This window comes from Noviherbaspirillum aerium (genome assembly GCF_008929045.1).
GTDB classification, from domain to species: Bacteria; Pseudomonadota; Gammaproteobacteria; order Burkholderiales; family Burkholderiaceae_D; genus Noviherbaspirillum; species Noviherbaspirillum aerium.
Genome location: NZ_VFAH01000024.1, coordinates 1 through 57,671, shown reverse-complemented (window position 1 = coordinate 57,671; position 57,671 = coordinate 1). Strand labels below are relative to the sequence as shown.

Below are 57,671 nucleotides of genomic sequence, written 5' to 3'. Positions count from 1 at the left end.
TTGCCGCCTTGGCGGCGACGATAGGCGGGCTCCGGAAGACAATCCTTTTATCCGAACTTTCAAGGAGACATGATGAAACCAGGTTTCAAGCCCCTATTCGCCGCGATGCTGGCTACTTTTGCCGCAGGAGTTGTGCATGCCGAGATCACCATCGGTGTGAGCCTGCCGCTGACGGGGCCCGCGTCCGGACTCGGCATTCCCACCAAGAATGGCATTTCCCTTTGGCCCGATACGATTGGCGGGGAAAAGGTCAAGCTAGTCATGCTCGATGATGCGTCCGACACGACACAATCGGCAAAGAATGGAAGACGGCTGATCACCGAGGACAAGGTTGATGTCATCGTCGGTTCCACCGCAACGCCGGCATCGGTGGCGCTTGCCGATATCGCCGCCGAAGGCAATACCGTGCAGATTTCCACTTCCCCCGTCGATTTGCCCGAGGGCAAGGGCGCATGGACTTTCCGCGTTGCGCAATCCACTCCGCTGATGGCAAGCGCGATCATCGAACATATGAAAAAGTCCGGAGTCAAGACCTATGCTTATCTTGGATATTCGGATGCCTATGGCGAAACCTGGTTGCGTTCGTTTACGGCGCTCGCCGAAAAGGCGGGCCTGAAGTCGGTGGCGACGGAACGCTTTGCGCGGGCGGATACCAGTGTTACTGCCCAGGCGCTCAAGCTCGTCTCGGCCAAGCCGGATGCCATTCTTCTCGGGGCCTCCGGCAGCGGTGCCGCAATGCCGCACAAGGCCGTGGTCGAGCGCGGCTACAAGGGAAAAGTCTACCAAACGCATGGTGCGGCATCACGCGACCTGATCCGGTTGGGCGGCAAGGATGTCGAGGGCGCTTTCGTCGTCGCCGGACTGGCGGTGATGCCAGAGGGATTGCCCGACAATCATCCGTCAAAGAAATTGGCGACAGAATTTGTCGAGCGTTACGAAAAACAGTTCGGCGCCGGCAGCCGCAACCAGTTCGCGGCTCACGGCTATGACGCTCATCTGCTGCTGCAATCCATCGTCCCCCAGGCATTGAAAAAGGCGAAACCCGGTACACCGGAATTTCGTGCCGCCTTGAAAGAGGCGCTGGAATCGACAAAGGGCATACCCATTACTCAAGGCGTCATCCGTTATACGGCCAAGGATCATTTCGGCCTGGAAGATAACGCGCGCGTGATGCTTACCGTCGAGAACGGCAACTGGAAACTGAATCCTTGAATTTCCGGCAGTCCATGCTGAAGGCGGCACGTACGTCTTCAGCATGGACTGCCGATGAGTTCAGACCTGCTGCTTTTTGCCGCTTCTCGCATCCTCCTATTGCTCATTGCCGATGATCGGCCTTTGGTAGACTTGGCCGCATTGCCAATTACCGAATGACAAGTCATGCCTGACGAATTGCAGATACGCCGGGGAGAAATGCGCGATGCCGAAGCCATCGCCGCATTCAACGCCGCAATGGCGTTCGAAACCGAGGGAAAGGAATTGCTGCCGGAAGTGATCGCTGCCGGCGTGAAGGGATTGATCGGCAATCCCGGCCTCGGGTTTTATCTCGTTGCCGAGAGCCGTGGTCGTGTCGTCGCCTCATTGATGATTACAACTGAATGGAGCGACTGGCGCAATGGCGTTTTCTGGTGGATACAGAGCGTGTATGTGCTACCCGTGTGGCGCCGCAAGGGTGTCTACTCCCGTCTCTACGACGCGGTCAAAAATGCCGCCGCCAATGATGCAGGCATCTGCGGGTTCCGCCTTTACGTCGAGAAGGAAAACCGAAGCGCACAGAAGACCTACCATGCACTTGGCATGAGGGAAACCGACTACCAGCTATATGAAGAAATGAAGCCGGGCATCCGCTATTGCCGTTAGACGGCACATCCGCAACCAGGAAAAAGCCCGGCATCAGGCCGTATCTGAAAAACGTCGCGATCGGTCCGAAAGTTGAGTGGCGTTGAGGAGCGAAGGCGCATGCGTACGGAGTACGCCGAGCGCCATAGGCGTGAATCCGGACCGCACAGCAGCTCGGCGAGCACAGCCCGGAATCCGGGGGTGGATCCCGCAGTCCGTATGCTGCATGCCTAGGCCGCTGCCGTCAGGCATCTCCGACGGTAACAATGACGATTCCGCTACCGCCACAGTTCGAACACATGGCCTTGTCAGCCGTACGCCCGCTTCCGTTGCAGACGGGGCAGGTATTTTCGCCGGTCTGCTCTGATCCTGGCGCCGCTTCGTCGCCCGGGTTTTTCGTTGTAGCTGCCGGCATGTCGGGAGAGGAGGGTTTGCTCATGAAATCTCCTGGTTCTATTGATTGAAATGCCGTGTGCCACAGTGCCACAGTGCCACAGTCGGCATGGATTTTATGGAATTTCGAATTGGATTGCATCGCCGGTCCGAGGTTCTGCTTATTCAAGGTCAGCCTGCCGGCAGGACAGGGACACCTCGCCGATTTGTCTTGCAATATAAGCAAGCGGGCTTCCTGCAAGCACAATTACACCTCATACTGCGCGGATTATGGCTATACTTTCGGGCGGAAAACCGCCGGGTAGCCTCGCCTTGGAATTGATGTTTATTCATTTTTCGGCTCTTTCGTTCTGGAGCGCAGGAGATGGTGAACCCCGGCGAATCGGCAAAATACTGTTTTCAGGGGCCTATGAACATTTTCACCCGATCCCGACGACTTGCTTTTACATCGATTGCCCTATCCTGCCTTGGCCTGTCAGCCTGTTCTACAGTGACCTCAATGCAGCCGCAGCAATCGGTTGCCGCCCAGCCTGAGGAATTCCTGTCTTCCGCAGCCTATACCCAGAGTTTCCCGGGCACGGAACGTCAGACGTGCGAAGCGGCTAGGCGGGCCTTGCTGAGTCAAGGCTATGTGATCGGGGAAGCAGGGGAGTCATCCGTCAGAGGACGCAAGTACTTTCAGCCGGAAGCGGATGTGCATGTGCAGATCGAGTTTCATGTCACATGCGCGCCGAATAACCAGGGAAGCAACAGCACGACCGCCTTTGCGAATGCAGTGCGGGACCGTTATACATTGAGGAAGAGCAGCAATTCTGCCAGTCTGGGTGTCGGGGCGCTGGGTTCGATTTCGCTGCCCTTCGGAAGCTCGGACGACGCACTGGTGAAGGTGGCGAGTGAAACAATTCCGAGCAAGCAGTTCTACGGCCAGTTTTTCGACCTGCTGGAACGCTATCTTGATCCCACGGCGACGGCCGTGCAAGTCGAGACGGAAAAAGCGCATTAATCCGTTATCCTGCCGGAACCCAAAGCAGGTGTTTGTATCCAAGACCTTCCCGGACGCAAGTCTTGGTAATGATTAACTTTTGTAGGAGTTCGGATGGCCGACGAAGCAGATGTAGCAAGCGAAAATGAACAAAAAATGCTTGAAGCAATTATTGCCAAAGGCCGGCAAGGCGCAGGAACGCAGATTGCGGCACGTGCTGACGGCGGCTGTTTCAATGATTGCGGCGATCCCGCCATGTCCGGCGCTGCATTTTGCAGCAAGGAGTGCGCGGAAGATGTCGAAAAGCGCATGAAACTGGCCGGACTGGTTGGATCGTTTTCCAGAGCCACCGAGCAGGCCACATGATTTTCGTGGCAGTGAGCCTCGGCACGCTTCTGGCCTGACGATCCCGAAAGCGCGGAAGCGCTCTAGGAGGTTTCCATCCCTCGATGAATCGGCCTTGACAGGGCGAGCTGCCCAAAAAGCCAACCGCAAAGCCGGTTGGCTTTTTGTTTGGACATCGTCATTCCAGGACTGTGGTTGACCTCATTTTGTTGATGTGTCTTGCCCCGAGCTTGCAGCCTGTCCTGGTCCGGCAGCTCCGGATCCGCTTGCCGATTCTCCCGACGCGGTACCCCGGTTTGGGGCGGGCCGCGGATCTGGCGTTCGTCGCGTTTCCGCCGCGCCGGTCCTTTCATGCTGCGCTCGCCGCAGGATCTCGTCGCGCAGACTTGCAAACTGTTCCCGAGTACGCCCTGCAATGAGATTTGGGCCGATGCCCGGTGGTACCCATGTGTTGGGCGTGGACTCGCTATGGTAGAAGATGCGAGTCGTTGCGCCTTCAGGCACCAGCCGGGTAATTGCCTCTCCATGCTTGATGGTGCCTCCCACCGCCTTGGAGTGAACCCTGGAATAAGGCGTCAGCACGATCTCGCGAATGGATTCGAATGGGAAGGACAAGGGACCATAGGCAAGCTTGCCGGTCTGTTCAATGCGCAGCTTGTTGCCTTGCTGCTCAACCACCCTGCTCGATTCCAGGTTCGGAAAGAATTCCGCCATGTGATCATAGTCGGTCAGTACTTCCCAGGCGCTGCGCAGACTGGCCTTGACCGGCATGCCGACATCCACAATGACGGTAGCGCCGACCTTGCTTACTGAAACCTCGATATCATCGGCCTGAGGTTGTTCCTGCTCGGCCCGTGCCGCAGGCATGGAGAAAAGCGCTGCAAGAAGCACGGGCATGAAAGGCATTGCTTTGATTCGTCGTTGCATTGGAATAAGTCCCACGGCGTATCCATGGCGGCACGCGTCGCGGATAGAAATAACGATGTCCGGTTGGACATCTCAATGCCAGGAATATTCCCGGGCATGATCCGGTGCGCTTCATGCCGGCATGCATGCGATCCTTTACCGGGTTAGCATTCGCCGTTGTTCATGCCTGCAAATATCAAATACGGCTATCTGAAGGAAAAGCGCAATGAAAGTTGAAATGGATCTGGAGCGAATCGATGAAATGCTCGACATGTGGAAAAAATCAGTCGATCTTCAGCTGCCGATGATGGACGATTTCAAGATCCGCATGATGCAGAACCGGCGCCCGATACTGGAGAATCTGGTGCAGACGGGCACCGGCTGGACATTGATGCTCAGCTGCATGCAGCCGCTTGATGACGATGAGGACCTCGCGGCACTCAAGCAACGTGTAAAACAATTCGTCGCCTGGGCCGCCGCGGAAATCGACGCGCTCGATGCGATCCGTTAGAGCACATCAAAGCGCGTTGACAAGGCGTTGACAAGGCGTTCATGAGGCGTTCGGTGCGTTCGGTGCGTTCGGTGCGTTCGGTGCATTCGCATGCGCCGACAGCGCCTCATGTTGCAGCAGTGCCCGCTGTACTTATTCGATCCAGCTAAATCCTTCACGCGCCAGCAAGGCAGCCGAGGCATCCGGTCCCCAGCTGCCCGCGGTATAGGGAAGAGGGCGCTCGCCGAGCTCCTTCCAGCCCTCGAGTATGGGGTCGGCCCAGGACCAGGCTGCCTCGAGTTCGTCCCGGCGCATGAAGTGCGTCAGTCTTCCCCGCACGACGTCGATCAGCAGACGTTCATACGCCTCGGCGCGGCGCTGGGAAAATGCGGATTGCAGATCGAGATTCAGGCTGACCGGAAGCATCTGCATGCCGCTACCAGGCTGCTTGGCCATGAGCTGCAGCTGGATCGATTCCTCCGGCTGCAGATGAATGACCAGCCGGTTGGCGGTCGTGCGCGGCGCGTCCGGAAAAATCGAAAATGGCGGGTTGGCGAATTCAATCACGATCTGCGACAGGCGTTTCTGCATGCGTTTGCCCGTGCGCAGAAAGAAGGGCACGTTGGCCCAGCGCCAAGTGTCGACGTAGGTACGCAGCGCGACAAAGGTTTCCGTGCGGCTGTCGTCCGGGACATCGGCTTCATCACGATATGCCTTCACGGCTTCGCCGTTGACGGCGCCGGTGGAGTACTGTCCGCGTACGGTATCGCGGGCGATATCGCCGAGGCGCATGCGGCGCAGAGAGCGCAGCACTTTCAGCTTTTCATCGCGCACCGCGTCGGGATCGAGCGATACGGGCGGCTCCATCGCGATGATGCACAACAGTTGAAGCAGGTGGTTCTGCACCATGTCGCGCAAGGCGCCGGTGCCGTCATAGAATCCTGCCCGGCTGCCGACGCCCACGGTTTCCGCAACCGTGATCTGCACGCTGCGAATGTTCGGGGCGCGCCACAGGGGCTCAAGGATGCCGTTGCCGAAACGCAGCACCATCAGGTTCTGCACCGTTTCCTTGCCGAGATAATGGTCGATGCGGTAGATCTGCGATTCGTCGAAATACTTGCCTACCGCAAGATTGATCTCGCGGGCCGACTCCAGATCATGGCCGAGCGGTTTTTCCAGTACCACGCGGCTGTGCCGGTCAACGAGGCCGCTGGCTGCGAGGTTCTCGCAGATGTTCATGAATATCGTGGGCGCCGTCGCGAGATAAAACACGCGCTCCACTCCAGGGCGCGACGCGCGGGCCAGATCCGCATAGGTGGCGCCGTTGGTGGCATCCAGCGCAACGTAATGGAGCAGGCCGAGAAATTCCTGCCAGGCCTTGGCTTCGAGATTCTTTGCTTCAATGAACGACTGCGAGCGCTCCTGGACGAATTCGATGTAGCTGTCCCGGTCGTAGGCATGCCTGCCGACGGCGATGATGCGTGTGGATGCAGGAAGATTGCCATGAAGATGCGCCATGTAGAGCGCCGGCAGCAGCTTGCGCACGGCGAGATCGCCGCCTCCGCCGAAAATGATCATGTCCAGTGGTTGCATCGGTTCTGTCGTTGAGGTTGGTATTGCCATGATGTGAAATTGATCCGTTGTGCGGTTATACGGCCGGTGCACGCATGCGGTGCAGACATATTCTGAAAATTGCTTGCAAGTTTCAAGCCCCTGATCGTGATGCCAATTCGTCCGTGCAGTTCACGACCTTATCAGTCGGGATCCCTATTGCGCCAAGACAGCTTCAAATCCCCGCTGTTTTCCCAGGTTTACAGGAACCACCTCGTTGAAGATTTCTCTATATCCCTGGGGTGCCATCGAGGCGCTATCGAGGCGCCATTGTAAAAAGGCTTGAAACACTGTCTGCCATAGGCAAAAGCCAGGATTGTATAAAAAGAATTGAATTTTATACAAGGAATACGGCATTAAATCAGAATGAATCTCCTTCAAGGAAGTGCATGAAAGGAAAATCATGAGCAGCGAGCGTCCGACACTGACCACCCGCCAGGGTCATCCGGTCAGCGATAACCAGTCTCTGCGTTCCGTCGGCGAGCGCGGGCCGGCAACGCTGGAAAATTACCAGTTCATCGAAAAGATCACCCATTTCGACCGCGAACGCATCCCCGAGCGCGTCGTTCATGCCCGCGGCACGGGCGCGCACGGCTATTTCGAGGCCTACGGCACAATCGGCAACGAGCCCGCACAGAAGTACACCCGCGCCAAGGTCTTGAACCAGACCGGCGTGCGTACTCCCGTTTTCGTACGTTTTTCCACGGTCATCGGCGGCAAGGATTCCCCCGAGACCGCCCGCGATCCCCGCGGATTTGCCGTGAAGCTCAAAACCGTGGACGGCAACTGGGATCTGGTCGGCAACAACTTGAAGATTTTCTTCATCCGCGATGCCATCAAGTTTCCCGACATGATCCATGCCTTCAAGCCGGATCCGGTGACCAATCGGCAGGAGCCCTGGCGCTTCTATGATTTTGTTTCCCAGTCCCCGGAAACGCTGCATATGGTTACCTGGGTCAAGAGCCCCTGGGGTATACCGGCCAACTATCGCGAGATGGAAGGCGCCGGCGTCAATACCTACAAGCTGGTCAATGATGAAGGCGTGGCCCATCTCGTGAAGTTTCACTGGCAGCCGAAGCAGGGCGTGCGCAATCTCACTGCGGCGCAGGCGGCGGAAATTCAGGCGCAGGACGTGGGCCATGCCACCAAGGACCTGTACGAGGCGATAGAGCGCAAGGATTTTCCGGAGTGGGAGTTCTGTGTGCAGATCATGTCCGACGGCGAGCATCCGGAGCTCGACTTTGACCCGCTCGACGACACCAAGCGCTGGCCTGAAGACAAGTTTCCCCTGCTCCCGGTCGGGCGCATGGTCCTCGATCGCAATCCGGACAATGTATTTGCCGAGACCGAGCAATCGGCGTTCGGTACCGGCGTGCTGGTGGACGGCGTCGACTTTTCGGATGACAAGATGCTGCAGGGCCGTACCCTGTCCTATTCGGATACGCAGCGTTACCGGGTCGGGCCCAACTACCTGCAGCTGCCGATCAATGCGCCGCAGGAAAAAGCCCGCTCCAGGACCAACCAGCGCGATGCGCAAATGGCGTATTACGTCGACGACGGCGGCGCCAACAAGCACATCAATTACGAGCCGAGTTCGCTTGGCGGCCTGCAGGAGGCGCCGAAGCCGGCAAAGGAATATCACCAGTGGGTGGAAGGCCCTCTCGGCCGCTTTCAGACAACCCGCACTTCCGACGATTACAGGCAGGCCGGCGATCGCTACAGGACCTTCGAGGACTGGGAGCGCGATGAGCTGGTGTCCAACATCGGAGGTGATCTGAAACAGTGTCCGGAGCCGATCCAGCTGCGCATGGTATGGCATCTCTGGCATTGCGACGAAGACTATGGACGCCGGGTTGCGGAGGTCGCCGGAGTCGATCTGGAAAGGGCGAAAGCGCTCCCGCCGCTGCCTGGCAAACCGGCTCCGCATGAGCGGCGTTCCGGTCCCACCTTTACGAGTGGGAAGAAGGAGGCGTCTGCACGGGTGCAGGAGACCGCTCCGGCGAAATAGGGTCTTGTCCGGGACGCAAATGACAGCGCAGGCCGCCGCCCCGCGCCAACGCGCTGGCATGCTTCACAATGGAGCGGCCGTACCGGTTCAATGCTGGCAATGCTGGCAATGCTGGCCATGTGCTGGCCTTGAAAGGAAAATCCATGCAGGAAAACGCAGGCGGCGTCCAGCGCGGCGCACCGGAAGGAATGGATCGCGAAACGCTGGAGTTTGCCCAGCAAGTCTTTGAACTTGTGCGCAGCGGTTATGCCGACCGGCTCAAGCCGCTGCTGGAAAGGGGACTGCCTGCCAATCTGCGCAATCAGCGCGGTGACAGCCTTCTCATGCTGGCCAGCTACCACGGCCATTTCGATGTGGCCAAGGCTTTGCTGCGCCACGGCGGCGACACCGAGCTGCGCAACGATATGGGACAAACACCGATCGCGGGCGCGGCATACAAGGGCGATGTTCCCATGGTGCAGCTGCTTCTCGCGCATGGCGCGAACGTGGAGGGTGCGGCTCCGGATGGAAAGACAGCGCTGATGATGGCTGCCATGTTCAATCGCACGGAGGTGGTAAAGCTGCTGCTGGCGCATGGCGCCGATGCGAGTGCGCAGGATGCGAAAGGCATGACGGCACTGACGGCTGCACGAGCCATGGGTGCCCCCGATACATCGGCGTTGCTTGAAGACCTGAGCCTACAGGCCGGAGGTGTGGCGCCACCTGTTGAAAACCATCCCGCCAGAGAATATTCGCTGGCGAAGATAGCTGGCCAAACAATGTCATGACATTACCATTTCATATATCTCCTATCACGAATCAAAAGCAGACCGGCAAGATTCCTGGTAGTAGTATGCGCGGGTCTCCTCCAACTCTTCTTGAATTGGATTTGCCCGCAGCCTTTCGGCTGTCGGGCGTTTTTAGCGGTATTACCGCGTCACCCCGCCGGTCAACCCGGCTACGCAACCGCGGGTAAGTCCCGCACCGGCGCAGGCTTGCGCAGGCAGAGAGGCGTCCTTGAATATTTACTGCAGCATGGCGGATTCAGTTGGAGCCATCATCAGCACGGAAATATTTTATCGTCGGAGGGCAGGACGCCTTGAATATCTGCCTGTGCATCCTCAATTTGTCGGCTACAGTTTTTAACGGATGCAGCTATGAGCAGTGATATTTGCGAGAAAGTGGATGTATCACGAATTTTTATCCATCGTCTGAGCGGACTGGCTTCGGAAGCGCGCGTCTCTTCCGTCGAGGCGGCCAACACGGTGCTGGAAGGTTGGGCTGCCGAATCCTTGCAGAACGAAGAGGATCAGTGCGAATTCAAGATCGTGTTTGAAGACGGCTTCTGGTACCACGGAAAGATGCCGCTGACGCCGTCGGGCAAGAGGGTATCCCTTGCACGCTATGTCAGAAAGCAGCTTGCCGCTTTGGCGGGCACCGAAGGCAAAAAACGCTCCTTGCCTAAGGATGATAGTCCCGAGCTGGCACCTCTTGGCGCAGACGTCGCCGAGTCCGCCAAGATGGCGCTCGATTACTACAACATCTGAGCGACGTTCCGATGCCTTGCCGCAGGTGTCTGCGGCAAGGCCTCCTCTTGTGTGACTGTGCCATTGTGTGATCGGACATCCGCCCAGGTAAGGCAGCAAGGAAGGATGCCGGTTGCATGAGCAGATGCTTGATGGCGCACCGTCGTCTATCCGCTCAGGATATGGCGCCTTCCTCCCGCAGCCAATGGACGAGTTGTTGCAAGCCATGCTGGCTGATCCCGATCGAACTCGACGTTGAACTGCTTCCCTCCGTGTTCTGCCTGATCTGAATCTGTACTGGCGCCTTGTTGTCCGGCTGCAGGGTGATGATCAGCTGCTCATTGCCGATATCCGTCGAATTCTGAAGTACTGCTTTTCCCAGTTCCAACTCATGGAATGTTGATTTCATATCGTCCTCTATGGCGATGCGCCAGCCCTTCAATGAAAGCGGCGCGGTGGCTCTTGAAAAAATGTCTCGACCGGTATTGAACCGTCTTCACAGTTTGTTTTGATTTCGTCGAATTTCAAGCATCGATTTGGGTCATCGGCTTTTCGGTAAAAACCCTTTTCCACGGTAAAGATCAAAGCGGCATTTCGCATTTCTGGTATTTATGACAATAGCTCATCAGGAGATTGCGCAGTGGCTCAACAGTGGATCAAAGGAAACAAGTTCACCTTGCTGGAGAACGGAGAGGAATTTTTCCCGCGCGTGTTCGAAGTAATTGCCAGTGCGCGCAAGGAAGTCGTGCTTGAAACGTTCATCCTCTACGAAGACAAGGTCGGACTGGCCCTGCGAGATGCGTTGCTTGCTGCCGCGCGCCGCGGTGCGCGGATTGACATGACCATCGACGGCTTTGGTTCACCTGACCTGTCGGATGAATACATTTCCAGCCTGACCAATGCGGGCGTGCGCGTTCATGTCTTCGATCCCGGCATGCGCCTGTTCGGCCAGCGCACCAATGTATTCCGGCGGATGCACCGCAAGATCGTCGTGGTCGACTGCGAGCGCGCATTCATTGGGGGCATCAATTATTCCGCCGATCATTTGCTCGATTTTGGCCCGGAAGCGAAACAGGATTATGCGGTGGAGATCGAGGGGCCGATCGTTGCCTACATCCGGCGCTTCGCTCATGCGGCGATGACTGTTGGAAAGACAGGCTGGCGCTGGTCTCGTCCATGGAAGACATCGCCGCCCGAAAAACTTCCCGTCGCCGGCACGGCGGAAGCGCTCTTCGTGTGGCGCGACAATCACCGGCACCGCAGCGATATTGAACGCCAGTATCGCCTCGGCATCCGGCTTGCGAAAAAGCGGGTGATCATCGCCAATGCCTATTTCTTTCCCGGCTACCGGCTGCTCAAGGAGTTGCGCAAGGCGGCCCGGCGCGGCGTCGAAGTGGTGCTGATCCTGCAGGGAATGCCGGACATGGCCATCGTCAAATTCGGGGCCAGCATGCTTTACTCGCACCTGCTGCGCGCAGGCGTACGCATCTATGAGTATTGCGACCGGCCGCTGCATGGCAAGGTCGCGCTGGTCGATGACGAGTGGGCGACCGTGGGGTCGAGCAATCTCGATCCGCTCAGCCTCGCTCTCAATCTTGAGGCCAACGTATTCATCCATGATCGCGACTTCAATCATCAGCTCCATGAAAAACTGCGGTTCCTGATGCAGCACAGCTGCAAGCAGATACAGGCCGAGGAATTGCAGGAGTCGAGCTGGTGGCGACGCGTGCGCGGCTTCTTCCTTTACCACATCCTGCGTCGCTATCCCGACTGGGCCGGCTGGCTTCCGGCCCATGCGCCCAAACTCACCATGCTGTCATCTTCCGGCGCCAGTCCGGCTGCGCAGCACAAGGATACCGACCGCGTTACCGAAACGGCACGCTCATGAGGCAGGAACAAGGTTTTCAAGGCAAGCCCGCCGGCAGCGGGACGGCTTCGCCTGAAGCGGGTCCGCCTGCCGCAGGTCTTGCCGGCAAGGCTTGGTGGCAATGGCTAAAACGCATTGCGAAGATTGCCTTCTTTGCCGCGGTCGGCTATCTGCTTTTCACGCAGGCGCGCTCCATCGAATGGGACAAGGTGTTCGCGGCCCTGCAGCAGCGTCCGTTGCAGGGCTTGCTGCTGGCGGCATTGCTCGCCGCGCTCAGCCATCTGCTTTACAGCTGCTTCGACCTGTTCGGGCGGCAAGCCACCGGTCATGGCCTGCCGATTCCCAAGGTCATGACGGTGAACTTCATCAGTTATGCATTCAACCTCAACTTCGGCTCGCTGATCGGCGGCGTGGCGTTCCGCTATCGCCTCTACTCGCGGCTGGGCCTGGATGCCGAGGTGATCACCCGTGTGCTGTTCATGAGCATGATCACCAATTGGCTGGGATACCTTCTGCTGGCCGGCTTGTCGTTCTGGCTGAGTCCGATCGACGTGCCGCAGAACTGGAAGATAGACCAGCAGGCCTTGCGCGTGCTTGGCTTCGTCCTGTTCCTGGTAGCTGTGGCCTATGTGGCGCTCTGCGCTTTCTCAAAGCGCCGCAGCTGGACAGTGCGGGGCAGGGAGATCACCTTGCCCGCGCTTCGCGTGGCGCTGCTGCAGCTCGGTCTCTCTTCGCTGAACTGGATGTTGATAGGTGGGATCATTTATTTTCTGCTTGAGCAGAAAATAGCGTATCCGGCGGTGCTTGCGGTTCTTCTCGTCGCGGCGGTTGCCGGCGTGATTACTCATGTGCCGGCTGGTCTCGGAGTACTGGAGGCCGTCTTCATCGCCCTGCTGGCCGACGATCTTTCACGCAATACCATGCTGGCGGGGCTTCTGGCCTACCGCGCCATTTACTATCTGGTGCCGCTGACGGTCGCGATCGTGCTCTATCTGGTAACGGAAGCGCGGGCGAAGAAAGCCGCACTCGACAAGACGGCGTAGGGCCTGATCACACTGCGTTCGGGAGTGCGAAGGCACCGTAGGCGTTGCATGGCTGGCAAAGGCGGTCAGCCTTTGCGTAGCCACGCTCCACCGCCAATACGCGTTTTGATGCGAACGGATCTCCCGAACGAAGTGGGAACAGGCCCTAGAGCGATTCCGCGGAAAAATTCCGAGTCTTCACTCGTTCTTCTCGCTGCGGTTCGGAATCGCGTCGGTCCAGCTCTCCGCATCCTGGACCGTCATCGTGCCGGGCGGCAGGAGGCGGGCGTCCCGATAGCCCCAGCGCTCGATATCGGGAAGATATTGCTCACGCGAGAGCAAGGTGCCCTGGCACACATGGTCCGCCGCCGGCGCCGATTCCATTTCCGCACGCAGCCTGTCCATCAGCGTATTCATCAACCAGTGCGGAACCAGGTTGTGATGATCGGGATAGACAAAGCCGAACAGCACGAGATGGCTGAACAGCAGGCGCCAGTGCGGATCGAATCTTTCCAGCAGGCGCTTCCAGTCCATGTCTGCGCCGCTGGTACGTATCAGGTGCGCGATGTCTGCCCCGTCAAACCGCTCCCTTTCCATGATGAAAGCCTTCGACCAGATGGTTTCCTCAACCGGGCAAATCAGAACCGGCTCCCCGAGCACCTCGTCCGATACCGCATGCTGGAACCACGCGCCGTCCACCTCTGCAATTCCATTGCCGGAACTGAAGATGAGATCGACGAAGTGTTCGCCGCTATAAATCTTGCCGAGCCAGTGCGGATACGTCAGCTCCGTTGCGTATCCATAAGGTTTGAGCGATTCGGTCAGGTGATCGAAATCGTTACGCAGGATAAAGAGGTCAAGGTCTTTGGTGGGTCTAGTAATGCCTGTGAAATGCGAGAACGCGTAAGCCCCGCCCACCATGAACGGAATTTTCGCCTTGGCAAGGCTCTGCAGCACATCCCGATAGAAAGCAGCAGCATTGTCCTTTTCATCCGCGGCGTTTTGAAGAAGTGTCTGCATATTCGGAGTGAGAGCAGTTAAATGATGAATATCCAGCAAAACTTATGCCATGGATTTGCGGTCACTCCGCTACGGATGGTGCGTCCCGGATGGCCATTTTCCGGGAACGACTGCTGAGCATAGGTATCGATCCACATGAGCAACCATGAAATGAGGGGTGATATGAATTCATCGGGAACAATCCGGTTGGCGGCCGTCGGCGACTTGCATTGCACAAAGGATTCTGGCGGCACATTGCGCAATTTCTTTTCGCAGGTATCCGAAGCGGCGGACGTGCTGCTGCTATGCGGCGACCTGACTGATTACGGCTTGCCGGAGGAAACACATATCCTCGTGGAGGAACTTTCCTACGCAAAGCTGCCTATCGTTGCCGTGCTCGGCAACCATGATTTCGAGTCAGGCCAGCAAGATCAGGTGCAGCGCATCCTGTCCGACGGCGGCGTCAAGGTGCTCGACGGAGATGCCTGCGAGGTGCATGGCATCGGGATCGCCGGTACCAAGGGTTTTGCCGGCGGCTATGGCAGAGGCGCTCTTGGCCCATGGGGGGAAGGCGTCATCAAGGCTTTCGTCAACGAGGCTCTGCAGGAGGCGCTGAAACTGGAAACAGCCTTGGCGAAGCTGCGGACAAAGCACCGGATCGCCATGCTGCATTACTCGCCGATTGAAGCCACCGTACGCGGCGAACCGGTGGAAATCTATCCTTTCCTGGGAACAAGCCGTCTGGAAGATCCGCTGATTCATTACCCGGTCCACGCAGTCGTGCATGGCCATGCACATCGCGGCACGCCCGAGGGCAGTACGGTCAATGGCATCCCGGTGTACAACGTTGCCCGTCCCCTGCTGCAGCGTGCCTACCCCGACCAGCCGCCATTCCGCCTGATCGAAATTGCAAAAGAGGAGCAGGTGACAGTGTAAATACGACCAGGCGGTGCAAGAACTGTCTGCCGAGGGGAGCGCCGCGTCTTACGGATTCAGGCGCAGTCGGCGGACGCAATTTCGACACGATTCCGGCCAGCGTGCTTGGCGCGGTAAAGCGCCTGGTCCGCGGCAACGAATAACTGCGCCACGCTGGCCGGACCGCTCTGACCGCCGAACTGGGCCAGCCCCACCGAAAACGTAGCGCTGAATTCGCTCTTGTCGGTCTTGTGCCGGATGGCTTGAAACGCTGCACGAATCTCGTCGAGCACGCCGGCAGCAGCTTTGGTGTCGGTGGCCGGCAGGAGAACGGCAAACTCTTCGCCGCCGTAACGGCCGACGACATCGGCATTGCGCAGCCGTCGCTGGAGAAGACGCGCGGCGGCCCGCAATACCTGGTCGCCAACCGGGTGACCGTAAGTGTCGTTGATGCGCTTAAAGTCATCAAGATCGATCATCGCCAGCGTCAGTTGTTCGCCGCGCCGCATGCTTCGCGTCAATTCACGTTCAGCCTGTTCCCGCAACGCGGCGTGGTTGTAGAGTCCGGTCAGGCCGTCGCGCATGATCAGGGTCTGCAAGGCCCGGTAACGTTCGATGCGCAGCGATACCGCTTGAATCAGCTCTCCAATCGCCATCGAACGCGGGAAGAGATCATCGGCCCCGCAACGAATCGCATCCCGCCACGCCTGCTGGGATGCCTGCGAACTCAGCAGCACGATGGGAAGTTCCAGGAAGGTCTTGCTTTGCCTGATCAGCGCCGTCAGGTCCACGCCCCCGCACCCCGATGTTTCCACATCCATCATCACCAGTTCCGGCCGGCTGTCGCCAAGCGCGCCGAACATGTCCAGCGGCTTGAGCAGCATCGACACTTCCATGCCGGCGGCATGAAACGCGTCGGCATAGGTCCCGGATCGTTGCCGGTCGTTGCCGATCAGGAGCAGCCGGTAAGGGGCTTGTTCCTGGGCCGGACACAGCGTATCGAGGTAATCGACCAACGCCTGAATATCCAGCGGTTTGATGAAGAAAGCGTCGATACCGGCATGTGCGGCTTTCAATCGTAATTCCATGTTCGCATGGGCAGACAGCAGCAGCATCGGAATCCTGCTCTGACAGAGCTCGCGGATTCGTCCGATCTCGCTGAGCGTCCACTCATCGACGCCGTGACTGGCAACGTCGACCAGAATAGGATTGATCGGAACGGCAGGCAGATGCTCCGCGAGATGCGCCATGCTGTCGAAGGCGATGACGCGATAACCGTAGGCTCCGAGTTTCAGTGCGATATCCTTGGCAAGCAGGGCATTGCTGTTGACCAGGTAAACCAATCTGGCGGAATTCTCTATCAGGATCGTTGACGGCTGTGCTCCGGGATCTTCAACAAATGAACAGTCGGCGGTGTAGTCGGAGTCGCCCAGTGCTACAGCATAAGTATGTTGTTGGTTCATTCTTTTTCTGTCCGGATGCCCCCATCAACTTCGGTAACACCTGTCAGACCTCCAAATTCGATATGGGTAATACCTGCGATCCCGTTCCGCGGAAGCGGGACCGGACTGCGGAAGCCAAGACATGCGTTTTGACTGTAATGCACGCCGCCTTTACCCGATCTTCCAGCATCCTGAAAAGGCAATCGCTACATCCATATGTGGCATGCCATGTAAAAAGTTCCAGTTGCCTTGGTGCAGTCCTACAAATACTGTCCGCAGGGTTCCGTTTCGCATAACGAGAACTGATGAAAAAAATAAGAATTTGCGATTGGTCTTATCACGCTCCAATCTTTATAGTCAGGCCCGTTTTAAGGAATTTCGGAAAGAGCATACAAATCCGCCGACCGAAAAGAGGTCATCGATGGAACAGGGGGCCTGCCATTGCTACTCACCTGTAATGGTCCGGTACAAAATGCCGGATTGCCACGCTCATCGCGCGGAACGATATCAAGCGGGTTTGCCGGAAGGGAAAAGGGGTAGGTATGCAGGATTACTGGGTTGGGGTTCGCAAGAGAAGGACAGGGATCATGTCAACCCTCGGAACGTCAAGCAGCCATCCGGACGTCATTGCAGAATTGTATGACGCCGGCACAGACATTTTCAGGCTCGATCTGAGCCACGGCTCGCGCGCAGCACATGGAGAGCGGTGCCGGGCGATACGTGCCGTCGACACCGGAACGTCGCGTCCCGCCGTCATACTGGCCGACCTCCAGGGAACGGCGTTCAGGCTCGGATCGATGGTGGGCGGATTCGTCAGCCTGTGCGCAGGGCAGATGCTATGCCTGGAACTCGATGAGTCTCCGGGAAACAGCAGGCGCATTCCATTGCCCCATCCTGAATTCTTCAGGCTGGTGCGCCCGGGCGACGAAATCCTTATCGATGACGGCCGGGTGCGGCTGCTGGTTATGTCGGCGGCGCTCGATCATGTTGAAACCATTGTGCTGGCAGGCGGCTATATTGCGGATGCAAAACGCGTTTCCGTCCCCACCCGCACATGGCCTGCGGCCTTGACGGAAAAAGACCGCGCCGATGCGGTCAGTGCTGCCGGACTGGGCGTGGACTGGCTGGCCTTGTCCGCTGCTTGCGGTGCTGAAGGATTTGCCGAAGTCAGGAGTCTCGTCGGAACAAGACCGGGACTCATGGCCAGAATTGACAATCCCGCAGCGCTTTCGCGCATCGAAGAAGTGCTGGGCATGGCGGATGGCGTCATGTTCGGTCGCCACGACCTGTCCATGCATATGTCTTCCGACCAGCTCATCCGATTGCAAGAGATGCTGTTCATGAAGTGCAGTGCCTCAGGCAAGATACTGGTAGCCGCAATACAGCAACTCGTGGAGCCGGGGCATGGAGTGAACCAGCATAATGCCGATCCAAAGACTGAGTCCGAGGCGGCAATGGCAGTACTGCGCATCGGGGCTCATGTGTTGCTGCTCTCGGCCGGTTCGGCCTCGGGTGCCTTCCCGGTTGAGCATGTCGTCACGCTTGAGCGTCTCATCCGTAATGCTGAACGCAGCATCCGCCGAGAGAACAATCCGAAGTACGACCGGATGCAGGAAATATCACAAATCGATGGTGCCATGCCGCCCAGGCTAAACAAAGGAACGCAGGGTGACGGAGATCGGCTGCCTGTCATCGAAATGCAAAGGCGATCGGGAGATCTCTGCATGCCGGATGCAAGCCATATGGCGGAACCTTGAGACATTTCGGCAAATCGTCCTGCCACCCCCTAGCCCGTGGTGACTTGCGCTCGGACAGCAGCTTTGTAAATTCGGTCCGATACCTTCTTTTAAGTCAATCGGCGTCATCATCATCTGTCCGCATCTCCCAGAGCGGATGCACCCTGACCTGCCTGCCGGCCCCCGACAGATTGCCGCCGGCACGGCGTTGTGACTCCTTGCCATCCTTGCCATGGCTTGGCCATGGCTTGGCCATGTCACGTCGTCACGCCTTGTTCCAGCAGCAGTCTGCCTCGGCCTCAACTAAACCGGTCAGGGCGAAAACGATCCAAGTTGCCTGCGAGCGGCAAAGCATGGCTGTGTCATCGGCATCGACTGTTTGTCATCTGTCAGTGAAGAGTCGGACGAAAAAGGACTTCCATCTTTACCATCTTTAATTACGGCGCGGCGCGAACGCATGGTCGGTCATGAATCTTAATTTTCTCCTGTCGATAAGCTGACGTGTGGGTCCGATTAAATCTGGGAGCAAAGCACGGTGCGCCGCGCTGTCAATTTCCTTGATTTGCTTTCGTTTGTCTTTACGGCGCGGTGTCTTCAAGATCCCAGGTATCGCGAAGCACGGCAAGCATCCCCACGATCATCGGTTCGATATCCATGTCTGCCCGATACACGAAGGAAAGCTGTGTGCCTATGGTGGCATGGCTCCAGATGACGATGTCACCGCGTGCGGCCGCTGCGAGCGCGAGGTCTTCCCTTAACAGCGCAAATCCGAGTCCGGCACGCACCAGGCTGTGCGGCGCGTTCAATTCGTCAGTCTCCATCACGATGTTCGGCCGCAGCCCATGCTGGCCGAACAAGGAAAGCAGTAACTGATGAATATGGCACTTTTCCGGAGCTCCTATCCAGGGCATGGCGGCCACATCTCCCCAGCCGCAGCCAGGAAGACGCTCGGCGAACGAAGGCGGCGCGACGACGCGATACCGTATGCTGCGCAAGGGCAGGCTGGCCAGATCAGGATTGATGACGGTGCCGATATGAAATCCCGCAGTCATTTTTTTTGTCGTCACGCCATCCAGAATGGCCATGGCATGAGCGGATCTGGTCTTTATTTCCAGCAGCGGCAGGGTGGTCATCAATCCACTCAGAAAGCTCCCCAGCCTCAGAAAATCGGGATCGCCGATCGTGCCGACGATAACGCGTCCGCTGATTTCACCCTTGATCTCCTTGGCCCGCACCAGGGTTGAATTGAAGGCATACAAAGTTTTTTCCACTTCCGGCAGCAGGATCTCACCGGCTTTGGTCAGCGATATTTTGCCGTGGCTGCGTTCGAAAAGCGCAATGCCCAGTTCCTGCTCGAGGGCCTTGATGTGGCCTGTCACTGCGGGCTGGGTGACATGCAATGCATCTGCTGCCTTGGTAATGTGTCCCAGCTTCGCCACAGTCACGAAGGTGCGGAGTTGATAAATTTCCATAAACGAGACTTCTCTCCAGTTACGTCCATCCATGCCGCAAACCTGCGGTTCCGTTTGATAAAGCGGCTGGCAACGAATGGCGCAGGTGCTTTATGAGCATCATTGTTCTTGCATAAATTTACGGCTGCTACGGTACGCCGGTTACTATGCGTTCAAGCATCTACATCGGCGGTATTTCCCTGGCGCCTTGCATATTCAAGGTGGCCACCTCTGAGTGGCAAATCGCTGCGGGCGGTTCGCCCCCAGCGCAAACTTTTTCATGCGGCATGAATAGGCCTTTTCCAAACCAGCCTCTGCTAACCGTCAAGTCGGCTCCAATGTGAGCGTTCGCTATTGGCGCGCCGAGCGCCCCGGGAACCGCCGCCACTTGTCTGACGCGGTGCCATCTCGTCATGCCGGCCTGCTCCTCATGCCTCTATCAACACAGCGCCTCCCCGTACACTTCTCGTCATCCCGGCAAGTGTTGACATGCGGACATTCAATTCGCCATGCCTTCGCCGGATGCGCTGCATGGCCGACCGAACACCTGCCAAATACAAGGTCGTCACTCTGCCGCCGATCACGGGCGACAGGCAGACATGTTCGCCAATGTCCCGGGCAGTGAGAGCCTTGCCATAGAATTGCAGCGTGACTTGCTCCAGGTATAGCCGTGTCAGGTGTGTCGCATGGAGTTCACGGAAGCGCACTCCTCGTGGCAGGCTCATTGCACCTGCCACAGTATTCAAGCATGTGCCTGGAGGAAGGCTGCGCCATGCTCCAATTCTGCTGCCGCTCTCCCGGCGCCTTAAACTTATCTGTCAGGTACAACTGCACAGCAGAGGCGCCCATGCCGTACCGCCTCCGGCCGGAGCGCGGTGCCTCCAATACGATTGCGATGCCCGGTCCTCGAATGTCATCCGGTTTTGCATCACGCCATACGCATTTGCATTTATTTCTATCGATGACATGCGTTCATAAACGCAGGCAGTCCACGTTCCCATTGCGTCATCCGCATCCCTTGGTGGCATATCCGGCGTATTCCCACAGCAAATGGCCTCCGGCCACAGCCATGCCCGTTGTCGTCTCCTTGTTCGGCTTATGAAACATCCCAGCGAGACTATAAAAGTCTACGCAGGGAATTACCAATAATAAAACGTTATAAACATGAAAACATTAATTTATCAGTTACGATTTAACCGCGGCTATCCTTCTGTGGCGGCGATATGTAATCCACTACTTAACCATTCCGTATTCCTGCCGGTTGTTCCGAAAATATTCGGAATTGCGTTCGAGACCCATAATCAAATGTCAGGTTTCAGAAAATGCGGCATGTTCGTTCCTTATTTCTTCCGTGATTTTCTCGTCCGCTCGCCGATATGGACGTCGCTCATTCCCGATTCGCTCTAACGAAGAGGCAATCTGAAACTAGGCTTAGAACCTTATTCAACGTGCTTCATCATCAACTTCTTGACGCTTCGCATTCCAGCCTTGGTCCACTTTTGAGCGGTTGGAAATTCCTATCCCAGGCGCATGCCGTGCGACGACAAGTCTTTGGTTTGAGCCGGAATCGAACGTGCACTGCGACGAAACCTCATGTTGCCATGTTTAATTTCGCTTCACTTTCTGCTACATGCACTACAAGTAGTTCTTAATGACTTGTTGAAGGAATGAAAATTTCGCTGTGCCGACAGTACTTAACGCGAAAAGCATGATCGTTATATAAGAAACGATGATAGGCAAGATAAAAAATTACGATTAGAGAAATTTCTTCAGGGTCCGTATAGTCCGGCTTGCTCATTGATCGACATGAAAATCATTTGACCCAGGGCGATGTGCGAGAAGAGATAGCGTCGTTCTCGATGAAATGGGATTTTAACAGCGACACCATTCAGTGAGTCGGTCGTGTCGCTGAGTCCGATGCGCGTACCAAGGTTTTTCCGGTTGTCTCCAGGGGTCCCAGCCCCTTTCGCCCACCCTCGCGGTGGGCTTTTTTTTAATCTGATCTACCTGAACAAAAGCATTCAGGTCCCCCGCGGTCAATCGCGCGATAAGTGCAGTGCATTGCCCGGTACCTGGCATATACGGAAGTTCTTCCATCGTACCTGCCGTCTGGTTTGACGTGACTACGGGAGCACCTGGGAAAATATCCAATGCTAATGGAACTCAAGCGGCATTCTCTACACATATGACGACCAAGGAGCTGGAGTGTAATAGTCCGTTTTTGAGTTCGGTAAGACTTCGCCTGAGACTTCGTCGTGCAAGATGACTCGACGACAGCGACGCTCTGTGAATTTCATGCACGTTTGGTGTACCACCAGTTTGGCATGTTCAATGTGTTCTCAAGCGAGCTTTAAGAAAAGCGATTTAGGGATATTGCAGGCACAGGCTGGTGGGACTGAGCTGTAAACGTACTGAAGGCTAGAGTGGCTTCACCCTGGCCTGCCTCCGCCTCGACCAGGCCGGTCAGGTCGAAAACGCTCTAATGTGATGGATGTGGCGAAGCCAGCCGAGACAAGACAACAAGCAGACGAGAATAGTAAAGCCAGGGCCTTGCGAGCATGATTGACATGGTAACCGCACCATACCAGTCGACATTGGATCAGCGGATTCTTAATTCGCGCCAGTATTGGCAAGTGACCTTTGCGCCACCAGGAAAGGAGCATGTGCAGTACATTAAAAACATAAATGTGCGTGGTTTGAAGAAAACGCTCTCCGGCATCCATTGCCGTACCTTCATGCTGAGCCTGCTGGCCGCTTTGCTCGCGGGTATGGTTGTGGCGGCACATTTAGGCATCAAGGAAGATGCGCTGCGTACGATCGAACGCACGCTGGATAGCCGCAATGATTTGGCAAGGCTGTATTTTCTCGACCAGTTGGGCAAGTACGAAGTGCTGCCTGAGACCCTGGCATCGTCGGCGGCGGTACGTGCCGCGCTGCAGGAGCCGGAGCCTGCAAAACTCCATGAAGTCAACCTGGCCCTGGCTGAAATCGCCGCGCGTATCGGCTGCGACAGAATCTGGGTGATGGATTTGTCGGGCAAGGTCATCGCCGACAGCAGGTGGCGTTCCCTCGACGCCATTCTCGGCCGGAATGTGGCATATCGCCCTTACTTCCAGGATGCGGTAGAGGGAAGAACCGGACGTTTTGTCGGCATCGGCGCAACCAGCCAGGCCCTGGGCTATTTTCTATCCCGGCCGGTGATCATCGATCACCGGATACAAGGTGTGGTTGCACTGCGTGTTTCGCGGCCGTTCAAGGATTTCGAGGCGTTGTTATGGAAGGACTGGCAAGCCCATGGAAAGCTTGCGCTGGTTGCCGACGCCAACGGCATCCTGTTGATGAGCGGGCTCGGATCCTGGACATTCAAGAGCATGTTGCAGCTTGATCCGGCGCAGATGGCCCGGATGCGGCAGAGCAGGCAGTATGGTGAACATGACTTCACACCGCTCGGCATGAAGACGGTCCGCCCGGTGACGGCGGACATGCGCTTCGTCCAGTTCGAAGAACTGCCCGGGAAAACCTATCTCCAGAAAGCCTACGACATGCGCGAGATCGGTGGACGCGGCTATCTGCATGCCGACGCGGAAGATTACCGGGCGAGGGTCGGCATTCCTACCGGCCTCGCCGCGCTGGCCGCAGCATTCACGTTTATCGCTGTCTGCTTCCTGGTTGAACGCTGGCGGCTGCAGGCAGAACTGCTGGAGGCGGCCATACGCGATCCTCTTACCGGACTCTATACCCGCCTGTACATGCAGGAGTGGCTGCATGATGCGGTCAGTGCGCATCTAAGACATGAAGAACGCGGTTTTTCCCTGCTGCTCTTCGATATCGACCGCTTCAAATCCATCAACGATACCTACGGCCATCTCGTCGGCGACGACGTGCTGCGCGGGGTTGCCCAGCTTGTCGGCAGTTGCGTGCGCACCGAGGATCTCGCCGTCAGGTATGGAGGAGAGGAGATTGCGGTTTTCGTCCGCATTGCCGATCCGGCGGAGATCATGCTCCTGGGGCAGCGAATCCGTGCCCATGTCGAGCAGCACGGCGTCATGACTTCGCACGGTCATATCCGGGTGACCGTCAGCGGTGGCCTTGCCACGCATGCGGTAGGAGAGACCACCGCCCACCTCTTTGAGCGCGCTGACAAAATGCTATACGAAGCCAAGCGGGCTGGCAGAAACAGGGTGCTTTCACAATGGGAGTAGAACGGCTGCTCCGGCAAGCGGATCAGGCTTCATACGAATCACCATCAAAGCCGCCGCTGTCAAAGCCGCTGCTGTCGCTCAGCATTGAATCATCCGCTGCCGCGGCGGCGCCGTCATCGGCCAGCGAAAGATCCTGGCTGCCGGCCGTCTCGTTATTGTTCAGTTCGTTGCCGCTGTTTTCATTTGCGGAGACTTTGTCGGCGAGTCCCTGACCATCGCCGTGGTTCTGATTGCCAAGCAGATTGCCGATGCCATGGAATAGAAAGGCACCGCCCGCCACGCCCGCCGCGGTTGCCGCCATGGTCCCGAGCATGCTGCCCCCGCCGCCGAGAAAACTCGACCTGCGGCCGGGCATCGCGCCCATGCCCGGCTGCATGCCGGTGCCGACACCATTCCACTGTGGATTTCCGGAATTGTTCAACGGGCGGCCGGTCACCGAAGTTTCCACTGCGCGGTGGGTGTTCGCGGATGCGGATGTCGATGCGTGATTGCCCCAGGAATTCGCATCAAGGAAGCTGCGGCCGGCGGTTGATGGCGTGCCATGCCGGTTTTGCGACTGCAGCTGGTTGATCTGTTCTTTGGCGCCATTGAGCGCCTGCTCGAGAATCATTGTCCGCTGCACCAGCAGATAGGCCGCATCGGGTTGCTGCGCGACTGCTTGCGCAATCATGCGCTCGGCTTCAGGGTCCTTGTCGATGCCCCGGATTTGTACGAGTTGCGACAAGAGTTGCCGCAGTGCCTGGTTTTCTTCGGGTGTCATGGTATTCCTCGATGTTGGAAATGTTGTCTTGCCCTGTGCAAAGCTCTTGCTCGTCTCAGCGGTTTCTGCGGCGCATCCTGCGGACGGCAAAATAGATGACGAAGGCAAGCAATGCGAGCGGCAGCATGGTGCCGAAGATTCCTGCCGTTTGCGGCTTCGCTTCCTGCGGTGCCTGTCGCGCCGGCGCATCGGCATAGTCGCCCGAAGCGCCGGAGGTGCCCGATGCGCCGCTGCCGCTTTCACCGGAACCGCTGCTGCCTGCTTGCTGGTTTGCCTGGTTCGCCTGGTTTGCCTGATCGGCGGCATTGCCATCGCGCGACATCAACGAGCCGAGTCCCAGTCCAAGCAGTGCTCCGCCCAGCATGCCGCCCCATGGGCTGGCCGCCTGGCGCGGCAGGGTTTGCGCAGGCGTCGGAGCCGATGCCGGGGGAGGAGCTTGCGGAACGGGTTGCGGGCGTGCGATGCGCTCGTCGGGCTGCCGGGCGGCTGCCGGCGGCGGCGTCTGGGAGCGCTGCATTCTTTCCGGCTGAACCGTGCGAGCGCCGGCCGGCGGTGCGGTCTTTTTGATGCCTTGCGCCTGGCGGCCGGTGGAACGGCCGCCGCCCATGCGTTTTGCCTCCGATTCCGGGATGGCGACGGAAAGCATCAGCAGCGGCAGCAGAAATTTGAAGATGGTCTTTGACATGGGAGTCCCAAGGGCAGCGGCAAGCGCAAAGTGTGCCTGCTCATTGAGCTTGGATCACCGGCGCGCGCAGAGGTTTCGGCAAGACAGCATGCCGCGGCCACCGATGCGTCGCCTGCATTCATGCCGTCCCTATGCCGGCGCGCCTTGTTTCAGTGAAGCCATGTCGATGACGAAGCGATACTTCACATCGCTTTTCAGCATGCGTTCGTAGGCCTGGTTGATCTGCTGGATAGGAATGATCTCGATGTCGGAGACGATGCCATGTTCCGCGCAGAAATCCAGCATTTCCTGTGTCTCGGCAATGCCGCCGATCAGGGAGCCGGCGAGGTGGCGGCGTTTCATGATCAGGTTGAAGACCTGCGGCGACGGATGAGGATGCGAAGGAGCGCCGACCAGGGTCATGGTGCCCTCGCGCTTGAGCAGCACGAGGAAGGCATCCAGATCGTGCGCCGCGGCCACGGTGTTCAGGATGAAGTCGAAGGAGTTCGCATGGGCCGCCATCTCTCCGGCATTTTTCGAGACCACCACTTCGTCGGCCCCAAGCCTGCGCGCATCGTCGCGTTTGTCCGGCGAAGTAGTGAACAGCACGACATGGGCGCCAAGCGCATGAGCCAGCTTGATGCCCATGTGGCCGAGTCCGCCCAGGCCGACGATGCCGACCTTCTGTCCCTTGCCGACCTTCCAGTGGCGCAGCGGCGACCACGTGGTGATGCCGGCGCACAGCAGCGGCGCGGCCGCGGCCGGGTCGAGCTTGTCGGAAATGCGCAGAACAAACTTTTCCGTGACGACAATGTTGTTGGCATATCCGCCGTACGTCATGCCTCCGGAATGCATCTCTTCGCCGTTATACGTGCCGACGAAACCGTTCTCGCAATATTGCTCCAGGCCTTCCGAGCAGCTCCGGCAATGCTGACAGGAATCCACCATGCAGCCCACGCCGGCGAGATCGCCAATCTTGAAGCGGGTGACTTCGTTTCCCACAGCGCTGACACGGCCGATGATTTCATGCCCGGGGACGACCGGGTAAACGGTATTGTTCCATTCGTTGCGCGCCGTATGCAGATCGGAGTGGCAAACGCCGCAGTAGAGAATATCGATCTGGACATCTTTCGGCCCCGGCGCGCGGCGTTCGAAATTGAGCTGGCTTAAGGGTTCGCTGGCGCTGGTCGCACCGTATCCCATGGACTTGAGCATGTTGCCTCCTGACGAGAAAACGCCGCACTGCGGGCGCTGAATCCGGGATGGACTGATTACAGCCGGCAGCGTTCCCCGCGTTGCCAGGCCGATGTTGCACTCGCCGCCCCGCCAAGGCGAAGTCCGAATGCCATCCATGCCCCGTTTTTCATTCCCCGTTTTTCGCCAGTGCCGCCCAGTCTTCTGGCATGACCCGCGCCACGACGCGCCAGCCGTTTCCCAGCGGCTTGATGACGGCCGCCTCGCCCTCATCCAGGTGCGGCGGGCCGGAAATGGCGCGGAAAGGCGTGCCATGTCCGACTACCCAGCGATTCGCTCCAGCCGGCAATTGTGCCGCCAGCAGGCGCTTGAGCCCGGCGTAGTCGCCGGCGTCCTTCTCGCGAATTTCCGTGCGCGCCTGTGCCTGTCCGAATGCCAGGCGGGCGGTTTCCATGGTGCGGCAATACGGGCTGGCGAGCACTTCCCCGGTGGCGAGGCGCAGCGCACGGATCTGTTCGCCGATCCGGCGCGCCTGTTCCCGCCCCGCTTCCGACAGCAGGCGCTGATTGGCGCAATCGTCGTAGGCCTTCATGCCCGAATCCGAACGCGAAAAGTCGGTCGCCGCATGGCGGAAATAAATGACATAGCCGCCGCGCCGCAGCTCTGCGGCCAGCTTGCCGCGGGCAATCTCATGCCGGGCCTCGGGCGCGGACGAACTGGCATTGGGAAGCCCTGCCGTCTGTGCCAGAACGGCGCCGCCGGCCATGAAGGTGGAAAATATCAGCGAAGCGAAAACCAGTTTCATGCGGATTCCTTTCATTGATCACGCAGGATGCATTCCTGCAGGGCAGGGCGCTCCTTCATCGGCCATCGGACATTCGTGCAGCCAGGTATATAGAGCGTATTGCAGGTGGATGGTCGGTCGCCTCGGCTTGTCTTGGGCGCATGGCGGCGTTGTGCGTCGCTGGTGTGGCCCGCCACACTGCGGTTCTCCCGCCTTGCCCTGCATCCCAAGGCAACCGATGCTTCCGTACACTCATCCGCAATCCGTTCTAGATCCGGCCCGAAAACAAGTTGGGCCGGCTTCCCTTACCCCGACCCTCTCCCAGAGGCAGAGGGTGAGATCAGCGACCGGAAAAATGCACCATTTTTCGGGCCGGATCAATAAGATCGGGATCGCATGTCCTCATCGCCGCCATGGCGCGGCAGGTAGAGATGCACCGTCGTTCCCTGGCCTTCGCGGGTGTCGATGCCGATGGCGCCCCCCGACTGCTGCGCAAAACCGTAAATCATCGACAGGCCGAGGCCGGTCCCCTTGCCGGGCGGCTTGGTGGTGAAGAACGGATCGAAGGCGCGCTCGACCACCTCGGGCGGCATGCCGGTTCCGGTATCGCTCACGCTGACGCAGACATAATCGCCGGGCGCGAGCTGCGCCAGCGTCATCCCGGCAAGCTGGTCGCGCGGCACATTGCGCGTCGTTACCGACAGCGTGCCGCCCTGGGACATCGCGTCGCGGGCATTGATTGTCAGGTTGAGCAGGGCGTTCTCAAGCTGGTGCGCATCGCAGAGCGTTGTCCAGACGGGTGCTTCGGTCACGATCTCGACGCGTATGCCGGAACCAACTGCCTGCTCGATCAGTTCCCTCAGGTTTTCCACCAGGCCGTTGATGTCAAGCGGCGCCGCCCTCAGGTCCTGCTTGCGGGCGAAAGACAGGAGGCGCTGCGTGAGATTCGCCGCGCGTTCCGTCGCCCGCGAAGCGGTGCCGACATAGCGTTCCAGCTCCCGTACATTGCCCTGTTCGAGGCGCAGGCGCAGCATGTCGTGGCTGCTCACGATGCTCGACAGCAGGTTGTTGAAATCGTGTGCGATGCCGCCGGTAAGCTGGCCCAGCGCTTCCATCTTCTGGCTTTGCAGCAATTGTTCATGCGCCCGCTTCAGTTCCTCGGTGCGCTCGGCGACCCGCTCCTCAAGCGTGTCGTTTATGCTGCGCAGCGCCGCTTCCATATTCTTGCGCTGGGTGATGTCGCTGAAGAACAGCGCCAGCCCGTCGGAGGAAGGATAGATGCGGATATGAATCCAGAGCGGTCCCTGATGCCCGTCTCCGACATCCTTTTCGATGGACAGCGATATCCGCTCCTGCATCGCGCGCCGGTAGGCCTGCCCGGAAAACGATTCGTAGGCATTGGGCCATACTTCCCACAACTTGCGGCCGACGATGTCGCCAGCACCCTTTCCGGTCAGCCGCAAGCCTTCCGCATTGATGCGCAGGATGGTGAAATCCCGGTCGACCAGCAGGAAGCCTTCACCCATCGCCTCCAGGATATCGCTGCTGCGGTCGCGCTCCTGCTGCCACGCGCCCTCGAAGGCCTTGCGCGCGATCTGTTCGTTGCGTTCCAGGAGCAGGCGTCGCAATTCTTTTGCGGCATCCAGATCGACGTTGTCCCAGCGCTTCGAATAGCCGCGCACCGACTCCTGCCAGAGCTCGAAGGATTTGCGGGGATGCAGTCGGCCGCTTGCCGGAAGATCGACAGGCTTGTACGGATTGCCGGCCCAGTTGCGGGCCTCCACGACTTCGCCGCGCAGGGCAAGCAGGTAGTTGCCGCGCTCGCCGAGCGGGCAGTACAGGGCGCCGCTGGCGGAACGGGCGGCCGACGCCAGGCCGGCATCAAGCGCGGACATGTTGCGGCTGTAAGCAAGGCCGCCGCGCAGTTCCTTCTCCAGGATCCCGCGGACCAGTTCATGCACGGCCGGCGGTACCGTGGAGCCCAGTTCAAACAGTTGTCCGTCGAGCTTGATGATGAGGGCTTCGGCATCAATTGCGCTCAGCATGGGTGCGCTTGCGCTGCGGATGGCTTCCGGGAAATCGGCGCTGTCGCCGAAAATGTCCTGCACTTTCCTGAGTTCGCTCCTGCGCAGTTCGCCTTTGTGCATCTGCTCATTGCGCGCAATGCTGGCCACCGCGTAGGAGGCCACTTCCCCCAGCACCTTGCAATGCTGTCGGGCATGAAGCGGAATGGGCGCGGCTGTTCCGTTGTGACAGGTCACCATGCCCCATAACTGGTCGCCGCACATGATGGAAATCGTCAGCGAAGCGCGCACATCCATGTTGGACAGGTATTCCAGGTGCACCGGCGCGACATTGCGCAGCATGCAATAGGTCATGTCCAGACGCGCGTGGCTTCCGGCTTTCCCGGCTTCGCCATGCGGCAGTACCGGCACGGGCGTGTAGGCGACGTCCGGAATCATCCGCAGGCGGTTCAGTGAAAACAGCTTGCGCGCCGGCACAGGTATGTCGCTTGCCGGGAAGTGGTGGCCGAGGAAGGAATGGGTATAGCGTTCGTTGCGGTCTTCCGCGATGACGATGCCATGCCAGTCCTCGTCGAAACGATAGACGATCACTCGGTCGAATCCCGTGACCCGCCGCATTTCCCTGGCCAGCAGGCGCGCCAGTGCCTCATGGCTGCGGCATTCGTGAATGGCCTTGAACGGCAAGTCGCCGAGCAGTCCCGGATCCGGGGATCGGGTTGAAGACTCTTCCTGTTCCGCCTCGAATTCGGCAATGAGCATGGTGCCCGTGCTGTTGTAATACATATGGCAGACATGATCGCCGGCCGGCGGCGTCATGAGCATGGGCGACACCGAATGCAACTCGCCGTTTCGCAGGGCGTCGGTGAGCCGGCTGAAAGGCTCGTCGCCGATGAGATCGCGCAGGGAACGGCCGATGGCATCGGCTGCCGCGATGCCAAGGAACGGTTCAAGGTTGTCGCTGGCGCGCGCCACGCGCAAACCGGGCATCTCCATTGCAAGCAGGGCGCCGAAAGGCTGGATCAGTTCAGGTTCGTGGATGGTTTCCTTGTCGCAGACGCTCAGGTCTTGCATGGCGGGCATACGCATGATGCAGTTGGATCTTTCCTGGTTATGTTCCTTGCTGGCCATGAATGGCGACGTGAGCAGCAATGTATTGGCTTTCTGACACTGCGAATGACAATTTGCTCCCGAAGGACCGCATCACTGCGATGACCTTTCCAAGGCGCAACGATATGGTGCGATATTTTGCACGATATTTGGTGCGGTTTTGCACTGCCAATGTGCAGGCACTCCTGCAAATGACACAGGTGTATCGCGCAGACCCGGTTTATCACGACATTGCGGCGGCGGGCGTCCTTCGGACTGGTACGCATATTGCATCTTGGAAAATGTCCTCAATTCTTCCAAGACGCTATGCGGCAATACCTTTCCCGCCTGATAGGACGGCTTACGGTCAGCCGCAAACTGGCGCTGATTTATTTCCTCGACCTGACGGCAGTGATTTTCGTCTCCGGTATCCTGATTCGCGAAAAGTTCATTGCCATCAACTTCGCAGAAAAGGAAGTGGCGGGAAACCAATATATCGGCGTCGTGCGCCAGGCACTGTTCGTCAACACCTTGAACACGGATCCAGTATCGGCGGAAGCAGCCTCCCTGCCCAAGCCGATTGCCCTCTTGCCGGAAAAGCTGGAGCGGGCCGAACGCGAATTCGGCCAGGGAATGGACAGTGCCGAACTCGCGGCAGGACTTGTGCATCTGCTGCGCCGTGCCGCCTCGGAGGCCGATTCCTACACCGGACCGCAGCAGGGAAAATCGGCCGACGCCTTGGCCATGGCTGCAGGCCGCGCATTGCTGACCCGCATCGGCAACCAGTCCAACCTGATTCTCGATCCGGATCTCGACAGTTATTACACGATGTCGCTCGTGGTGCTGCGTTTCCCGGAACTGCTGGAGGTCCTCAATGACATGCATCGGCTGATCCAGGGCGGGAATGTTCTGCGGGAAGATCAGAGGCAGCGGTGGCGCATCGAGTTCCTCATCTTGTCGGGACGGCTCGACGCCATCGTCAAGGGAGTCGATACCGACTACAGCGAAGCGTTCGCCGCCAGCACGCCGGATCTCAGGCGCAACCTCGATCAGTCGCATGCCGCGCTTTCCACATCGCTGCATCACTTCCGCGCGATCAGCCACAAGATCATCAACGCCTCGCCCGGAAGCAGGATCGACGATGATCCGGGATATGCCTATCGCGCGGCGCTATCCAACCTGCAATCGGCCTGGGCCGATACGCAGGGCGAACTGCATCGCCTGCTTGCCACGCGCATCAAAAGCGAGTTTCACCGCATGTGGACCCACCTCGGCACGGCGGGACTGCTGTTGCTGGTGATTCTGTCGGTAGTGTTTTATGTGGCGCGCCAGATCGCCCTGCCGCTGGGGCGCGTGGCCAATGTGGCGGAAAACGTGCGCCGTTCAGGCGACTACACCTTGCGCGCGGTCTGGCACAGCGAAGATGAAATCGGCCGGCTGGTGGGCGGCTTCAACAGCATGCTTGAGCAGCTCGATCGCCAGCGCATCGCCCAGCAGGAACTGGTAGCCCGGGCGCGCGCTTCGGAAGCCCAGCGCGAACTCGTCGACAGCGTGCCGATACCGCTGCTGGTGACCGCGATTCCGCATCACCAGGTCTTGCATGCCAATCACGCGGCCGAGGCTTGGCTGAACGGGCTCGGCACCGACCCCTGGAAATCCGGAATGGAGCCGGAAGCCCGGATCCGCTTCTTTCAGGCGCTCAGCGACGTGGGCAGCATCGATGAATTCGAGGTGCGCTGGCTAGGCGGACTCCATCCGAGCTGGGCGCTGGTGTCTGCGCGCCGCGTGGAATACCAGGGGCAACCCGCGGTACTGAGCACCTTTACCCCGATCGGACAGATCAAATCGCTGGAGTCGCGTCTCGAACTGTGGGCCAAGGTGTTCTCCGCCTCGTCGGAAGGCATTGTCGTGATGAATGCCGATGGCGTCATGATCTCGGCCAACCTTGCCTTTTGCCGGAGCACTTCCTATGGCTTGCCCGATCTGCTTGGCAAGCAGCCGGGTTTCCTGCTGGTCGAGCGCAACGAGAAGGACCTGTTTTCCACCATCCGCCAGACGGCCATCGCTACCGGTTCCTGGCAAGGCGAGGCCTGGATTACCGGCAAGAAGGAGCTGACCTATCCCGCCTGGCTGGTCGTCAATGCGGTAAGGGATGGCAATGGCGACATCACGCATTTCATCGCCATCTCGCTGGACATCAGCGATCGCAAGGCAAGCGAGCAGCACATTCATTTCCTTGCGCATCATGACGCTCTGACCTCGCTGCCGAACCGGCTCCTGTTCGAGGAAAGGCTTACGCTTTCCATCCAGCAGGCTAGGCGAAAGAATGGAAGGCTGGGCATCCTGTTCATCGATCTTGACCGGTTCAAGAACATCAATGACTCGCTAGGGCATCATGTCGGCGACAGCCTGCTGCGCTCGGTGGCCGACCGGCTGATCCACGTTGTGCGCGAAGGCGATACCGTCAGCCGCCTCGGCGGCGATGAATTCGTCATCATCCTCAATGAGATCAAGGATGCCGAGGAGGTCGGCCGGATCATCGAGCGCCGGCTGATCCCGATGATCACTTCGCCGCACCGGATCGAAGGCGCCGAGCTTTACATCTCCTGCAGCATAGGCGTGTCGGTATTCCCCGAAGACGGCAGCGATATCGCGGAGCTGATGCGCAACGCCGATTCGGCAATGTACGAAGCCAAGAGCCAGGGCCGCAACAACGCGCAGTTCTTCACGCAGACGCTCAATGACCGCATCGTCCGCCATCTGCACCTGGAAAGCGGCCTGCGGCACGCGGTGGAGCGCAATGAACTCGTATTGCATTATCAGCCCAGGATCGACGCCAGGACCGGCAGCGTGGCGGGCGTCGAATGCCTGCTGCGCTGGACGCATTCCGACGAAGGAATGATGCAGCCGGCGCAGTTCATCCCGATCGCGGAAGAAAGCGGCTTGATCGTGCCGATCGGCGCCTGGATCATCCAGCAAGCCTGCCGTCAGCACCTCGCCTGGAAAGAGCAGGGCATGGGCGAGATTCCGGTATCGATCAATCTGTCGGCGGTGCAGTTGAGGGACGGCAGCCTGCTGCCGGTATTGCGCGAGGCGCTGGCAGCCTGTCCGGTCGACCCCCGCCATATCGAGCTGGAATTGACGGAATCCATTCTGATGGAAAACGTGCAGGCCACGATCGAGACGCTGGAAGCCATCAAGGCGCTCGGTTTCTCCATTTCCATCGATGATTTCGGCACCGGCTATTCGAGTCTCAATTATCTGTATCGTTTCCCCATTGACAAGCTGAAGATCGATCGTTCCTTCATCAGGAGCATGCATCACGCGCCGCACAGCCTGACGGTAACCCGGGCCATCATTGGGCTCGGCCATACGCTGGGCCTGAAGGTGGTTGCGGAAGGGGTTGAAAAGGCATCCGATGTCGAATTGCTGAAAGCCGCCGAATGCGATGAATTGCAGGGTTTTTACTACAGCCGTCCGCAGCCCGCCGAAGACATTGGTGCCTGGCTGAAAAACCGTGGCGGACTGCTTCCGCTGACCATCCACCTGCAGCCGGATACGGAGCCCTGCCAGATGGGTTGAGGAACGCTCGGGTAGAATTTGGGTATGAATGTACTCGATGACCTTACCGATGCCGATATTGCAACCCAGCAATTGAACATCTTCCGGCGAGCCGCCAGGTTGCTCGCATCGTCGCTGGACTTTGAGCAGACGCTCGGCAACGTCATCCACGCCTGTCTTCCCGCCCTGGGCGATTTCGGTTTCTTCGACGTCGTGCTCGAGGATGGCGTGCGCCGTACTGTCCGCGCGCATCTCGATGCGGATACCGAATCTCTCCTGAAGCCGACGCAATGGGTGCGTCAGACCCGAACCGACATGAATCTGTGCGCGCTTTCCAGCGGCGAGCCCGTGCTGCATGTGAACATCGACGATGCCTGGTATCGGCAGGTGGCCGCCAATGACGAACATCTCGCCCTGTTGCGGAAGCTGGCGTTCCGATCCATGCTGACGGTGCCGATGCGTTTCGGGAATGAGCTGGTGGGATCGCTGACGCTGTTCATGGGCCGTTCCGGCAGGCGCCATCGCGCGGCCGATCTGGAGTTTGCGATGGAGCTGGCCGCGCTGGCGGCGCCGGTGGTCGTCAATGTGCGGCTGCTGGCCGCCGATCTCGGACGGCGGCGGCAGATAGAGGAAAGGCTGCGCCTGCTCGATGCGGTAGGCGAGGCTACCCGTACGGCCGCCGATCCGAAGGCGGTCATGGAAGTCACGGCGCGCATGGTCGGAGAACAGATGCGGGTAACTCGCTGCGCCTATGCCGACCTGGAAGCCGACAATAATGCATTCACGATCCGGCATGACTGGACGGTGCCGGGTACGGCGTCGACGGCGGGCACTTATTCCCTGGATCTGTTCGGGCCGCGCGTCGCCCGCGACTTGCGGCAGGGTCGCACCCTTGTCGTGCATGATGTCAATGCCGAACTGGCGCCGGACGAGGGCGCCGGCATGTTCAACGCCATCGGCATCAAGGCCATCATCTGCTGCCCGCTGGTCAAGGATGGCCGGCTGGTTGCAATGATGGCGGTGCACAATTCCTCGCCGCGTCGCTGGAGCGGTGAAGAAATCGCCCTGCTGGAAGATATCGTGGAGCGCAGCTGGGCGCATATCGAGCGAGCGCGATCTATGGAAGCCTTGCGCGCGAGCGAAACCCATCTTTCTTCACTGTTCGAACAGTCCACCGTCGGCATCGTGGAAACCGATACCGGCGGTATCCTGGTCAAGGCCAACGGCAGATTCTGCGAACTCCTCGGCAGAAGCCGGGATACCATCCTTGGCCGCCATCTGAGCGAATTCACCCATCCGGAAGATATTTCGCGCAACATGCTGCTGTTTGAACGCCTGGTTGCCACCGGAGAACCGTTCGAGATAGAGAAGCGCTATATCCGTCCGGACGGTACGATATTGTGGTGCGGCGTATCGGTCAGCCTGATTCATGCGGCGTCGCACGAGCAAGCCGACCTTGTCATGGCGGTCGTCCTCGATATCACCGAGCGCAGGCGGGCGGAGGAGCTGCTGATGCAAACCGCGGGCCGCCTGCAGTTTACCCTGGAGGCCGCCGCCATCGGCGCCTGGGACTTCGACATCCTCACCGGCAAGGTAACGCATACCCTGCGGCACAGCCAGTGCTTCGGCTATGAGGAGCAGCAGACGGAATGGGGACTTGAACGCTTTCTGGAGCATGTTCATCCGGAAGACCGCGGCAGGGTTCATGCCGATTTCAATGCCGCGCTTGCGGAACTCAGGGACTGGCATTGCGAATTCCGGGTAGTCTGGAAGGACGGCAGCATTCGCTGGCTGGCCGAACACGGGGCTATCTATCACGACAATGTACGGCCGACGCGCATGAGCGGCATCGTGTTCGACATCACCGAGAGCAAGCGCGCGGAAGATGCGCTGCGGGCCAGCGAGCGCCGCGCGCTGGAGGCCGCGCGGCAGGCCGAAAGTGAGCGCCGCTTGCTGGATGCGCTGCTCGAAGCGGCGCCGGTCGGCATCGTGATGGCGGACACTTCGGGCAGGCTGCTGCGTTTCAACTCCGCGCACAGAATGCTGTGGGGCGTGGAGGGCGACCGGGTGCCGCAGACAGACGGGCTTTTCGATTATGAGAAATGGCGCGGCTGGTGGGCCGACGGCTCCGAGCGCCATGGGCGGCAGCTTGGCATCGAAGACTGGGCGCTGACCCGAGTGCTGAGAGGAGATGCCTCGGCGCGCGACATCATTGAAATCGAACCCTTCGGCGGCCAGGATGGCCGGCGCATCATTCTGATCTCGGGCGCGCCGGTGCGCAACGTGGCGGGCGAGGTGGTGGGCGGCGTGATCGCGCAAATGGATGTAACCGACCGGGTGCGTGCCGAAGAAGCCTTGCGCCAATCGGACCGGCGCAAGGATGAGTTCCTCGCCATGCTGGCGCATGAACTGCGCAATCCGCTCGCGCCGATCGCTTCTGCCGCGGAACTGCTGCGCCTGGCGCGGACGGACGAGGAACGTGTCCGGCGCACCAGCGAAGTCATCTCCCGTCAGGTCGAACACATCACCGGCCTGGTGGACGACCTGCTCGATGTATCGCGGGTGACCCGCGGCCTGATCTCGCTCGACAGGGCGACGCTGAATCTTGGAGACATCATTGCCGACGCGGTCGAACAGGTCGGGCCGCTGATCGAGTCGCGCAGGCACCGCCTTGCGGTGCAGGTTCCGGATGCGCCGGTATTTGTTGACGGCGACAACAAGCGCCTGGTCCAGGTGCTCACCAATTTGCTCAACAATGCGGCGAAATACACGCCGGAGGGTGGCGAGATTGCCTTGCGCATGGAACTGTCCGGAGACGAAGTCGAGGTTTCGGTGCAGGACAACGGCATCGGCATGTCGCCGGAACTGCGGATGCGTGCCTTCGAACTGTTTGCGCAGGCCGAACGCAGTTCCGATCGCGCGCAGGGAGGTCTGGGCATTGGCCTGGCGCTGGTGAAGAGCCTGGTGGATCTGCATGGCGGCAGCATCAGCGCGGAGAGTGCGGGACTGGGTCAGGGAAGCCGTTTCACTGTGCGCCTGGCACGCGCCGCGGGCGATACGGATGCCAGGAAATCAGACATTCCCGGCTCCCCGACTGACGGCGCGAGGCGCTTGCGGGTCCTCATCGTCGATGACAATGTCGACGCGGCGACCATGCTCGGAATGTATCTCGAGACCGGCGGACATGAAGTCCATATTTGCGATCGCCCTGAGCCCGGCCTCGAAAAAGCCTGTCAGCTGACTCCGCATGTGTGCTTCATCGACATCGGACTGCCTGGAATGGACGGTTACGAAGTGGCCCGCCGCCTGCGCGGCATGCCGCAAACCGGCGGCACGATACTGGTCGCACTGACCGGATACGGACAACCGCAGGACCGGGAAATGGCGCGTGACGCAGGGTTCAATCACCACTTCGTCAAGCCAATGGACCTGCGGCATCTTTCCTCGCTGCTTGCAGATGTCGCCGCAAGCCACGGCATGGGTGCCATGGCGAGGCACGACGACGCGTCGTAGCGGTGCTACGGCAAGGAGGACTCGGCGTTCCCTCGTAACAAGGCCAACACGCGGTTTGGTGCGAACGCATCTCCCAAATGAAGTGGGAACAGGCCCTAGTTCGCAGCCTCAAGAGTGGCGGAACGTGGAGCGAGCATGGACAGGCTCACTGATGCGCCGATGCCTTCGGCATCCAGGGCGGCACGCATCCCTGTCTCAAGCGACGCCGCCTTCGTCTTGTTGCACTCGACCGCAAGCAGCGCAAGCTCACGGTCTGCAGTGCGGGCCACGATGTCTCCGTCCCGCGCCTTCCTGCGCAAGGCGGCCGCCGCGGCGGTCAGACAAGTCTCGGCCAACCCGGCGGATGCCTCGTTCTCAATCCCGGCGGGCTCGATCCGTACCGCAAGCACCGCCGCGGGATGGCCGTATCTGCGGCAACGGATTTCCTCGCAGGCGAGCAAGGTGCGCCATGCTTCGACGGTGTATGCCGCCGTTGCGGGATCGACGCGCGAGGCGAGCTGTTGCTGTTCGAGCCGCCGGGTTCCTGCCGCCGCCTTGAGTTCCAGCGACAGGATACGATTGAGCTGGCCTGTCAGCATCTCGAGCAACGCCTGTTCGGCCGCGAGCGTGGCCGGTTTGGGCGAGGGGTGAATGGCGCAAAGTGTGCCGAACAGGCTGCCATCGTCGTGCAGCAGGGGAATGCCGATGTAAGCCTTGATATGCACCTGCCGGCCGATCGGCGCCGTCGCATAGGCCGGGATCAGATCGGAATTCGGGGCAATGCGTGGACCGGCGCCTTTGACCATATGCGAACAGAACGAGTCGGACCAGCGGAATACATCTCCCGGCGAGACGCCGTAGCGGCGGTCGTCGCACTGGAGCACGGTCCAGTCATCGCCTTCGGTTCGCGTAATCATGAACAGATCGAAGTCCAGGCGTTGCCGCAAGTAGCGGAGCACTTCCCGGGAAGATGATTCGAAATCGCCAAGACGCGGCAGGACAGCGTCCGGAAACGGTGCGGCGGATGGCGGTTGCGGCGGTTCGCTGTCCGCGCCGGCAGGTTTGCCATTCTTGGACACGGCGGCCAGCCTGGGCGAAATCCTTGTGCTGAACAGCGCCTCCACCACTGTTCTCTGCGTCGCCAGACTGAACGGCGTATCGGCGGCGAGGCTGGGAGTGGGCATGCCGCGGGTGAGCGACGCCTCTTCGGCAAGCGGAATGGAAAGACAGGCGGGCAAGGTTTTCAGCTGCGGATTGTTCATCCCGTAATCGAACAGCATTGCCGAGCACAGCATTGTCGCGCAAGCGCCTTCCGGCACCACGACGGCATGCGCGATGCCTGGCCTGCAGAACACGAGGGCAGGGCCCGTTACAGGGTGCGTTTCGTCATCCGTGACAATGCAAACCGATCCTTCTCCGACAACATGCAAATGTGCGAACTGTTCATCATTGAAGCGCAGGTTGGATGTGCGAAATCTGCCGCTGTAGGTAATATGCGTGGCGATCGGAAGGCAGGCTGCAAGGCGATCCGGTGTGTTCATGTATGAATTGGTTCGACGGCATGCGATGACCAGAAGTCAACGGCATGGGTGCACGATGTGATTGCGATGGTGAATTATCCGTGATTTGCGTTCTTCGACAAAGCTTTTGTACGAAACCATACGGAAGTCAGTGCAAAAATGGCATCGCGGCGCGGTCTTGCCAGTGTGCGGTCGGCCCAGGCACATGACATCCTGCAGGACGACGGCGAGCATGTATCTTCTGCTCGCGCTGCGCTCAGCCTCTGGTGCCGAGCCCGAGATCGATGAAGAGCCGTTCAGTCTCGACCGAGGGCGTCCTGCCGAGAACGATGGACAAGGTTTGCCGGCACTGCCGGTAGATGCTGTGCGCGCCGGCGGGATCGTTCTGCGCGCAGGCGCAGCGCATCAGGCCGCGGTAGATGGCCTCGCCCAGCGGCTCCGCCTTGAGCGCGCGTCCGTACAACTGCTGGGCCAGAATCCATTCCCCGAGTTTCTCGAGGCGCAGACCCAGCTGGCCCACGGCGCCGAGAAAACGGGTCCGCATTCCGTCGCGCAGCGGCATCATCCAGCTTTCCTCGTCGCCGTCGCAGAATGCGCCGCGATACAGATCAAGCAGCTCATGCGAGTACTGCCGAAGAACGGATGTCTCCGCCGCCGGGGACGCGCGCTCGATGCGTTCGCACACTGCCGCCAATGCATCCACATCGGTCCAGACACAGTCCTCGCCAAGCATCACGATGCCTCGCCTCACCAGCACGGCGCTCTCGTGACCGAGCAGTTTGCGCAGCCGATGCACCGTCACATGCAGCGCCGGCTTCGCATCGGCTGCTTCCGGCCACAATCGCCGTGCGAGCAGTGTCTGCGCAGCGCCTTCAGGACCTGCAGCCAGCAGTGCCTTGAGCAAAGCCATCGGCCGTTGCTGGGCTTTGCCGGCGGGATTTTTCTGCTCCCCCTGTACCGTGAGTTCAAGCCTGCCGAGCGCTCTTACGGTCACCGGCCAGGGCCATTGTGCGTTGCTGCGGTCCGTGGGCGGCAAGCGATGCAGCAGGATCAGGCGGCGCGCGAAATCGGATTCAATGCGTTCACGCATGGCCAGAGACAGCAGCGGCCCGGAGATGCCGGGAAAGGAAGCGATGTACAGGTCCAGCGACAATCCCTTCTGCCGCTGAGACGCAAGCAGCGCCTGCAGGCAGGCCGAGGCCTGCATTGCTTCGCCGTGGGATGCATGGCGGTATGCCGACAGCATCAGGCAGGCATCGTTGGCGATGTCCTTGTCGCGGCCGTAAGCATGGCTGACTGCGTCGGCGGCCCAGCGCGAGGCGGCTTCCCAGTCGGCCATGTGCGCCGCGCAGAATGCGACCAGAAGCTTGAGCTGATAACGCATGGCCGGCAGCATGTCGCCGGCGGCATGGGCCTCTTCGGCGGTCTTGCGCGCCTTGCCGTGATCACCGCCCTGCAACAGGTATACTGCCTCCAGCAGCTTCTGGTAGGCGACTTCGAGCTTGCGCTGGGGATTCATCAGCGTTCGCACCTGATCCAGCGTCGCCCGCGCCGCGGCAAGATCGCGCCTGGCAAGCTGCTGCACGCCGATGCGGAATTGCACATGGAAGCGCAGATGCTGCACGCCGTCTTCCGATGCCAGACCGCGCATCCGCTCGACCATGCGCTCGGCGGCATCGCGGTCGCCATCGAGCTGGTGCCGGTAGAGAGCGGCGCGCGCCCAGGAAACCTTGTGCGCAGGCGCTATCGCATCGCTGTCGATCAGATGACTCAATGCCACGATCAGATTGCGGGCGCCGGCAGCGTCGCACCAGTTGAGGCAATGCAGCGCAATGGTCCCTGCGGCAAGCTGTTCGCTCTCGCTGGTGCAGCAGGGCAGGATGTCAAGCACCTCGCGCAGGTTGTCCTGGAAATCGGGCGCTTCCAGGTCGGTCAGATACAAACCCAGCAGGATACGCGAACGTATCACGAGTTCCTTTTCGGCGGGCATGGCGTTCGGGTCCAGCGAGCGCAGGCGGCCAAGCATGGTCTGCGTCAGCCGCTTCAAGGGAGCGAAATCGTTCCATTCGCAATAATGGCAATCGACGATGGCCGCCATCGCCAGCAATGCCGACGCGGCGTCGCCGCTGGCGATGAAGGCATGCTCGGCCCTGCGCAAGGATTGCCGTGCCAGCGGCGGATCGCTCTGGATGAACGATATGCCAAGCCAATAACAAAGCCACGGCCGCGCCTCCATGGTGGTCGCCGGCAATTGCCGTGTCCATTCCTGCCATGCTCCGGCCTGGTTGCCGAAGCACATGCTCGCCGCATGGCGAAGAAGCATGTTGGCCAGGGCATCGCTGTCGCCAGCCTCATGCAGCAGCCGAAGCGCGGCAGTGCGGTCGCCCTGGCTTCCAGCTGATGGGCGGCCTGCCGCATCAGTTTTGCATAGTCTTCGGGCCCGAGCTGCTGACGTGCCCGATGCTGAAGAAACTCACGGAAGAAGGGATGGAAGTCATAACGTTCCGGTTGACCGCCGGTGCGGCGGACGAACCAGCGGTTGTCGCACAGGCGGTTTACCAGGTCGGCGGCGGCCTGCTCCCCATCATGTCGTGTGTTAGGGAAACTTTGCGGAGGCAGGCAGGCAAGCGTGAATAAATGCTGCTGTGCCGGCCTGGGCAGGCGGTCCATGACTTCGCCCGCGAAGTAGTGAAAGATGGCGTCGCGGCAGGCGGCATGCACACTATCCGTGCCGCCATTGATGGCAGCGCGGCTTAACTCCTCGCGCAGGATGACGATGCCCGCGGCCCAGCCGTCCGTCTTGTCGAGCAGGGCGCGATGTGCGGGCTCGACCGCCATCAGCGGCTGAAGCTGCGCGAGCAGCGCTTCCGCTTCCTGCTTGTCGAAGCGGAGCTCATCCCATCCGAGGGTTTTCAGCAGGCCGTTCACCGCCATTCGTGAAAGGCGGGCGGGCAGGCCGTTCCTGCTAAGGGCAAACACGGTCAAGCCATAGGGAATTTCGCTGAAGGCGATTTCCAGCAGGCCGCCGGCATGGTCCCAGTCGAATTCATGGAGGTTGTCGAAGACGATCACGGAGCCCGAGGGAACCATGCTGTAGAACTCGCGAAAGAAACGGCGGGCATAACTTGCCGTCTCCACTTCGGCATCATCCAATACCAGCGGCCCGGCGGCGAAGGCGGCATGGGCGGCCTGCCCGAGATAGTGAAACAGCGTCGCCGGGTCCGAATCCTGGCGATCGATCTGGTACCAGAGATGCGGCAGTCCGTGAACCGCGACAAAGCTGGCAGCCAGCGTGGTTTTGCCCGCGCCGGGAGGCGAGCTGATCCAGACGACTGCATTGTCGCGGCATGCCTCATGCAGGCGATCGAACAGTCGCGGCCGGTGGCAGGCTTGGTGAACCCTGGGCCGCGAGAGCTTTGCATAGGGCGGCGGCGCGGCCGGCCCCGGGCCGCCAGGCGGCGGAACGACGGCAGACGACCCGGGATTCCATTTGACAACAGGAACCGACACTTTCAGCTCACTTCATGCGCGCAATGCGCTTCATTGGGAAATGGCAGACCAAGCGAAAGATTATATCGAGCGCAGGCATGGCGGAGTTTGCACATTATCGACGTGTGTATAAATCGCACAAAAATTTTCAGGCAAACGGAATTTATATACAGATGCCGTCGGCGCACTTACAGATCGCTTACCGATGCCGCACACACGCTGTTGCTTATCCTGCGCCATTGCGAAATATCAGACTTTTGCGAGCCACGGATTACTAACTTATACCCAGCCCGGGACATGACATGACTGATGGGAGCGATGGCATTTTCGGCTGGCAGCGCACGGAAGGAATCCATGACCACGCCATGGAAAACGAGTGCAAGCGCAAGCGCAACGAGGCCAGCCGGAAAAAGGACGCGTCTCATGGGATGGAATGACTAGGGCCTGGTATTGGCTCCAGACGAAGTCATGAACAGCTGAATAGTTGAACAGTTCAGGGACCGATTGCTGATCACAATGATGAGAAAGGAAGTGGAAATGAAATGTCGTGCCTTGGCTCCCTCCAGGTTACTGGGAGCGGTAATGTGTGCCGCAGTGATGATGTTGACCGCATGCGGCGGCGGCGGTGGCGATACGTCGCCGAGTGCGTCGATGGCGGGCGCTTCGACCTTGCTGGCCGGCACGGAAGTCGGTGCGGCTTCCGGTTTCAGTGCCACGCTCGGCAGCGCGCCGGCGGACGGGTCATATGTCTGTTCAACGGCAACGCTTGAAGTGCGAGGCAGCGGCATCCGCAACGTCGAGCTTCTGCCGTCGGGGAGTTATACGCCGATTTATTCAAGCTTCACCGTGTCGGCAGACGGTACGACGGCACGCACGCAGTTCGATCCGAAAAATTTCCCGAACGGTGAATTGCAGGTGCGCATCAGCGCATTCAATGCCGCCGCCGGCCAGCCGGCGGAAGAAATCGTGGTCATGCCGGCGCGGACCTGGAAGATCGCCAACAATACCTGGCCCTGCGCATCGCCAGGCAGTTCGGGCGGCGGCACGCAATTCACGGCCAGCCTGATTTCCGCGCCCGCGACGAATACCTATGTCTGCCACATGCAGACCCTGGAAATCCGCGGCACGCGTCTCGCGAATGTGGAACTGCTGCCGTCGAACAGCTATACGCCGATACTGGGGAAATTCACGGTCTCCGACGACGGCAAGATTGCCCGCCTGCAGTTCGACCCAAGGAAATTTCCCAATGGTGATCTGAAGGTCAGGATCAGCGCCTTCGATGCGCCGGCCGGGCAGCCTGCGAATGAAATCATCGTGATGCCGGAACGCACCTGGCGCATCGCCAACGATACCTGGCCCTGCCTGTCGCCCGGCGGCAACCAGCCACCGGGACCCTTCAGCGCCCAGCTTACCAGCGCGCCGGGGAACGGCAGCTATGTCTGCAGCATGGTCACGCTGGAAGTCATGGGCGCGCGGATCAAGAATGTCGAACTCTTGCCGCCTGCCGGCTACACGCCGATATATGGCAGCTTCACGGTATCGGACGATGGACGTGTGGCCCGCCTGCAGTTCGACCCAAGGAAGTTTCCCAATGGCGATCTGAAGGTCAGGATCAGCGTCTTCGATGCTCCGGCCGGACAGCCGGCGAACGAAATCATCGTGATGCCGGAACGTACCTGGCGCATCGCCAACGATATCTGGCCCTGCCTGTCGCCAGGAAGCACGACCGCCGGCAATCCTGGCACCTGACCAGGCTCAGGCAATGCCTGCATAGGAAAATCAGGGAGATGCCGGGTCCGGGCTGGATATCCAGCCCGGACCCGGCAGGTGTCGCAGCCTCATGTCAATCCCACGACTTGCCCTGCCATGACTTCCCGGTTTGTTCCATCCGTTCTTCACAAATCCTTAACATGCCCTTGACGCGGCCATAACACCGCCGCCGCTATCTTGTCGCCATCCAGACAGGAAGCAGGCAGACCGTGTTCAAACCGTACCTCATTCCGGCAGCTGCGCAAAGCAGCGAAATCCAATCTTCACTTGGCTCGACGGCGTACGCCTTGCCTCGTCCTGCCATCAGCACGGAGCGCTTGATCGTCCTGGCCAGCCTGTTCTTTACCGTCTTCTGCAACCAGTCGTTCTGGCGTTCGATACTGGAGCACCAAGGTGCCGAACATGCGGCAACCTGGCTGTTTTGCAGTGCATTATTCATCGTGGTCACCGCCATGCACTGCCTGTTGCTTGGGCTCGTGGTGCATCGGCGTACTGCCAAGCCTATCCTTGCCGCGCTCTTCCTGATGACCGCTGGCGTGGTCCACTACATGCAGGATTACAAGGTGTTCTTCGACCCGGGCATGCTGCGCAATGTCCTTCATACCGACATCAAGGAAGCACGTGAACTGCTTTCCTTCTCCCTGTTGCGGGATCTCGCATTGCTCGGCATCTTGCCGACCATGCTGATGATGCGCCTACATATTACCGAACGGCCATGGCGGGTCGCCGTCATTGCGCGCGCCGCACTCCTGATCGGCAGTTTCGCGCTTGTTCTGGCCGGGCTCGGACTGCAGTTTCAAAACGCCTCGGCATTGCTGCGCAACCACAAGGAAATCCGTTATCTCGTCACGCCGGGTAATTATCTGACCTCCGCCGTCGGCGTGCTGCTTGCGGACAACGCGGGAAAGCATGCCGCCCGTCTCCCGGTCGGCGAAGATGCGCGGCTTGGATCGTCCTGGACTGGTCGGCGCAAGCCTGCGCTGCTGGTTGTGGTCGTGGGTGAAACCGCTCGCGCCGCCAACTGGGGATTGAACGGCTATGCGCGCCAGACCACGCCGGAACTGGCCGGCCTCGGCGTTCTCAATTTTCCGCATGTGACTTCCTGCGGCAGCAATACGGAAGTCTCGGTGCCCTGCATGTTTTCCCCATTCGGCCGCAAGGACTATGATGAAAAGAAAATTCATCGCCATGAATCGCTGCTGCATGTGCTGGAACGCGGCGGCATCAAGACCTTGTGGCGCGACAATCAATCCGGGTGCAAGGGCGTCTGCGACGGCCTGGAATCGCAGCAGCTGGACCAGGCCCGGGATCCGGCTCTCTGCAACGGCGAGCGCTGCCTTGATGAAATCCTGATTGACGGTCTGGAAGCAGAGCTCGACCGCAACAAGGGGAATCTTGTGATCGTGCTGCATCAGCTCGGCAACCATGGTCCGGCATATTCGCAGCGCTATCCGGACGCTTTCCGGCAATTTACTCCCACCTGCGATACGGCCGACCTCGGCAAGTGTTCCCGTGAGCAAATCGTCAACAGTTATGACAATGCCCTGCTGTACACGGATCACTTTCTTGCGCAAGCCATAGCGCGGCTGAAGGCGCAAACTTCCCACGACGCGGCACTGGTCTATGTATCCGACCATGGCGAATCCCTTGGAGAGAATGGTTTTTATCTGCATGGCCTGCCGTATGCGATAGCGCCCCGCGAGCAGACCGGCGTACCCATGGTGGCCTGGTTCTCGCCGGGTTTTTCCTCGAGCTTCGGCATCGATGCCGACTGCCTGAAGAGAAACGCCGATGCGCCGATCAGTCACGACTATCTGTTTCATTCGGTGCTTGGCATGCTGGCTGTCGACACCACAGTGTATGACAAGGCCTATGACTTCACGGCGAAGTGCCGAAACTAGAGCGGTTTCACTCTTACCTGCCTGCCGAACCCGGACAGATTGCCGCATGACGCGCCGTGCCATGCGCTCGCATGACGTACCTCCGCGGCATTGCCTTGACTTTTCGACATCTCCGTTGTGCCCTGTGGATTCCCGGGCTGTTGTTTCATCAAGCGCTTTTCTTCGACAAAGCCAAAGACAAGGCTAAAATGCAGTTGCTTGGAAACAATGATGATTGCCGGAACAATAGGGACAGGACATGCCTTACAACAGATTTTTTTCACTCGCAGCACTGAGCCTGGGGATCTGTTTGCCGACCGCTGGCTTTGCGGGCTCCGACGGATCCCCCGTCAATGCAGGCCGAGCCGCCGAACTGGCCGCCATCCGGGCCAGGCATGATCAGACCGAACGGGAGGTTGCCGCGATCATGAAGGCGCGGCAGGAGGAAATCCGCCGCGAACGCGGTGGCGCGCGTTCAAAAGCCGCCACAGGCGGGGATGCCACGGCGCGCCCGGCCGAGCCGGTCGAACGCTGGAGCTATGAAGGCGAGACCGGCCCCCAGCGCTGGGGCAAGATCAATCCCGCCTGGGCCAAGTGCCAGTCTGGCAACCGGCAGTCGCCGATCGACATCCGTGAGGGTATCCAGGTTGAGCTTGAGCCGATCGGTTTCGATTACAAGCCCACCTCGTTCACTGTCGTCAACAACGGGCATACCGTACAAGTGAATTTCGGCGCGGGCAACCGCATCTCGCTGACCGGGCGCACCTACGAGCTGACGCAATTCCATTTCCATCATCCCGCCGAGGAAACCATAGGCGGGCGCGGTTTTCCGATGGTCGCCCATCTTGTTCACAAGGATGCGGAGGGCCGACTGGCGGTAGTGGCGCTGCTGGTGGAAAGCGGCGCTTCCAACGCCGTGGTCCAGACGGTATGGAACAACCTGCCCCTGGAGGTGAACGAGCCGCTCGTGCCCATCGTCTCGCTCGACGCCAGCCAGCTGCTGCCGCAGCGTCGCGAGTATTACACCTATATGGGATCGCTCACCACGCCGCCTTGCAGCGAGGGAGTGCTGTGGATCGTGATGAAGGAACCCATCCGGCTTTCACCGCAGCAGATCGCCATCTTTGCCCGCCTGTATCCGATGAATGCGCGCCCGGTGCAGGCAACAGCCGGCCGGCTCATCAAGGAATCGCAATAGCAGCGTGATGCGCGCGCCGAATCCAGCGGCGCGTCATCAGTAAGGCCACCGTGCCCAGTCCTGCCGCAAGACCCAGCCACACGCCCGCGCCGCCCATTTCCAGCCCAAAGGCCAGAAGCGCGCCTAGCGGCAAGCCGATGCCCCAATAGCCGAACGCAGCCAGCAGCATCGGCACGCGGGTGTCATGGATGCCACGCAGCATGCCGGCGCAGACGGCCTGTGCTCCGTCGGCCAGCTGAAACAGGGCAGCCAATGCAAGAAAGCCGATGCCCAGAACGATCACCTCCGCATTGGCCGGATCGCCGATATCGATGAACAGGCCGATCAGCCGGGTCGGTGCGAGCAGCATCACACTGGCGGTGATGACCATGAACCCCACTCCAAGCATGTAGGCGCTCCATCCCGCACGCGCCACTCCGTCCGGATCCCGGGCGCCGTACGCGCGGCCGACGCGTATCGTTGCCACCTGTCCGAAGCCGAGCGGAACCATGAAACCGATGGACGCGATCTGCATCGCAATCGCATGCGCGGCCAGTGACGTCTGCCCGATCAGGCCCATCATCACTACCGCGGCATAAAAGATGGTGGTTTCAAAGGCAAAGGTGGCGCCGATCGGCAGGCCGAGCTGCCACAGCCTGCGCAATTTGTGGATATCGAGGTCGAACAGATGCCCGAACAGGCGGTAACGGCGAAAGCGTCGATGGCGGCTGACCACCAGGGCAAGGCCCGTAAACATCAGCAGGCTGGAACAGAAGCTGGCAAGTCCGGCGCCGGCCAGGCCCAATGCCGGGAAACCGAGATTGCCGAAGATCAGGCACCATGCCGCCAAGGCATTGAATCCGACCGCGACGCCGGCCACGGCGAGGGTCCATATCGGCTTCTCCATGGCATTGAAGAAGGAGCGCAGCACGATATAGCAAAGAAAGGGCAGGAGCGCCCACTGGAGCGTATGCATGAATTCCAGCGAGCGCCTTGCCGCTTCCGGCTGTTGTCCCATCATGATCAGCACGCTGTCGGCATTCCAGAGCAGCAGCCACACAGGGATGCAGATCAGGGCCGCGCTCCAGAATCCATGCCGGACCGTGCTCCTCACATCTCTGACCGCGTGCGGCCGTGCGCCCAGCGTGCTGGATATCAAGGGGATGACGGCCGACACCAGTCCCAGGCAAAAGATCATCACCGCGTGATACAGGCTCGCCGCCAGCGCTGCCGCGGCCAAGCTGCCGGCACCGAGACGTCCGATGAGCGCAAGATCGGTTGCCGTCAGAATGGTCTGTGCCAGGTTGGTCAGGATGAGCGGCCATCCCAGTGCCGCTGTGGATTTCAATTCCGACAGCCAATCGTTTCGTGAAGATTTGACGGTTTGCAGTGATGTAAGGCTGGGCATGAATCTTCAGGCACGCGTCGGTGCCGGTGGTCCGTTGTTGTGTTATTGCGTTATTGGGAAAGATGCTGCGGTAGGGCCGCAACAGGATCAGGGTAAGGCAGCTGCGGCTGCCGGATATCACCGCCGGGACATATGCCGTATGCGACGATGCGCGCGGATGGCATTTTCGCTTCTTTTTGCGGCGCGTGCATCGCGTTCCCAGGAAAGCGGCATACGCGAACAAATCATGGCGAATCATGCTAATGTTGCCTCGGACTTGGGTCTCCATCGCCTTCCCTTCAACCTTCAGTGCAAGCACGCCGCCATGACAACTTCCACACTGGTTCTGAACACCTTGTTTGACGCGCCCGCCGTCACCCGCCTCCGGCAGGATCTTGCGCTGGCCTTGCGTGCCGCCGCCCATCACGGCCTGGCGGAGGGCGTCTGCAATCACTTCAGCGTGGCCATTCCCGACACCGAGCATTTTCTCCTGAATCCGCGGGGCCTGCTCTGGTCTGAAATTGGTGCAGAAGATATCGTGATCGTGGACAAGGAAGGCAACAAGATCGCAGGGCGTCATGAAGTGGAACCGACGGCCATGTTCATCCATGCGGCCGTGCACCGGATCGCGCGCAAGCAATGCGTGCTGCATACCCACATGCCTTACGCGACTGCCCTGACGCTGACCGAAGCACGCGCCCTGGACGCCACGCTGTCACAGAATGCGATGCGGTTCTACGGACGAGTGGCAGTGGATGATCGCTATAACGGGCTGGCGCTGGACAGTGGAGAAGGGGAGCGCATTGCCAATGCGATGAACGGCGCGGACATCGCTTTTCTCGGCAATCATGGCGTGATCGTCTGCGGAGAGCGTATCGATTATGCCTACGATGACCTTTACTATCTGGAACGCGCCTGTGCCGCGCAGGTGATCGCCTTGTCGTCCGGACTCAAGCTATGCCCGGTTGACGAATCATTGGCTGCCAGGGTCGCAAGTCAGGTTCAGTCCGAACGATTGCAGTCGGAACTCTTCTTCGAGGCGTTGCGGCGTCAATTGCGGTAACTTTTTATTAAGGCGCGACAGCGCGGCTTGGCCGATGGTGTCCTTCCCTATGCCTGTTGTCCCGGTCTGTCCGGACTAGCGAACCGGCCGCCGTTCATTGGCTCACAGGCGCAAGCAGTGAATTTTTAAGGACGTGACCTTGTCTCAATGCGAGGAGGTATGAGTTTCATACGCTTCAAGCAAACAGAATCACAAATCAAGGGAGGCAATCATGTTCTTCTTTTTCTCGAGCCGGCTCGGCTGCCTTGGATCCATTCTGGTATCCATTGTGCTGACATTGCTGCTGCTTAGCTTTTTTGGCGTGTTTTAAAAGAGCGTCTTAAAACACTGCCTGCCTGGCCTGATGCTCCAGCATCAGGCCTTCTTCCTGCTCGCCAAGCTTCCACGTGGTATCGCTATATGCCATGCAAACGGCCGACCCAATCGGCCTTGCTGGATCATGCCATGCAAAGGTGCATCGTGCCAGAATCGCGTCAGCTGCCGTTCAGGGCTTCGTTCAGCTTCGTTCAATAAACGAAGCCGCCTTTGTCTTTCAAGTAGAGATACCGCTGCCTCGCTATGGACACTGTTCCGCATTCCCCCGAAAACGAAGCGGGGAGTGACGCCAGGATCTTAATGCATGTTCGCGTTGGTAAAGATCGGCGGATTCTGCTCCAGATCTTGAAGTGCTGTCTGCAACCATGCGCGTACGAACTCGTCGCCGTGAACATCGCGGAGCAGGTTATAGTTGGTCATCATCATGACGCCGAGCGCATCTGCCTTGGTCGATTCGTCGGGCATCTTTTGCAAGAGATTGCTTACCGCCTTCACCGCCGCCACTGCAACTTTGTCGTATGCCATTTCATTTCTCCTTATCTGCATGCACTGAGTCTTAAGTATTATCTTGACCGTCGATGACTGAAGAACCTGCCGTCGGCGGTACAAACAAAATCATCGCTAGGTAGACAGGTATTAGCAAAGCGCGTGCCGACTCCGATTCGGTGAAACTAATGCTTGAGCAGCAATGAAATCCTATTCTTGGCCCGATGAAAAAAGCGCAGAAAGCCGCTTTTTACCATAAGCCCCAAGCGATGCGACAGGAATGTGTAATTTATACAATCCTTGATTAAGAACTTGTTTAACTGGAAATAATGTAAATACGTGCAATGAGGCAGGTAGCAAATGCACACTTGTTCACTTCGGCACGCGGCGGCGCGACTCATGCATGTCCAGCCATGCCGATAGACAACTGGCAACGGCAATGACACTCATCCCGATCCATGCCCAGAAGTCCGGGGAATGGCGAAAGAAAATCCATCCTATCAAGGCGGCAAAGGCAATCTGCGTATAGGTAAAAGGCATCAGCGCGGCAGGGTGCGTACGACGGAACGCCATGACCAGCAGCAGGTGAGCCACGGTGCCGAGAAGCCCGATCGCCAGCAGGATAAGAAAGTTGCGGGCCTCCAGTCGGATGCCAAGCTCGTACAACCCGCCTGCTTGCAGCGCAATCAGAGGCGAGAGCAGCGCGACCCCGGTCAGGCCGGTATAGAACTGCGTCGTATGCGGATTGTCGAGCACGGCTAACCGGCTCGTCACCAGGTTGTATGCGGCGGAGACCAGTGTGGCCAGCAGCGGCAACAGGGCAACGACATCGAACAGTGCGCTGCCGGGCCGGATGACAGTGATGGTCCCGGCAAACGCCGTCAGGATCAGCAGCCAGCGCAGCAGGCCCAGCGGCCTCTGCGAGAGGCGGCTGGTCAGCGCGGTCACAAGAATGGGAGAGAGCATGATGATTGCCGTGAATTCCGCGAGCGGCAAATATTTCAAGCTATAGAAAGTAAGAATGCTCAACATGATCAGCATGCTGCCGCGCAGGAATTGGACGCGCGGGTGCTCGGTGCGAAAACCCTTCCAGCCGCGGTTGTAGATTACCGTGCCGGCCATGACCAGTGTCTGTATCGCGTATCGGCTCCAGAGGATGAGCACCATCGGCAGCAGGGCGCCTAGAAATTTGGTGCCGGCGTCCATCAGGGAAAACAACAGGGCGGCAAGCGTAATCATCGCTATCGCGCCCGCGGAATGAGTCTGTTTCATCCTGCAATGATAGAGGGATAGTTTCTTGCCTGCAGCGAATGCGGTGATGCTACTGATGTTGCTGAAGCGAATGTGGAATCCTTGCTGCAAACCGATGTCTCAATGACATCGATCATCTGGTGACGAAAAGGCAGACAATGGACAAGGACGAAGTTTCGATCGAGGACCTGATGCGCTATACCGAAGCAATGGTGCAGGCGATTCCTGACCTGGATTGCCCCGAGTGCTGTGAATGCGGGTGGACCTATCACTATGTGGAGCGGAGTGCGGAAGTCTTTCGCGACGAGATGGAATGGGCGGTGCTCGTCCAGACCATGGTGTTTTACAGCCGTCGCCGAAAACAGGGTGCGTCGAACCTTGGCCAGGGTTGAGTACCCAGCTTTGGAGCATGAATGGCGCAAGCAGTCCCTTGGAGGTATTCCTTGAAACAGATGCGATCATGTACAGCCTAATTCCAAAATCCCCCTCCATTCCTGCAGTCTCGCAGGCGTCGCTGCCAGCCTGTGAATGGGTGGTGCCGGCTCCCGCCGCGATTCGCCGCGACCATGCAAGCCTGTACAAGAAACTTCCCGCCGGCCAGCCCGATTATCTTCTGGTCGATATCCTGCACTCGGGGGAGGGAATCGAACGGTGCACGGCAGCGGTTTACAAGGGCCAAGCCTATCTCATTCATTATGGATTCAGTCCGCGGCGCTTCTAGTCGCCACGTCATGCATTTCAAGCCGCGGAAGCGATGTCCTGAAAACTTTTTAAGAATTCGTGCTCCAGGCACTTGAGCATTTCGATTCTATGGGGTAAGATGCGCGCCTCCTTGACGTGATTCTCATCGGATCACGACGGGCCCAGATGGCGGAATTGGTAGACGCACTAGGTTCAGGTCCTAGCGGTGGCAACACTGTGGAGGTTCGAGTCCTCTTCTGGGCACCAGTCTTTATGGCGGGTGCTTTGCATGAATCCCTGTCCTGCTGATCAAGCAGGCAGTAGCTGTCGCCCAGATGGCGGAATTGGTAGACGCGCAGCGTTGAGGTCGCTGTGTCGAGAGACGTGGAGGTTCGAGTCCTCTTCTGGGCACCAGACATATCAATGTCTGGCGATATCGCTACTGTGACGGGTTCGGTTCCTTTCCGAATCCATTTCGATCTGACTTGATCGATCCAAAGTTGATGTGACATTCATTCCCCGCTTTTTATGTATCAAGCACTCGCTTCGCCGTGTTGCGCTGCCGAGTCCTTGCATGCCTGTTGTTTCTCTTCGCTGTTCCTCCCTTGACCTATGGTTTTCCCAGCGGCTTGAAAGCTGAACGTAATACCAGACCCAGGTCATTCCATAACAGATTAGGTCGATGATTTTTTCGACCGGCATGGCCGGGATGGCAGATTGGGAGTCCATTGCGAATTATGGATGACGCGCAATGCGGCCACGCGGAAAAGACGCAATCTCATGGCATGGTTTGGCTAGGGATCGGTATAAGTCGTGCCGTGTGTCCAAGCGTCCGATATCTTTCTGTTGCATATGCTTGTCGCTCGGGTAAGCTTTTATCGCCACGATGATTAACCGAACCATCACAGTGCCACTGTAGTCGAGACAAGCTTGTTGATTTCACTCAATTCCTTACGGCTCCAGCCTTGTTACCTTTGTCTCGGGAATAATGCAGAGAGGTAATAAATGTCGATCTATCATTTTGAGTACAACAGGCGCGGCCTGAAGGGCAACAGTAGCGTGAATGCGTTGTCGGAGACACAGGCAAAGGAAACTCTGCTCGCGGATCTGTGGGAGCTTGGTTACGTGATGGCCCCTGAACATCTGATTCTTATCGAAACGGAGCCCGGCTCTCCAAGCGTTGCCTACTACTAATGGCGAGTTGGTATCGCCATGGCGCGAGTTCGCGTCCATGTCGATGAGATCCTTAGGCCTGGGAGATTGCCCGCATTTGTTCAGTCAAGTGCGCGAGCACGGGAGGCGGCGGCCGCAATGAACAGGCACAGGGCTCCGAGCAGAGCCAGTGAGAACTGCAATCCCCATGCATGGGCTACGAAGCCGATAATGGGTGGACCGATCAGATTACCGCTATAGCCAAACGTGGCCACTGCCGCCAATGCGGTTGAACCATAGCGCGCCGCAGCGCTATAGACGAACGGGAATAACGCTGCCATCCCGGCCCCGGCGATGGCGAATCCGAAAATCGTCGTCGTCGTATTGAATGCGGGAACGGCGATGAAGATGCCTGCCGCCGCCAGCACCGCGCCGGTACAGATTACCCGGCGCGCACCGAAACTGTCCTTGAGCCTGTCACCGAACAGACGTGCCGCCAGCATCATTGCGGCGAATCCCGCAAAGGCCAGTGGTGCGATACCGTCGCCGACGCCAAGACGGTCTTTCATGAAGATGCCGCTCCAGTCAGCAACAGATCCTTCTGCCACCGCTCCGCAGAAGCAGATGACTCCAAGTACCACTGCAGGTCCGTGCGGAATGGCGAAACTGCGCTCGGCGTTGTGCGTTTTCAAGTCATCCCTTTCCAGGCTGGCATAGCTGAGATAAAGCGGCACGGCGAACAACAAGGCAATCGCGGTAAAGTGATTGAACGGGTCGAGGCCCATGCCGGCAACAACACTGCCGGTCAGCGCTCCGGAAACCGTACCGACACAGAACCAGGCATGCAGGGCCGACATGATGGATCGGCCGGCCGCCTTTTCCGCATCCGCACCTATCGCATTGATCGCCACATCAAAACTGCTGGAGGCCGCGCCATACAGGATCGCCGCCAACAGGAGGCTGATGAAGCCGGGCGCCATCGACAAGAGAGGAAGGCTGGCCAGCAAGGCAAGGCCAGTCAACCATGCGGAATGGCGACCTCCACGCTTCCTGATCAACCAGGCGACCAACGGAAACGAACCCACCGCTCCAATGCCGCTGCTCAGCAGCACGATGCCGAGTTGTGCCGAATTCAGCGCGAGTGCGTCGCGAATGGCGGGTATTCGTGCGGCCCAGCTTGCGTAAATCACACCCAGCATAAGAAACAGCGTGGGCAGGGCGGCTTGACGAAGCAGGGTGGGGCGGCTTGACGCAATGGGTAATTGCTCGGTGGATTCTGTCATTGGTGGCAATAGTTAATGGATGTCGCACTCACTGCAGCACGATGCGGTGCCAAACCACTGCCGCCGATGGGCAATGCTTTGTTCTGTGGAAAAGCGCGGAAGGTTTGCATTATCGAGGGCGTATTGCACACATCGAAAAACCCCGAAGTCATGGTGCGAAGTCTTGAGCCGATATTATATTGCTCCATATCATGCATATGAATGAGCGGATACCGCTGGCTGTTCATAGACGCATTCATCTGGTCTTCGTTCGAAAACGCCTTTGCTCGAAACGCTTCGCGGAAACACCGGTCTGAGTCCAGGACTCGCTGGTTTGCGTCTTCGCTGATACAAGCGAGACACCGAAAATAAAGTCTTAACCGCTTCAACGTTTCCGACCTTGCACGCTCATGAAAAGAAGAAAATTTCTGTTTGCCGGCCTCTCGCTGGTCGCTTCCTGCACTGTTGCAGGCGTCGTGAAAGACGCTGCTTCCAATGCTCGCGCCGACCACGCTCCGCCACACCCGATGCCGCAGGCGGCCGTGCGTCAGCCTGCCGGCCATCTCGTCATTATCGGCGGTGCAGAGGACCGCACCGGCGATCGACTGATCCTCCGGCGCATGCTCGCATTGACAGGGCAAGCGGATCCTGTAGTAACCATCATCAGTGCTGCGAGCGCGTTCCCGGAATTTGTATGGGGACGCTACGACAGGATATTCGAGGAGCTTGGTGTCACGCAGCGCAGGCATGCAGCAATCAGCTCGCGCGATGACAGCGAGAATCCGGAACTTGCCGCATTGATCGGGAAGTCTCATGTCGTTCTGCTGACGGGCGGAGATCAGCGTCGGCTTCTCAGCCTGATCGGCGGCACAAGCGTCGAGAGGGCGCTCGACCATGCATATCGCGTCAATGGACTCTGTGTCGCGGGCACCAGCGCCGGCGCCGCAGCGATGTCAAGCAACATGCTGACCGGGCGCACCATCAGTGACGGGCTAGGCCTGCTGCGCGGTGCCCTGATCGACCAGCACTTTTCCCAGCGGCGGCGCCTCGACCGCCTCGCGTCGGCAGTCGCCAGGCATCCGCGGTTGATCGGTATCGGCGTTGATGAAGATACCGCGCTCATCATCAGCCGAGGCAAGAAATTCGAAGTCATTGGCTCCGGTACCGTGACCATCGTCGATGGAAGACGATTGAATGTTTCGGTGGAAGACGTCGACATGGAAGAACTGGTCAAGACCTCGTCCATGCAGATACATCTCCTGCCCTCAGGTATTTCATCAGCTCCGGATCATGACAGGCGGGCAGGCAATCTTCTTGAAGAAGAGATGACAGCTTTGCAGGCTCTGGCGGAAGTGCTTCCAGTGTTGACGCGGTAGAGCAGGACAGAATCATTGTCCAGGCCACGGCAGGGCGGGCTTCGTCACCATCAGGAAATAGATAATGACCATGGCAGCGAACGCAGGATAGCCAAGGCTCTCCCACCAGCGCGCATACTTCCAGTAACGTTCCGGAAGCGCAGTGTTGGTAGCCACCGCATGATCTGCCATCTTCCTCATCTGTAGCTGCAGCCAGACCACAGGAAGCCAGCATGCGCCTGCGATGACATACAGTACGAGCGTCCAGGCAATCCAGGGTGTGTTCAGCTTCCAGCCGGCCATATGCATCAGGCCGAAACCGGTAATGGGCTGGATGAAGCCCGCCGGCGTGGTGAATGCCCAGTCCGCGCGTGCGACGAGCCGAGCCACGACAGCTTGCGCCGCAACGCTGTTGCTGCGGTTTGCGAAGAACAGGTAATACGCGGATCCGAACCCGACTCCGGCAAGGAACACAGAAGAAATGACATGCAGCGTCTTGAGCAGCAGGTAAGTCGACATGGGTAGAAGTGTTACGGTAAGTGAATTGTCAATGTTCTATTGACAGGTCCATAAGCTCTACCGTTCGATTCTTGCCGGTGCGCCGGTCTCCTCCGTCGATATCAGGAGCGGCTAAGGCGCTACATGCCGTACGGCATCTGGGGCTGTTCTTGCCAGGAGAAAGGGAAATGGATTGATCGCACCGGCGTAAGTGTAAATGCCATAATGCAAATGCGGCGGAGTTGTCTTTGCATTGCCTGTGTTGCCTACAAATCCTAACAACGCGCCGGCACTGATGCGTTCGCCCGCTCGTACATTGGCAAATTGGTCAAGATGGGCATAGTAGTGTCGGTGCCCGCCGGGGCCAATAACCCAGACGACATTGCCTCCGAGCCTGTTCGTGCCGATACGGCTAATGACTCCTTCGGTCGTGGAGCGCACTGGCGTGCCGCGCGCGGCGAAGATATCGATACCCTCGTGTTTTCGGCCGTTGCTTCGCGACGCATGCCACGTGTCGCGCAAGTGACGTGACTGCACCCTGTCGACAGGTATGGGTAAATGCCGGACCGGCTCGCTTGCCAAAAGGCTTGACCTGTATATTAAATTTTCGACAATTGGTTTGATGATGGCAAAGCACGCATTGATTGCAGATGCGACTAAGGCAAGGTACGCGAAGCGCAGAAGAAAATGCCATGAACGAAGAAGTGACATGCTTGTTTGAGTGGCATCGATTTGCTCTGGTTCGTCCGCAAGCGAAGACTTTTCAGCGTGAACCTGATATCGAATTCATAACTTTCAACGGCGAAAACCGCTTTCGTCCCATTTTGGCGAAAAAGTGCTTGGCAGACTCGATCAAGCTTGCTATAGTTCGGCTCCCGTCGCGAAACGCAGCAAACAAAGCGCACGGCGACAGACACGACGCTCTGTCAGGCAACAGGTCTTTAACAACCAACAACCGATAAGTGTGGGCGCTTGATGAGGCGAGCCGGCAGCGCAAGCTGCAAGCTCAAACAACATGAAGTGCTCACAAGAGAAACAAATAGGAAGTATCGCAAGATACTTTTCTGTCAGTATTTTGAGTGAGCGACACCTCGCAAGAGGTTGCCCGCA

Annotated in this window: 46 protein-coding genes and 2 tRNA genes; 25 read left to right on the top strand and 23 right to left on the bottom strand. The window is 59.0% G+C overall.

The genetic code is table 11. The features are described from left to right. The first annotated feature begins 72 nt into the window (after positions 1-72). Both FH061_RS24365 and FH061_RS24360 read left to right on the top strand, forming a co-directional pair. On the top strand, positions 73-1,212 hold the full coding sequence (locus FH061_RS24365) for an ABC transporter substrate-binding protein (RefSeq protein WP_151638457.1): 1,140 nt from the start codon (positions 73-75) through the stop codon (positions 1,210-1,212). A 165-nt stretch (positions 1,213-1,377) separates the two neighbouring features. After that, positions 1,378-1,857, top strand: coding sequence for a GNAT family N-acetyltransferase (locus FH061_RS24360; protein ID WP_192805239.1), 480 nt, complete (start codon positions 1,378-1,380; stop codon positions 1,855-1,857). Between the two features lie 223 nt (positions 1,858-2,080). Here FH061_RS24360 and FH061_RS24355 read toward each other — a convergent pair whose 3' ends face one another. After that, positions 2,081-2,275: a hypothetical protein gene (locus FH061_RS24355; protein ID WP_151638436.1), complete on the bottom strand. Its 195-nt coding sequence runs from the start codon at positions 2,273-2,275 to the stop codon at positions 2,081-2,083. A gap of 363 nt (positions 2,276-2,638) precedes the next feature. Here FH061_RS24355 and FH061_RS24350 point away from each other — a divergent pair, with 363 nt between their 5' ends. Together FH061_RS24350 and FH061_RS24345 are read left to right on the top strand one after the other, a co-directional pair. Next, positions 2,639-3,232 carry a DUF2242 domain-containing protein gene (locus tag FH061_RS24350; protein ID WP_151638435.1) on the top strand — a complete coding sequence of 198 codons (594 nt, stop codon included), beginning with the start codon at positions 2,639-2,641 and terminating at the stop codon, positions 3,230-3,232. Positions 3,233-3,325: 93 nt separating this feature from the next. Then, positions 3,326-3,577 carry a hypothetical protein gene (locus FH061_RS24345; protein ID WP_151638434.1) on the top strand — a complete coding sequence of 84 codons (252 nt, stop codon included), beginning with the start codon at positions 3,326-3,328 and terminating at the stop codon, positions 3,575-3,577. A 180-nt stretch (positions 3,578-3,757) separates the two neighbouring features. Here the strand turns inward: FH061_RS24345 and FH061_RS24340 are convergent, their stop codons facing one another. Beyond that, positions 3,758-4,453, bottom strand: a complete 696-nt coding sequence (locus tag FH061_RS24340) for an SRPBCC family protein (RefSeq protein ID WP_192805238.1) — start codon at positions 4,451-4,453, stop codon at positions 3,758-3,760. A 235-nt stretch (positions 4,454-4,688) separates the two neighbouring features. On the opposite strand from FH061_RS24340, the gene FH061_RS24335 reads away from it, so the two are divergent. Then, positions 4,689-4,973: a hypothetical protein gene (locus tag FH061_RS24335; RefSeq protein ID WP_151638432.1), complete on the top strand. Its 285-nt coding sequence runs from the start codon at positions 4,689-4,691 to the stop codon at positions 4,971-4,973. Positions 4,974-5,105: 132 nt separating this feature from the next. On the opposite strand, the gene zwf is transcribed toward FH061_RS24335, so the two are convergent. Next, a complete protein-coding gene (gene zwf, locus FH061_RS24330) occupies positions 5,106-6,575 on the bottom strand; it encodes a glucose-6-phosphate dehydrogenase (RefSeq protein ID WP_151638431.1) in 1,470 nt (489 codons plus the stop codon). 391 nt (positions 6,576-6,966) lie between these two features. Here zwf and FH061_RS24325 point away from each other — a divergent pair, with 391 nt between their 5' ends. The 3 genes from FH061_RS24325 to FH061_RS24315 all read left to right on the top strand — a co-directional run bounded on the left by FH061_RS24325 (position 6,967) and on the right by FH061_RS24315 (position 10,097). Next, complete coding sequence (locus tag FH061_RS24325) at positions 6,967-8,571, top strand: catalase (protein ID WP_151638430.1); 1,605 nt, start codon at positions 6,967-6,969, stop codon at positions 8,569-8,571. 143 nt (positions 8,572-8,714) lie between these two features. Continuing rightward, positions 8,715-9,338, top strand: coding sequence for an ankyrin repeat domain-containing protein (locus tag FH061_RS24320; RefSeq protein WP_151638429.1), 624 nt, complete (start codon positions 8,715-8,717; stop codon positions 9,336-9,338). A 369-nt stretch (positions 9,339-9,707) separates the two neighbouring features. Further along, the gene (locus tag FH061_RS24315) at positions 9,708-10,097 is read left to right on the top strand and encodes a hypothetical protein (protein ID WP_151638428.1); all 390 of its coding nucleotides are present in this window, start codon (positions 9,708-9,710) and stop codon (positions 10,095-10,097) included. Positions 10,098-10,251: 154 nt separating this feature from the next. Here the strand turns inward: FH061_RS24315 and FH061_RS24310 are convergent, their stop codons facing one another. Continuing rightward, positions 10,252-10,518, bottom strand: a complete 267-nt coding sequence (locus FH061_RS24310; RefSeq protein WP_151638427.1) for a hypothetical protein — start codon at positions 10,516-10,518, stop codon at positions 10,252-10,254. Positions 10,519-10,716: 198 nt separating this feature from the next. Here FH061_RS24310 and clsB point away from each other — a divergent pair, with 198 nt between their 5' ends. Beyond that, complete coding sequence (gene clsB / locus FH061_RS24305; RefSeq protein ID WP_151638426.1) at positions 10,717-11,964, top strand: cardiolipin synthase ClsB; 1,248 nt, start codon at positions 10,717-10,719, stop codon at positions 11,962-11,964. Further along, the gene (locus tag FH061_RS24300) at positions 11,961-12,986 is read left to right on the top strand and encodes a lysylphosphatidylglycerol synthase domain-containing protein (protein ID WP_151638425.1); all 1,026 of its coding nucleotides are present in this window, start codon (positions 11,961-11,963) and stop codon (positions 12,984-12,986) included. Before clsB ends, FH061_RS24300 begins: the two co-directional genes overlap by 4 nt. A gap of 177 nt (positions 12,987-13,163) precedes the next feature. Here the strand turns inward: FH061_RS24300 and FH061_RS24295 are convergent, their stop codons facing one another. Beyond that, positions 13,164-13,985 carry a nucleotidyltransferase family protein gene (locus FH061_RS24295; protein ID WP_151638424.1) on the bottom strand — a complete coding sequence of 274 codons (822 nt, stop codon included), beginning with the start codon at positions 13,983-13,985 and terminating at the stop codon, positions 13,164-13,166. 135 nt (positions 13,986-14,120) lie between these two features. Between FH061_RS24295 and FH061_RS24290 the strand changes: the two genes are divergently transcribed. Continuing rightward, the gene (locus tag FH061_RS24290; protein ID WP_318841045.1) at positions 14,121-14,900 is read left to right on the top strand and encodes a metallophosphoesterase family protein; all 780 of its coding nucleotides are present in this window, start codon (positions 14,121-14,123) and stop codon (positions 14,898-14,900) included. A 56-nt stretch (positions 14,901-14,956) separates the two neighbouring features. Here FH061_RS24290 and FH061_RS24285 read toward each other — a convergent pair whose 3' ends face one another. Continuing rightward, the gene (locus tag FH061_RS24285; RefSeq protein ID WP_151638422.1) at positions 14,957-16,342 is read right to left on the bottom strand and encodes a GGDEF domain-containing response regulator; all 1,386 of its coding nucleotides are present in this window, start codon (positions 16,340-16,342) and stop codon (positions 14,957-14,959) included. 521 nt (positions 16,343-16,863) lie between these two features. Here FH061_RS24285 and FH061_RS24280 point away from each other — a divergent pair. Beyond that, complete coding sequence (locus FH061_RS24280; protein WP_151638421.1) at positions 16,864-18,078, top strand: pyruvate kinase; 1,215 nt, start codon at positions 16,864-16,866, stop codon at positions 18,076-18,078. A gap of 94 nt (positions 18,079-18,172) precedes the next feature. Here the strand turns inward: FH061_RS24280 and FH061_RS30685 are convergent, their stop codons facing one another. Together FH061_RS30685 and FH061_RS24275 are read right to left on the bottom strand one after the other, a co-directional pair. After that, a complete protein-coding gene (locus FH061_RS30685; protein ID WP_192805237.1) occupies positions 18,173-18,313 on the bottom strand; it encodes a hypothetical protein in 141 nt (46 codons plus the stop codon). Positions 18,314-18,635: 322 nt separating this feature from the next. After that, the gene (locus FH061_RS24275) at positions 18,636-19,529 is read right to left on the bottom strand and encodes a LysR family transcriptional regulator (protein ID WP_151638420.1); all 894 of its coding nucleotides are present in this window, start codon (positions 19,527-19,529) and stop codon (positions 18,636-18,638) included. Between the two features lie 2,642 nt (positions 19,530-22,171). Between FH061_RS24275 and FH061_RS24270 the strand changes: the two genes are divergently transcribed. Further along, positions 22,172-23,710, top strand: a complete 1,539-nt coding sequence (locus FH061_RS24270) for a sensor domain-containing diguanylate cyclase (protein WP_192805236.1) — start codon at positions 22,172-22,174, stop codon at positions 23,708-23,710. A gap of 22 nt (positions 23,711-23,732) precedes the next feature. Here FH061_RS24270 and FH061_RS24265 read toward each other — a convergent pair whose 3' ends face one another. The 5 genes from FH061_RS24265 to FH061_RS24250 form a co-directional block, all read right to left on the bottom strand. Continuing rightward, complete coding sequence (locus FH061_RS24265) at positions 23,733-24,470, bottom strand: DUF2076 domain-containing protein (protein ID WP_192805235.1); 738 nt, start codon at positions 24,468-24,470, stop codon at positions 23,733-23,735. Between the two features lie 55 nt (positions 24,471-24,525). After that, on the bottom strand, positions 24,526-25,155 hold the full coding sequence (locus FH061_RS30680; RefSeq protein ID WP_192805234.1) for a hypothetical protein: 630 nt from the start codon (positions 25,153-25,155) through the stop codon (positions 24,526-24,528). A 129-nt stretch (positions 25,156-25,284) separates the two neighbouring features. Next, on the bottom strand, positions 25,285-26,349 hold the full coding sequence (locus FH061_RS24260; RefSeq protein WP_151638417.1) for an NAD(P)-dependent alcohol dehydrogenase: 1,065 nt from the start codon (positions 26,347-26,349) through the stop codon (positions 25,285-25,287). A 148-nt stretch (positions 26,350-26,497) separates the two neighbouring features. Then, positions 26,498-27,133, bottom strand: coding sequence for a histidine phosphatase family protein (locus FH061_RS24255; protein ID WP_192805233.1), 636 nt, complete (start codon positions 27,131-27,133; stop codon positions 26,498-26,500). A gap of 356 nt (positions 27,134-27,489) precedes the next feature. Further along, positions 27,490-30,222 (bottom strand): ATP-binding protein, encoded by a 2,733-nt coding sequence (locus FH061_RS24250; protein ID WP_192805232.1) that lies wholly within the window; start codon positions 30,220-30,222, stop codon positions 27,490-27,492. A gap of 327 nt (positions 30,223-30,549) precedes the next feature. On the opposite strand from FH061_RS24250, the gene FH061_RS24245 reads away from it, so the two are divergent. Further along, a complete protein-coding gene (locus FH061_RS24245; RefSeq protein ID WP_151638414.1) occupies positions 30,550-33,804 on the top strand; it encodes an EAL domain-containing protein in 3,255 nt (1,084 codons plus the stop codon). A 24-nt stretch (positions 33,805-33,828) separates the two neighbouring features. Then, complete coding sequence (locus FH061_RS24240; RefSeq protein WP_151638413.1) at positions 33,829-37,296, top strand: PAS domain S-box protein; 3,468 nt, start codon at positions 33,829-33,831, stop codon at positions 37,294-37,296. Positions 37,297-37,391: 95 nt separating this feature from the next. On the opposite strand, the gene FH061_RS24235 is transcribed toward FH061_RS24240, so the two are convergent. The 3 genes from FH061_RS24235 to FH061_RS30675 all read right to left on the bottom strand — a co-directional run bounded on the left by FH061_RS24235 (position 37,392) and on the right by FH061_RS30675 (position 42,305). Then, the gene (locus FH061_RS24235) at positions 37,392-38,816 is read right to left on the bottom strand and encodes a GAF domain-containing protein (protein WP_151638412.1); all 1,425 of its coding nucleotides are present in this window, start codon (positions 38,814-38,816) and stop codon (positions 37,392-37,394) included. A gap of 235 nt (positions 38,817-39,051) precedes the next feature. Then, positions 39,052-40,953, bottom strand: a complete 1,902-nt coding sequence (locus tag FH061_RS24230; RefSeq protein ID WP_192805231.1) for an AfsR/SARP family transcriptional regulator — start codon at positions 40,951-40,953, stop codon at positions 39,052-39,054. Continuing rightward, the gene (locus FH061_RS30675) at positions 40,839-42,305 is read right to left on the bottom strand and encodes a MalT transcriptional regulator family protein (protein WP_192805230.1); all 1,467 of its coding nucleotides are present in this window, start codon (positions 42,303-42,305) and stop codon (positions 40,839-40,841) included. The genes FH061_RS24230 and FH061_RS30675 overlap by 115 nt, the downstream gene beginning before the upstream one ends. Before the next feature lie 576 nt (positions 42,306-42,881). Here FH061_RS30675 and FH061_RS24225 point away from each other — a divergent pair. The 3 genes from FH061_RS24225 (at position 42,882) to FH061_RS24215 (ending at position 47,132) form a co-directional block, all read left to right on the top strand. Then, positions 42,882-44,033 carry a hypothetical protein gene (locus FH061_RS24225; protein ID WP_192805229.1) on the top strand — a complete coding sequence of 384 codons (1,152 nt, stop codon included), beginning with the start codon at positions 42,882-42,884 and terminating at the stop codon, positions 44,031-44,033. Positions 44,034-44,341: 308 nt separating this feature from the next. Continuing rightward, the gene (locus tag FH061_RS24220; RefSeq protein ID WP_225984848.1) at positions 44,342-45,955 is read left to right on the top strand and encodes a phosphoethanolamine transferase; all 1,614 of its coding nucleotides are present in this window, start codon (positions 44,342-44,344) and stop codon (positions 45,953-45,955) included. Positions 45,956-46,193: 238 nt separating this feature from the next. Then, a complete protein-coding gene (locus FH061_RS24215) occupies positions 46,194-47,132 on the top strand; it encodes a carbonic anhydrase (RefSeq protein ID WP_151638408.1) in 939 nt (312 codons plus the stop codon). Here the strand turns inward: FH061_RS24215 and FH061_RS24210 are convergent. Then, on the bottom strand, positions 47,116-48,459 hold the full coding sequence (locus FH061_RS24210) for an MATE family efflux transporter (RefSeq protein ID WP_225984847.1): 1,344 nt from the start codon (positions 48,457-48,459) through the stop codon (positions 47,116-47,118). The two genes, FH061_RS24215 and FH061_RS24210, sit on opposite strands and share 17 nt — an antisense overlap. A gap of 364 nt (positions 48,460-48,823) precedes the next feature. Here FH061_RS24210 and FH061_RS24205 point away from each other — a divergent pair, with 364 nt between their 5' ends. Next, positions 48,824-49,561 (top strand): aldolase, encoded by a 738-nt coding sequence (locus FH061_RS24205; RefSeq protein WP_151638406.1) that lies wholly within the window; start codon positions 48,824-48,826, stop codon positions 49,559-49,561. Positions 49,562-50,173: 612 nt separating this feature from the next. On the opposite strand, the gene FH061_RS24200 is transcribed toward FH061_RS24205, so the two are convergent. After that, positions 50,174-50,401 (bottom strand): hypothetical protein, encoded by a 228-nt coding sequence (locus FH061_RS24200; RefSeq protein WP_151638405.1) that lies wholly within the window; start codon positions 50,399-50,401, stop codon positions 50,174-50,176. Positions 50,402-50,734: 333 nt separating this feature from the next. Then, a complete protein-coding gene (locus FH061_RS24195; protein WP_151638404.1) occupies positions 50,735-51,634 on the bottom strand; it encodes a DMT family transporter in 900 nt (299 codons plus the stop codon). A 137-nt stretch (positions 51,635-51,771) separates the two neighbouring features. Here FH061_RS24195 and FH061_RS24190 point away from each other — a divergent pair, with 137 nt between their 5' ends. The 5 genes from FH061_RS24190 (at position 51,772) to FH061_RS24170 (ending at position 53,488) form a co-directional block, all read left to right on the top strand. After that, entirely contained in the window at positions 51,772-52,005 is a 234-nt protein-coding gene (locus FH061_RS24190; protein ID WP_151638403.1) for a hypothetical protein, read from the top strand. A gap of 17 nt (positions 52,006-52,022) precedes the next feature. Beyond that, positions 52,023-52,334, top strand: coding sequence for a hypothetical protein (locus FH061_RS24185; protein ID WP_151638402.1), 312 nt, complete (start codon positions 52,023-52,025; stop codon positions 52,332-52,334). Between the two features lie 140 nt (positions 52,335-52,474). Continuing rightward, positions 52,475-52,561: transfer RNA gene (locus tag FH061_RS24180), tRNA-Leu, on the top strand. A gap of 62 nt (positions 52,562-52,623) precedes the next feature. After that, a tRNA-Leu gene (locus FH061_RS24175) sits at positions 52,624-52,708 on the top strand. A 591-nt stretch (positions 52,709-53,299) separates the two neighbouring features. Next, positions 53,300-53,488 (top strand): hypothetical protein, encoded by a 189-nt coding sequence (locus tag FH061_RS24170; RefSeq protein ID WP_151638401.1) that lies wholly within the window; start codon positions 53,300-53,302, stop codon positions 53,486-53,488. 80 nt (positions 53,489-53,568) lie between these two features. Here FH061_RS24170 and FH061_RS24165 read toward each other — a convergent pair whose 3' ends face one another. After that, entirely contained in the window at positions 53,569-54,729 is a 1,161-nt protein-coding gene (locus FH061_RS24165) for an MFS transporter (protein ID WP_151638400.1), read from the bottom strand. Beyond that, positions 54,726-54,956: a hypothetical protein gene (locus tag FH061_RS24160; protein ID WP_151638399.1), complete on the bottom strand. Its 231-nt coding sequence runs from the start codon at positions 54,954-54,956 to the stop codon at positions 54,726-54,728. The genes FH061_RS24165 and FH061_RS24160 overlap by 4 nt, the downstream gene beginning before the upstream one ends. 162 nt (positions 54,957-55,118) lie before the next feature. On the opposite strand from FH061_RS24160, the gene FH061_RS24155 reads away from it, so the two are divergent. Beyond that, positions 55,119-56,084, top strand: coding sequence for a cyanophycinase (locus FH061_RS24155; RefSeq protein ID WP_151638398.1), 966 nt, complete (start codon positions 55,119-55,121; stop codon positions 56,082-56,084). Between the two features lie 12 nt (positions 56,085-56,096). Here the strand turns inward: FH061_RS24155 and FH061_RS24150 are convergent, their stop codons facing one another. After that, entirely contained in the window at positions 56,097-56,582 is a 486-nt protein-coding gene (locus tag FH061_RS24150; RefSeq protein WP_151638397.1) for a DUF2269 family protein, read from the bottom strand. Positions 56,583-56,693: 111 nt separating this feature from the next. Beyond that, positions 56,694-57,272: a M23 family metallopeptidase gene (locus FH061_RS24145; protein ID WP_151638396.1), complete on the bottom strand. Its 579-nt coding sequence runs from the start codon at positions 57,270-57,272 to the stop codon at positions 56,694-56,696. Positions 57,273-57,671: the final 399 nt, after the last annotated feature.

Coding starts and splice junctions, on each gene's coding strand:
- FH061_RS24365 (WP_151638457.1), top strand. CDS start 73: ATGAAACCAGGTTTCAAGCCCCTATTCGCCGCGATGCTGGCTACTTTT.
- FH061_RS24360 (WP_192805239.1), top strand. CDS start 1,378: ATGCCTGACGAATTGCAGATACGCCGGGGAGAAATGCGCGATGCCGAA.
- FH061_RS24355 (WP_151638436.1), bottom strand. CDS start 2,275: ATGAGCAAACCCTCCTCTCCCGACATGCCGGCAGCTACAACGAAAAAC.
- FH061_RS24350 (WP_151638435.1), top strand. CDS start 2,639: ATGAACATTTTCACCCGATCCCGACGACTTGCTTTTACATCGATTGCC.
- FH061_RS24345 (WP_151638434.1), top strand. CDS start 3,326: ATGGCCGACGAAGCAGATGTAGCAAGCGAAAATGAACAAAAAATGCTT.
- FH061_RS24340 (WP_192805238.1), bottom strand. CDS start 4,453: ATGCCCGTGCTTCTTGCAGCGCTTTTCTCCATGCCTGCGGCACGGGCC.
- FH061_RS24335 (WP_151638432.1), top strand. CDS start 4,689: ATGAAAGTTGAAATGGATCTGGAGCGAATCGATGAAATGCTCGACATG.
- zwf (WP_151638431.1), bottom strand. CDS start 6,575: ATGGCAATACCAACCTCAACGACAGAACCGATGCAACCACTGGACATG.
- FH061_RS24325 (WP_151638430.1), top strand. CDS start 6,967: ATGAGCAGCGAGCGTCCGACACTGACCACCCGCCAGGGTCATCCGGTC.
- FH061_RS24320 (WP_151638429.1), top strand. CDS start 8,715: ATGCAGGAAAACGCAGGCGGCGTCCAGCGCGGCGCACCGGAAGGAATG.
- FH061_RS24315 (WP_151638428.1), top strand. CDS start 9,708: ATGAGCAGTGATATTTGCGAGAAAGTGGATGTATCACGAATTTTTATC.
- FH061_RS24300 (WP_151638425.1), top strand. CDS start 11,961: ATGAGGCAGGAACAAGGTTTTCAAGGCAAGCCCGCCGGCAGCGGGACG.
- FH061_RS24295 (WP_151638424.1), bottom strand. CDS start 13,985: ATGCAGACACTTCTTCAAAACGCCGCGGATGAAAAGGACAATGCTGCT.
- FH061_RS24290 (WP_318841045.1), top strand. CDS start 14,121: ATGAGCAACCATGAAATGAGGGGTGATATGAATTCATCGGGAACAATC.
- FH061_RS24285 (WP_151638422.1), bottom strand. CDS start 16,342: ATGAACCAACAACATACTTATGCTGTAGCACTGGGCGACTCCGACTAC.
- FH061_RS24280 (WP_151638421.1), top strand. CDS start 16,864: ATGCAGGATTACTGGGTTGGGGTTCGCAAGAGAAGGACAGGGATCATG.
- FH061_RS30685 (WP_192805237.1), bottom strand. CDS start 18,313: ATGGCCAAGCCATGGCCAAGCCATGGCAAGGATGGCAAGGAGTCACAA.
- FH061_RS24275 (WP_151638420.1), bottom strand. CDS start 19,529: ATGGAAATTTATCAACTCCGCACCTTCGTGACTGTGGCGAAGCTGGGA.
- FH061_RS24265 (WP_192805235.1), bottom strand. CDS start 24,470: ATGACACCCGAAGAAAACCAGGCACTGCGGCAACTCTTGTCGCAACTC.
- FH061_RS30680 (WP_192805234.1), bottom strand. CDS start 25,155: ATGTCAAAGACCATCTTCAAATTTCTGCTGCCGCTGCTGATGCTTTCC.
- FH061_RS24260 (WP_151638417.1), bottom strand. CDS start 26,349: ATGCTCAAGTCCATGGGATACGGTGCGACCAGCGCCAGCGAACCCTTA.
- FH061_RS24255 (WP_192805233.1), bottom strand. CDS start 27,133: ATGAAACTGGTTTTCGCTTCGCTGATATTTTCCACCTTCATGGCCGGC.
- FH061_RS24250 (WP_192805232.1), bottom strand. CDS start 30,222: ATGCGTATGCCCGCCATGCAAGACCTGAGCGTCTGCGACAAGGAAACC.
- FH061_RS24245 (WP_151638414.1), top strand. CDS start 30,550: ATGCGGCAATACCTTTCCCGCCTGATAGGACGGCTTACGGTCAGCCGC.
- FH061_RS24240 (WP_151638413.1), top strand. CDS start 33,829: ATGAATGTACTCGATGACCTTACCGATGCCGATATTGCAACCCAGCAA.
- FH061_RS24235 (WP_151638412.1), bottom strand. CDS start 38,816: ATGAACACACCGGATCGCCTTGCAGCCTGCCTTCCGATCGCCACGCAT.
- FH061_RS24225 (WP_192805229.1), top strand. CDS start 42,882: ATGATGTTGACCGCATGCGGCGGCGGCGGTGGCGATACGTCGCCGAGT.
- FH061_RS24215 (WP_151638408.1), top strand. CDS start 46,194: ATGCCTTACAACAGATTTTTTTCACTCGCAGCACTGAGCCTGGGGATC.
- FH061_RS24205 (WP_151638406.1), top strand. CDS start 48,824: ATGACAACTTCCACACTGGTTCTGAACACCTTGTTTGACGCGCCCGCC.
- FH061_RS24200 (WP_151638405.1), bottom strand. CDS start 50,401: ATGGCATACGACAAAGTTGCAGTGGCGGCGGTGAAGGCGGTAAGCAAT.
- FH061_RS24195 (WP_151638404.1), bottom strand. CDS start 51,634: ATGAAACAGACTCATTCCGCGGGCGCGATAGCGATGATTACGCTTGCC.
- FH061_RS24190 (WP_151638403.1), top strand. CDS start 51,772: ATGGACAAGGACGAAGTTTCGATCGAGGACCTGATGCGCTATACCGAA.
- FH061_RS24185 (WP_151638402.1), top strand. CDS start 52,023: ATGAATGGCGCAAGCAGTCCCTTGGAGGTATTCCTTGAAACAGATGCG.
- FH061_RS24170 (WP_151638401.1), top strand. CDS start 53,300: ATGTCGATCTATCATTTTGAGTACAACAGGCGCGGCCTGAAGGGCAAC.
- FH061_RS24165 (WP_151638400.1), bottom strand. CDS start 54,729: ATGACAGAATCCACCGAGCAATTACCCATTGCGTCAAGCCGCCCCACC.
- FH061_RS24160 (WP_151638399.1), bottom strand. CDS start 54,956: ATGAACAGCCAGCGGTATCCGCTCATTCATATGCATGATATGGAGCAA.
- FH061_RS24155 (WP_151638398.1), top strand. CDS start 55,119: ATGAAAAGAAGAAAATTTCTGTTTGCCGGCCTCTCGCTGGTCGCTTCC.
- FH061_RS24150 (WP_151638397.1), bottom strand. CDS start 56,582: ATGTCGACTTACCTGCTGCTCAAGACGCTGCATGTCATTTCTTCTGTG.
- FH061_RS24145 (WP_151638396.1), bottom strand. CDS start 57,272: ATGTCACTTCTTCGTTCATGGCATTTTCTTCTGCGCTTCGCGTACCTT.